The sequence below is a fragment of the Pseudomonas sp. B21-032 genome (assembly GCF_024748965.1).
In the GTDB taxonomy this organism is placed as follows: Bacteria; Pseudomonadota; Gammaproteobacteria; order Pseudomonadales; family Pseudomonadaceae; genus Aquipseudomonas.
In genome coordinates this window covers 5,843,554-5,899,413 of sequence record NZ_CP087180.1, presented here as the reverse complement: position 1 = coordinate 5,899,413, position 55,860 = coordinate 5,843,554, and the positions used below count along the sequence as shown (strand labels likewise).

52 protein-coding genes (2 of these 52 cut by a window edge) are annotated in these 55,860 nt (G+C 61.4%); 29 read left to right on the top strand and 23 right to left on the bottom strand.

Features of this window, described 5'->3' with window-relative positions; all coding sequences use genetic code 11:
* Positions 1-654 carry the 3' portion of a DeoR/GlpR family DNA-binding transcription regulator gene (locus LOY54_RS27350; protein WP_045199419.1) on the top strand. It extends 126 nt beyond the left edge of the window, so 654 of the gene's 780 nt are visible here — the last part of the coding sequence; the start codon falls outside the window, past its left edge; it ends in the stop codon at positions 652-654.
* Positions 654-2,489, top strand: a complete 1,836-nt coding sequence (glmS, locus tag LOY54_RS27345) for a glutamine--fructose-6-phosphate transaminase (isomerizing) (RefSeq protein WP_093377784.1) — start codon at positions 654-656, stop codon at positions 2,487-2,489. Before LOY54_RS27350 ends, glmS begins: the two co-directional genes overlap by 1 nt.
* A 145-nt stretch (positions 2,490-2,634) precedes the next feature.
* Here the strand turns inward: glmS and LOY54_RS27340 are convergent, their stop codons facing one another.
* Positions 2,635-3,438 carry a helix-turn-helix domain-containing protein gene (locus tag LOY54_RS27340; RefSeq protein ID WP_258608688.1) on the bottom strand — a complete coding sequence of 268 codons (804 nt, stop codon included), beginning with the start codon at positions 3,436-3,438 and terminating at the stop codon, positions 2,635-2,637.
* Positions 3,439-3,547: 109 nt separating this feature from the next.
* Between LOY54_RS27340 and LOY54_RS27335 the strand changes: the two genes are divergently transcribed.
* From LOY54_RS27335 to hcnC, 7 genes are all read left to right on the top strand, one after another.
* Positions 3,548-3,736, top strand: coding sequence for a DUF1656 domain-containing protein (locus tag LOY54_RS27335; RefSeq protein WP_195885350.1), 189 nt, complete (start codon positions 3,548-3,550; stop codon positions 3,734-3,736).
* Positions 3,737-3,746: 10 nt separating this feature from the next.
* Positions 3,747-4,658 carry an HlyD family secretion protein gene (locus LOY54_RS27330; RefSeq protein ID WP_258608687.1) on the top strand — a complete coding sequence of 304 codons (912 nt, stop codon included), beginning with the start codon at positions 3,747-3,749 and terminating at the stop codon, positions 4,656-4,658.
* Positions 4,658-6,655, top strand: coding sequence for an FUSC family protein (locus LOY54_RS27325; protein ID WP_258608686.1), 1,998 nt, complete (start codon positions 4,658-4,660; stop codon positions 6,653-6,655). Before LOY54_RS27330 ends, LOY54_RS27325 begins: the two co-directional genes overlap by 1 nt.
* 7 nt (positions 6,656-6,662) lie before the next feature.
* Positions 6,663-6,851 (top strand): hypothetical protein, encoded by a 189-nt coding sequence (locus LOY54_RS27320; protein WP_258608685.1) that lies wholly within the window; start codon positions 6,663-6,665, stop codon positions 6,849-6,851.
* A 299-nt stretch (positions 6,852-7,150) separates the two neighbouring features.
* Positions 7,151-7,465 (top strand): cyanide-forming glycine dehydrogenase subunit HcnA, encoded by a 315-nt coding sequence (gene hcnA / locus LOY54_RS27315; protein ID WP_093377810.1) that lies wholly within the window; start codon positions 7,151-7,153, stop codon positions 7,463-7,465.
* The gene (gene hcnB, locus LOY54_RS27310) at positions 7,462-8,856 is read left to right on the top strand and encodes a cyanide-forming glycine dehydrogenase subunit HcnB (protein WP_213602843.1); all 1,395 of its coding nucleotides are present in this window, start codon (positions 7,462-7,464) and stop codon (positions 8,854-8,856) included. The genes hcnA and hcnB overlap by 4 nt, the downstream gene beginning before the upstream one ends.
* A gap of 3 nt (positions 8,857-8,859) precedes the next feature.
* Positions 8,860-10,116, top strand: coding sequence for a cyanide-forming glycine dehydrogenase subunit HcnC (gene hcnC / locus LOY54_RS27305; RefSeq protein WP_093377819.1), 1,257 nt, complete (start codon positions 8,860-8,862; stop codon positions 10,114-10,116).
* 62 nt (positions 10,117-10,178) lie between these two features.
* Here the strand turns inward: hcnC and lpdA are convergent, their stop codons facing one another.
* A complete protein-coding gene (gene lpdA, locus LOY54_RS27300; RefSeq protein ID WP_258595572.1) occupies positions 10,179-11,579 on the bottom strand; it encodes a dihydrolipoyl dehydrogenase in 1,401 nt (466 codons plus the stop codon).
* A gap of 209 nt (positions 11,580-11,788) precedes the next feature.
* Here lpdA and cfaB point away from each other — a divergent pair, with 209 nt between their 5' ends.
* A complete protein-coding gene (gene cfaB, locus LOY54_RS27295; protein WP_093377830.1) occupies positions 11,789-12,973 on the top strand; it encodes a C17 cyclopropane fatty acid synthase CfaB in 1,185 nt (394 codons plus the stop codon).
* A gap of 6 nt (positions 12,974-12,979) precedes the next feature.
* Here the strand turns inward: cfaB and cls are convergent, their stop codons facing one another.
* Positions 12,980-14,419, bottom strand: coding sequence for a cardiolipin synthase (cls, locus tag LOY54_RS27290; RefSeq protein WP_258608684.1), 1,440 nt, complete (start codon positions 14,417-14,419; stop codon positions 12,980-12,982).
* Positions 14,420-14,546: 127 nt separating this feature from the next.
* Between cls and LOY54_RS27285 the strand changes: the two genes are divergently transcribed.
* On the top strand, positions 14,547-15,074 hold the full coding sequence (locus tag LOY54_RS27285) for a DUF3617 domain-containing protein (protein WP_195885343.1): 528 nt from the start codon (positions 14,547-14,549) through the stop codon (positions 15,072-15,074).
* A gap of 6 nt (positions 15,075-15,080) precedes the next feature.
* Here the strand turns inward: LOY54_RS27285 and folE2 are convergent, their stop codons facing one another.
* The gene (gene folE2 / locus LOY54_RS27280; protein ID WP_258608683.1) at positions 15,081-15,968 is read right to left on the bottom strand and encodes a GTP cyclohydrolase FolE2; all 888 of its coding nucleotides are present in this window, start codon (positions 15,966-15,968) and stop codon (positions 15,081-15,083) included.
* A gap of 23 nt (positions 15,969-15,991) precedes the next feature.
* Positions 15,992-16,378, bottom strand: coding sequence for a glutamine synthetase (locus LOY54_RS27275; protein WP_258608678.1), 387 nt, complete (start codon positions 16,376-16,378; stop codon positions 15,992-15,994).
* Between the two features lie 119 nt (positions 16,379-16,497).
* Between LOY54_RS27275 and zigA the strand changes: the two genes are divergently transcribed.
* Genes zigA through LOY54_RS27260 form a run of 3 tightly spaced genes read left to right on the top strand, consistent with a single transcriptional unit; the run spans position 16,498 to position 19,328 of the window.
* A complete protein-coding gene (gene zigA / locus LOY54_RS27270) occupies positions 16,498-17,706 on the top strand; it encodes a zinc metallochaperone GTPase ZigA (protein ID WP_258608676.1) in 1,209 nt (402 codons plus the stop codon).
* Positions 17,706-18,314, top strand: coding sequence for a DUF1826 domain-containing protein (locus LOY54_RS27265; protein ID WP_258608674.1), 609 nt, complete (start codon positions 17,706-17,708; stop codon positions 18,312-18,314). The genes zigA and LOY54_RS27265 overlap by 1 nt, the downstream gene beginning before the upstream one ends.
* Before the next feature lie 42 nt (positions 18,315-18,356).
* Positions 18,357-19,328, top strand: coding sequence for a GTP-binding protein (locus LOY54_RS27260; protein WP_258608672.1), 972 nt, complete (start codon positions 18,357-18,359; stop codon positions 19,326-19,328).
* Here LOY54_RS27260 and LOY54_RS27255 read toward each other — a convergent pair.
* A complete protein-coding gene (locus tag LOY54_RS27255) occupies positions 19,325-19,717 on the bottom strand; it encodes a DUF3301 domain-containing protein (protein ID WP_045199457.1) in 393 nt (130 codons plus the stop codon). The genes LOY54_RS27260 and LOY54_RS27255 overlap by 4 nt on opposite strands.
* 117 nt (positions 19,718-19,834) lie before the next feature.
* On the opposite strand from LOY54_RS27255, the gene pdxY reads away from it, so the two are divergent.
* The gene (gene pdxY / locus LOY54_RS27250) at positions 19,835-20,707 is read left to right on the top strand and encodes a pyridoxal kinase PdxY (RefSeq protein WP_258608670.1); all 873 of its coding nucleotides are present in this window, start codon (positions 19,835-19,837) and stop codon (positions 20,705-20,707) included.
* A gap of 9 nt (positions 20,708-20,716) precedes the next feature.
* Here the strand turns inward: pdxY and LOY54_RS27245 are convergent, their stop codons facing one another.
* Positions 20,717-21,202: an acyl-CoA thioesterase gene (locus LOY54_RS27245; protein WP_045186257.1), complete on the bottom strand. Its 486-nt coding sequence runs from the start codon at positions 21,200-21,202 to the stop codon at positions 20,717-20,719.
* Positions 21,203-21,527: 325 nt separating this feature from the next.
* Here LOY54_RS27245 and LOY54_RS27240 point away from each other — a divergent pair, with 325 nt between their 5' ends.
* On the top strand, positions 21,528-23,288 hold the full coding sequence (locus LOY54_RS27240; RefSeq protein WP_123566997.1) for a cation:proton antiporter: 1,761 nt from the start codon (positions 21,528-21,530) through the stop codon (positions 23,286-23,288).
* Between the two features lie 134 nt (positions 23,289-23,422).
* Here the strand turns inward: LOY54_RS27240 and LOY54_RS27235 are convergent, their stop codons facing one another.
* From LOY54_RS27235 to uvrD, 3 genes are all read right to left on the bottom strand, one after another.
* The gene (locus LOY54_RS27235) at positions 23,423-23,830 is read right to left on the bottom strand and encodes an SMI1/KNR4 family protein (RefSeq protein WP_010222784.1); all 408 of its coding nucleotides are present in this window, start codon (positions 23,828-23,830) and stop codon (positions 23,423-23,425) included.
* Between the two features lie 111 nt (positions 23,831-23,941).
* Positions 23,942-24,790: a Tim44 domain-containing protein gene (locus LOY54_RS27230; protein WP_258608667.1), complete on the bottom strand. Its 849-nt coding sequence runs from the start codon at positions 24,788-24,790 to the stop codon at positions 23,942-23,944.
* Positions 24,791-24,985: 195 nt separating this feature from the next.
* Positions 24,986-27,169, bottom strand: coding sequence for a DNA helicase II (gene uvrD, locus LOY54_RS27225; protein WP_045199464.1), 2,184 nt, complete (start codon positions 27,167-27,169; stop codon positions 24,986-24,988).
* 223 nt (positions 27,170-27,392) lie between these two features.
* On the opposite strand from uvrD, the gene LOY54_RS27220 reads away from it, so the two are divergent.
* Positions 27,393-30,263, top strand: coding sequence for an EAL domain-containing protein (locus tag LOY54_RS27220; RefSeq protein ID WP_093377881.1), 2,871 nt, complete (start codon positions 27,393-27,395; stop codon positions 30,261-30,263).
* Here LOY54_RS27220 and zwf read toward each other — a convergent pair.
* Entirely contained in the window at positions 30,260-31,702 is a 1,443-nt protein-coding gene (gene zwf / locus LOY54_RS27215; RefSeq protein WP_045199468.1) for a glucose-6-phosphate dehydrogenase, read from the bottom strand. The genes LOY54_RS27220 and zwf overlap by 4 nt on opposite strands.
* A gap of 104 nt (positions 31,703-31,806) precedes the next feature.
* Here zwf and hexR point away from each other — a divergent pair, with 104 nt between their 5' ends.
* Positions 31,807-32,673: a transcriptional regulator HexR gene (gene hexR, locus LOY54_RS27210; RefSeq protein ID WP_038616018.1), complete on the top strand. Its 867-nt coding sequence runs from the start codon at positions 31,807-31,809 to the stop codon at positions 32,671-32,673.
* A gap of 102 nt (positions 32,674-32,775) precedes the next feature.
* Complete coding sequence (locus LOY54_RS27205; protein ID WP_045199472.1) at positions 32,776-32,994, top strand: PA3496 family putative envelope integrity protein; 219 nt, start codon at positions 32,776-32,778, stop codon at positions 32,992-32,994.
* Here LOY54_RS27205 and LOY54_RS27200 read toward each other — a convergent pair.
* Complete coding sequence (locus LOY54_RS27200; RefSeq protein ID WP_162195917.1) at positions 32,936-33,883, bottom strand: LysR family transcriptional regulator; 948 nt, start codon at positions 33,881-33,883, stop codon at positions 32,936-32,938. The two genes, LOY54_RS27205 and LOY54_RS27200, sit on opposite strands and share 59 nt — an antisense overlap.
* A gap of 203 nt (positions 33,884-34,086) precedes the next feature.
* Here LOY54_RS27200 and LOY54_RS27195 point away from each other — a divergent pair, with 203 nt between their 5' ends.
* Complete coding sequence (locus LOY54_RS27195; protein ID WP_045199475.1) at positions 34,087-35,502, top strand: acetyl-CoA carboxylase biotin carboxylase subunit; 1,416 nt, start codon at positions 34,087-34,089, stop codon at positions 35,500-35,502.
* A gap of 101 nt (positions 35,503-35,603) precedes the next feature.
* Positions 35,604-37,412: a sodium-extruding oxaloacetate decarboxylase subunit alpha gene (oadA, locus tag LOY54_RS27190; protein WP_045199477.1), complete on the top strand. Its 1,809-nt coding sequence runs from the start codon at positions 35,604-35,606 to the stop codon at positions 37,410-37,412.
* 67 nt (positions 37,413-37,479) lie between these two features.
* On the opposite strand, the gene LOY54_RS27185 is transcribed toward oadA, so the two are convergent.
* Genes LOY54_RS27185 through LOY54_RS27175 form a run of 3 tightly spaced genes read right to left on the bottom strand, consistent with a single transcriptional unit; the run spans position 37,480 to position 39,251 of the window.
* On the bottom strand, positions 37,480-38,145 hold the full coding sequence (locus LOY54_RS27185) for a GNAT family N-acetyltransferase (protein ID WP_258608665.1): 666 nt from the start codon (positions 38,143-38,145) through the stop codon (positions 37,480-37,482).
* A 17-nt stretch (positions 38,146-38,162) separates the two neighbouring features.
* Positions 38,163-38,609: a GNAT family N-acetyltransferase gene (locus LOY54_RS27180; protein WP_258608663.1), complete on the bottom strand. Its 447-nt coding sequence runs from the start codon at positions 38,607-38,609 to the stop codon at positions 38,163-38,165.
* A 12-nt stretch (positions 38,610-38,621) separates the two neighbouring features.
* Positions 38,622-39,251 carry an FMN-binding negative transcriptional regulator gene (locus LOY54_RS27175; protein ID WP_258608661.1) on the bottom strand — a complete coding sequence of 210 codons (630 nt, stop codon included), beginning with the start codon at positions 39,249-39,251 and terminating at the stop codon, positions 38,622-38,624.
* Positions 39,252-39,341: 90 nt separating this feature from the next.
* On the opposite strand from LOY54_RS27175, the gene LOY54_RS27170 reads away from it, so the two are divergent.
* The gene (locus LOY54_RS27170) at positions 39,342-40,871 is read left to right on the top strand and encodes a PLP-dependent aminotransferase family protein (protein ID WP_258608659.1); all 1,530 of its coding nucleotides are present in this window, start codon (positions 39,342-39,344) and stop codon (positions 40,869-40,871) included.
* A 3-nt stretch (positions 40,872-40,874) separates the two neighbouring features.
* On the opposite strand, the gene LOY54_RS27165 is transcribed toward LOY54_RS27170, so the two are convergent.
* The 6 genes from LOY54_RS27165 to aspA form a co-directional block, all read right to left on the bottom strand.
* The gene (locus LOY54_RS27165; RefSeq protein WP_258608657.1) at positions 40,875-41,975 is read right to left on the bottom strand and encodes a polyamine ABC transporter substrate-binding protein; all 1,101 of its coding nucleotides are present in this window, start codon (positions 41,973-41,975) and stop codon (positions 40,875-40,877) included.
* Positions 41,972-43,018 carry a histone deacetylase family protein gene (locus LOY54_RS27160; protein WP_195885332.1) on the bottom strand — a complete coding sequence of 349 codons (1,047 nt, stop codon included), beginning with the start codon at positions 43,016-43,018 and terminating at the stop codon, positions 41,972-41,974. Before LOY54_RS27160 ends, LOY54_RS27165 begins: the two co-directional genes overlap by 4 nt.
* Positions 43,019-43,159: 141 nt before the next feature.
* The gene (locus LOY54_RS27155) at positions 43,160-44,152 is read right to left on the bottom strand and encodes an AraC family transcriptional regulator (RefSeq protein WP_258608655.1); all 993 of its coding nucleotides are present in this window, start codon (positions 44,150-44,152) and stop codon (positions 43,160-43,162) included.
* A 60-nt stretch (positions 44,153-44,212) separates the two neighbouring features.
* Complete coding sequence (locus LOY54_RS27150; RefSeq protein WP_258608653.1) at positions 44,213-45,205, bottom strand: asparaginase; 993 nt, start codon at positions 45,203-45,205, stop codon at positions 44,213-44,215.
* A gap of 63 nt (positions 45,206-45,268) precedes the next feature.
* A complete protein-coding gene (locus tag LOY54_RS27145) occupies positions 45,269-46,678 on the bottom strand; it encodes an alanine/glycine:cation symporter family protein (RefSeq protein WP_408980544.1) in 1,410 nt (469 codons plus the stop codon).
* A 221-nt stretch (positions 46,679-46,899) separates the two neighbouring features.
* Positions 46,900-48,324 carry an aspartate ammonia-lyase gene (gene aspA / locus LOY54_RS27140; RefSeq protein ID WP_045199650.1) on the bottom strand — a complete coding sequence of 475 codons (1,425 nt, stop codon included), beginning with the start codon at positions 48,322-48,324 and terminating at the stop codon, positions 46,900-46,902.
* A gap of 177 nt (positions 48,325-48,501) precedes the next feature.
* Between aspA and LOY54_RS27135 the strand changes: the two genes are divergently transcribed.
* The 5 genes from LOY54_RS27135 to LOY54_RS27115 all read left to right on the top strand — a co-directional run bounded on the left by LOY54_RS27135 (position 48,502) and on the right by LOY54_RS27115 (position 52,123).
* Positions 48,502-49,410, top strand: a complete 909-nt coding sequence (locus tag LOY54_RS27135) for a LysR substrate-binding domain-containing protein (RefSeq protein ID WP_045199499.1) — start codon at positions 48,502-48,504, stop codon at positions 49,408-49,410.
* A 202-nt stretch (positions 49,411-49,612) separates the two neighbouring features.
* Complete coding sequence (gene purE, locus LOY54_RS27130) at positions 49,613-50,104, top strand: 5-(carboxyamino)imidazole ribonucleotide mutase (protein ID WP_038615995.1); 492 nt, start codon at positions 49,613-49,615, stop codon at positions 50,102-50,104.
* A 10-nt stretch (positions 50,105-50,114) separates the two neighbouring features.
* Positions 50,115-51,197 carry a 5-(carboxyamino)imidazole ribonucleotide synthase gene (locus LOY54_RS27125; protein WP_093377936.1) on the top strand — a complete coding sequence of 361 codons (1,083 nt, stop codon included), beginning with the start codon at positions 50,115-50,117 and terminating at the stop codon, positions 51,195-51,197.
* 93 nt (positions 51,198-51,290) lie between these two features.
* On the top strand, positions 51,291-51,539 hold the full coding sequence (locus LOY54_RS27120) for a GlsB/YeaQ/YmgE family stress response membrane protein (RefSeq protein ID WP_045199503.1): 249 nt from the start codon (positions 51,291-51,293) through the stop codon (positions 51,537-51,539).
* A 50-nt stretch (positions 51,540-51,589) separates the two neighbouring features.
* Positions 51,590-52,123 carry a DUF3299 domain-containing protein gene (locus tag LOY54_RS27115; RefSeq protein WP_045199652.1) on the top strand — a complete coding sequence of 178 codons (534 nt, stop codon included), beginning with the start codon at positions 51,590-51,592 and terminating at the stop codon, positions 52,121-52,123.
* A 79-nt stretch (positions 52,124-52,202) separates the two neighbouring features.
* Here LOY54_RS27115 and LOY54_RS27110 read toward each other — a convergent pair whose 3' ends face one another.
* Entirely contained in the window at positions 52,203-53,099 is an 897-nt protein-coding gene (locus LOY54_RS27110) for a D-hexose-6-phosphate mutarotase (RefSeq protein ID WP_258608651.1), read from the bottom strand.
* Positions 53,100-53,171: 72 nt separating this feature from the next.
* Positions 53,172-53,573 (bottom strand): acyl-CoA thioesterase, encoded by a 402-nt coding sequence (locus tag LOY54_RS27105; RefSeq protein ID WP_009402429.1) that lies wholly within the window; start codon positions 53,571-53,573, stop codon positions 53,172-53,174.
* Between the two features lie 373 nt (positions 53,574-53,946).
* Between LOY54_RS27105 and LOY54_RS27100 the strand changes: the two genes are divergently transcribed.
* Together LOY54_RS27100 and LOY54_RS27095 are read left to right on the top strand one after the other, a co-directional pair.
* Entirely contained in the window at positions 53,947-55,236 is a 1,290-nt protein-coding gene (locus LOY54_RS27100) for an MFS transporter (RefSeq protein ID WP_045199508.1), read from the top strand.
* A gap of 161 nt (positions 55,237-55,397) precedes the next feature.
* Positions 55,398-55,860, top strand: the beginning of a protein-coding gene (locus LOY54_RS27095; protein WP_045199510.1) for a phosphate ABC transporter substrate-binding protein PstS. The gene runs 536 nt beyond the window's last position; 463 of the gene's 999 nt are visible here — the first part of the coding sequence; the start codon lies at positions 55,398-55,400; the stop codon falls past the right edge of the window.

The window sequence follows — 55,860 nt, the reverse complement described above, 5'->3', positions numbered from 1 at the left end:
CTCGCAGCCCTCGAAGCCAATGGCCTGCTGTTGCGCCGCTACGGTGGGGCAGTGACCTTGCCGCAGGAACTGTTTACCGAACAGGGCCAGCCGGTTTCGCTTTATAAACAAGCGATCGCCAAGGCTGCCGTAGGCCGTATCCGCGAACATGCCCGCATCATCATCGACAGCGGCAGCACCACCGCCGCGATGATCCCGCAGCTGGGTCATCAACCGGGCCTGGTGGTCATGACCAACTCGTTGAATGTGGCCCGCGCCCTTAGCGAGCTGGAGCATGAGCCGGTACTGTTGATGACCGGCGGTACCTGGGACCCGCATTCCGAATCGTTCCAGGGCCAGGTGGCCGAGCAGGTACTACGCTCATACGACTTCGACCAACTGTTCATTGGCGCCGACGGCATTGACCTGGCGCGCGGCACCACCACGTTCAACGAACTGCTGGGCCTGAGCCGGGTGATGGCTGAAGTCGCCCGGGAAGTGATCGTCATGGTCGAGTCCGACAAGGTCGGGCGCAAGATTCCCAACCTTGAGCTGCCCTGGAGCAGCGTCAACACCCTGATTACCGATGAGCGCCTGCCCCATGAGGCACGCGTACAGATTGAAGCCCGCGGCATCAACGTGATTTGCGCCGCTATCACCCAGGAGCATGAATAATGTGTGGAATCGTTGGTGCCGTCGCCGAACGTAACATCACAACCATTCTGATCGAAGGCCTCAAGCGCCTCGAGTACCGCGGCTATGACAGCGCAGGTCTGGCCGTCTTCACCCAGCAGGGTAACCTTGAGCGCCGTCGCCGTATCGGCAAGGTCAGCGAGCTGGAAGCCGCCGTTGCCGCCGAACCGCTGGCTGGCAACCTGGGTATCGCCCACACCCGTTGGGCGACTCACGGCGCGCCAACCGAACACAACGCCCACCCGCATTTCTCTGGTCATGAACTGGCAGTGGTGCACAACGGCATCATCGAGAACCACGAAGAACTGCGTGAACAGCTCAAGGGCCTGGGTTACGTCTTCAGCTCCGAGACCGACACCGAGGTGATCGTTCACTTGCTGGCGCACACCCTCAAAACCTTGCCGGACCTGGCCGATGCCCTCAAGGCTACAGTCAAGCAACTGCATGGCGCCTACGGCCTGGCCGTGATCAGCGCCAAGCAGCCTGACCGTTTGCTGGCCGCTCGCAGCGGTAGCCCGCTGGTAATCGGCCTGGGCCACGGTGAGAACTTCCTGGCTTCCGACCAGTTGGCCCTGCGCCAGGTTACCGACCGCTTCATGTACCTGGAAGAGGGCGACATCGCCGAAATTCGCCGCGACCAGGTCACCATCTGGGACGTCGCCGGCACTGCAGTGCAGCGCGAGACCGTGCAGTACCACGAAGGTGCCGAAGCTGCCGACAAGGGCGCTTACCGTCACTTCATGCTCAAGGAAATCCACGAGCAACCAACCGTGGTGCAACGCACCCTGGAAGGCCGCCTGGGCAAGGACCACGTCATGGTCCAGGCCTTCGGCCCGCAAGCTGCCGAGCTGTTCGCCAAGGTGCGCAATGTACAGATCGTTGCCTGCGGCACCAGCTACCACGCCGGCATGGTTGCCCGTTACTGGCTGGAAAGCCTGGCCGGTATCCCTTGCCAGGTCGAAGTCGCCAGTGAGTTCCGCTATCGCAAGGTTGTGGTGCAGCCGGACACCCTGTTCGTCTCGATCTCGCAGTCGGGTGAAACCGCCGACACCCTGGCCGCCCTGCGCAACGCCAAGGAGCTGGGCTTCCTCGGCAGCCTGGCGATCTGCAACGTCGGCATCAGCTCGCTGGTGCGCGAGTCGGACCTGACCCTGCTGACCCAGGCCGGCCCGGAAATCGGCGTGGCCTCGACCAAGGCCTTCACCACCCAGCTGGTCTCGCTGATGCTGCTGACCCTGTCCCTGGGCCAGGTGCGCGGCACCCTGGCTGCAGGCGTCGAAGCGGAGCTGGTGGAAGAGCTGCGTCGCCTGCCAACTCGCCTGGGCGAAGCCCTGGCCATGGATGCGATCGTCGAGAAGACCGCCGAGCTATTTGCCGACAAGCACCACACTCTGTTCCTGGGCCGCGGCGCGCAATTCCCGGTAGCCATGGAAGGTGCGCTCAAACTCAAAGAGATCTCCTACATCCACGCCGAAGCCTACCCGGCCGGCGAGCTCAAGCATGGCCCGCTGGCGCTGGTCGACAGCGACATGCCAGTAGTCACCGTGGCGCCGAACAACGAGCTGCTGGAAAAGCTCAAGTCCAACCTGCAGGAAGTCCGTGCCCGTGGCGGCGAGCTGATCGTCTTCGCCGACGAACAGGCAGGCATGAGCAATGGCGAAGGCACCCACGTGATCGCCGTGCCGCACATCATCGACGCCCTGGCGCCGATCCTCTACACCATTCCGCTGCAGTTGCTGTCTTACTACGTCGCTGTGCTCAAGGGCACCGACGTCGACCAGCCGCGTAACCTGGCGAAATCGGTAACTGTCGAGTAACCGTTGCTGCGGTGATGTCCGGATGGTTCTAGAGAATTAAAACTGTCGCTGATGAAGGGAGCCGCCGCTGGCTCCCTTCTTCGACGTGCCCTTCCTATCTCCTGCTGCGCTTGCCGCAACCCTGGTTCGACTTCTAGCCTGTGTGCTATGTCAGTTTTCGACTCACGATCGCTTCACGGACGTAGCGAGCTGGTGAGTTTCCAAGCGTTTTGCGAAACATGCTGATGAACGAACTGACAGATTCATAACCCAACGCTTCGGCGGTGCTCTGCACTGATGCGCCCTCGACCAAGTGCTGCAAAGCAACGATTATCTGCCATTGTTTACGCCAATGTCCGAAGCTAAGGCCTGTCTCGTTTTTGATCAGCCGTGCAAGGGTCCGCTCACTCATGGCAACCCTGTCTGCCCATTCGGCCACTGTCACACGACTGGCAGGGGCCTCAGCCAAGGCGCTAGCAATCTGCCGCACTTGCGGGCTCTTGGGTAGCGGTAGATAAAACCGCTCAGCAGGTGCCTGTTCCAGAAGCTCAAGTAGCACCCCAGCAAGCCGCGCAATCTGGCCATCGGCAGGATAATCGTTAGGGCCGCCTGCCAGATACAAAACCAACTCCAGGATGAGTGGGCTCAATGCCAGGGTGCAGCAATGCTCCGGAAGCTGAGCGATGCCTGGCTCTATGAACAGCAAGCAGATCTTGCCGTTGGCCGTTACACGGTTGCTATGAACCGTTCCACTTGGAACCCATACGCCAAAGCCTGGCGGCACCATCCATAAGCCATCTTCGATGGTGCATACGTTTCCCCCTTTCAAGGCCACGATCAGTTGGCCCTTGCGGTGGTAGTGGACAGGTACCTCAGTGTCGTTTTGTTGAGACTCGATCAGCAAGGCCACAGCCGGCTGCGCAAGTGAATCAGGATCATGAAGATCCAGAGGGAAAGCGGTCGTAGCCACCCAGTGCCACCCCTGTCTGAATTTGATTATTTATTGTCTTGATAGTCCATATCGGATTCAAGCTGCATTTTCTACGATGCGCTGACTTGGCCAGCAACAGGTGCGATCCATGCTCAGCGAGTTCTCCTTTGCCAACGTGTACTTCCCGCCACTGTTCATCTACCTGCTGGTAGCAACGGTGTTCTATCTCATTTTGGAAAGGATGGCGCGACGTTGGTTGGACCTGATGTGGCATCCAAACCTGCTCCGATTCTTCCTGTCGGTGTCCTTGCTTTCTCTGCTGGTCATCAAATTCTGAAGAGGCGTCGATGAATCACGTAGTGAGATTGTTCAAGTTCCTGGCCATCCTGGTTGTTGGTGCCTTTTCACTCTATTTCGGCCTGTCACTTTGGAATGCTTATGTACTGGCACCATGGACCCGGGATGGCCGCATTAGTGCTCAGGTTATCCGGATCGCTCCCGAGGTATCGGGCAGCATCGAGCGGGTTTGGGTCGGTGATAACCAGTGGGTGCAGAAGGGCGATCTGATGTACAGCATCGATGCTCGAAGCTATGCCCTGGCAGTCGATCAAAAAGCCGCCGAACTGGCCGAGGTCAAGGAGGTGTTCCAGCAGCGCAACGAAGAGCTACGCCGCAGGAAGCTGCTTGTCGGTGTAGTGCCCAAGGAAGAGATCGATAACGCTGTACGCACCCGTGCAATCGCCAAGGCTCGGCTGAATATTGCACAGGCCCAGTTGGCACAGGCTCAACTGGAACTACAACGCACCAAGATCGTTGCGCCCGTAGATGGCTATGTCACCCAACTGCGTCTGCAACCCGGTGATTATGCCGTTGCAGGTGGCACCAACATGTTCGTTGTCGACAGCAAGAGTTTCTGGGTCACCGGCTATTTCGAGGAGACCAAACTCACAAATATTCCTCTTGGAGCCCATGCCAAGGTCAAGCTCATGGGGTTCTCGCCGCTGCTATCCGGTCATGTGTCGAGCATAGGACGTGGAGTCTCCGATACCAATGAAGTGCGGGCGCAGAACGGTTTACCTCAGGTAAGCCCGACGTTCAGCTGGATTCGACTGGCCCAGAGATTGCCGGTGCGCATTGAAATTGACCACATCCCGGAGGGCGTGGAGCTTGCAGCAGGCATGACCGCAAGTATTGAGGTGGACCAGGCTGGTGCACCAAACCATCGGCGTCTGACTCATTGGCTCCAGGAGTTTCTGTAATGGGCGCCGTAGCTATAGGTAAACGGTTTGGCGCATTGCCCTTGCCCTTTACTTCTTCTACAAGCCTGTATGTCTTGCGCAGTTGCATGGCAGCAGCGCTGGCATTGTGCGTAGGTCTCTACCTGCATCTGGACTCGCCATTCTCCGCGGCCTCTACCGTGCTCCTGCTGGTCAATCCCGTTCAGGGAGCTGTGGTTGGCAAAGGTCTGCATCGTATCGCCGGCACGCTGGTAGGTGCCGTAGCCGCATTCGTTCTGGTGGCGTGTTTCGCCCAGCAAATGATCCTGATGATAGTGGGCGTTGGGATATGGCTTGGGCTATGTGTAGCCGCTATGTCGGTAGTTCGGCATTACTACGCAACTACCGCCGTCGTGGCCGGCTACACCGTTTGCCTGGCGTTAGGGCCAGCCATCACCGAACCTCAGATCAGCTTTGAACACATCGTCTCCCGTGCCACCGCGGTGGTGGTCGGGGCTATTAGTCTGACTCTGGTTACCGTCCTTTTCAGTCGCAAGACAGTCGAGGCTCGCATACGCGACACCGTGGTCAGCTTGTGCGTCAAGGCTGCAGCGTTGATTGCAGAGAAATACGCACAACCTGCAGATGAGCAGGCGCATCGCAAACGCCTTGTCCTCGCGGCAGAGATCAACAAGGTGGACGATCTCCTTGGCCTGGGTCGAGGTGAATCCTGGGTCATCAGTGACAATTTGAAAGCTATCAGGTCTGGCTCGACTTACCTGCAATCTGCACTGCTGGAACATGAGTTGCCTGCCGACTTGTCAGTACTGGAATCAACAAATGCAGTTTCGGCAACGGGCCTTCAGCTTGCTTCGGTAAGCAGGGCATTAAGCGAACACTCTTTGAGCCTGGCAGAGGCCAAGGTCCGGGTTCGAACCATTCGCGACGAGCTAGCAAGCAAAACAGCTTCGGCTGCCCAAGCGAGTCATCCAGAGCAACGTACCCTCCTTGCGTTCAGGCGCTTGGACGAGCAGTTGGAAGAGTTCGCTTTGGCCCTGGAAGGCTTTTCTTCCCTAGAGCAAGAAACTGCTCATGTTCATCGCCCATTTCGCTTTCATCGCCATTACGCCGACGGCCTGCGTAACGGGATCAGAGCCCTTCTGGCAACTTTGCTGGCAGCTGCTGTCTGGTACATCAGTGGTTGGGACCAAGGCCCGACCCTGCTGGCAGTTCTGGGGCCCTACTGCACACTGATCGCTGCAATGCCCACCCCCGAAAAAGGCACCGAAAGCTTTCTACGGGGGACGCTGTATGCGATTCCCGCAGCGCTCGCTTGCAAGTTCCTCATCCTGCCGCAGATCAATGGTCTGCCACTGCTGCTGGTCAGCCTGAGCCTTTTCTGGTCGTTCGGCATTCACGCGACTACCTTGCCTTCACGCGCTTTCCAGGGGGTAGCTTTTCTGATCGCCTTCAACACACTGGTATCTACCACTCTCGTACCCGCCTATGACTTCAATGACTTCGCGAATCAGTCTGTTTCATGGATCATCGCTTTGGGTATCTGTCTGCTTGCGTACCAGCTGCTGCCAAAACGAAATGACAGGAATTTCAATGGGCTAGTTGACGCCCTTCATCGCGAGACCCTGGTATTGCTTCGACAGGGTGCCGCCGGTAGTGATCACTCATGGCAGGTGCGCCAGCAGCACCGGCTCGCCTCGTTGGCTGCGCTGGCCCCAGCAACACTCGATAGCCAGCATCAACACGAGTACCTGGGCAGATTGTCACTGCAACTAGCGCGTGAACTGCGGCGGGTGCATGCCGACCTGAAGCAGCTTGACCCTCAAGACCCGATCGCGCAGCTCATCTGCGCTGGATTGAGCCGCCTCGCTCGCTCCCCACAACGCTACCCCCGGATGATCCTTCAATCACACCGAACCGCAAATTCATTGCGTCGGCTTGGGGCGATGCATTTCGCTGCGATCTTCGATGATTTGGCCTGGTTGTTGGGGCAGTACAGACACGTTCAAAGTAAAAAGTGAGGTCCTCATGAAACTGGTTAGCTCAATCCTGCTTGCTCTCTTGCTCCTCAGCCCGCTTAGCCAAGCATCAGATGGTGCAGAGGCATTGGAGCGATGGCATCAAAAATTCAAAGAGGAGCGCGGTCAGGACAAAGGTCAGACCGAAAAGAAGCCAATTGCGCCAACGACTCCGAACACTCGTAAAAAAACAGACTGACCTGCGCCACTTTCGGTATTCCAGAACGATCACGTGAATACTCTGCTACAGAAGTTAATCGCGGTTCGAACAGAGATAACGAGCTCCTCCCTTGTGCATTCAAATCGGGCCACCGATTTGAATGCACTTTTTTCTAGAATCGCCCGTTGAGAAACTTCGCCCGGATGAGCACGGGCCATCTGCTCTGTTTTGTCGGTTTGTCCGGCAAGCAGACCCATTAGCTGGCCTGGATCAATAGTCCAGGCGTGCGCTTGGCTTAGTGTGCGCAGTCCATGTTTCTTTTTCACGGACGAAAAGCTATGCAGACTCTGGAGCGAAAGCTAGATATCCAGCCCCTGTCGCGGGCGGACATGACCATCGAACTCAACGGCCAGGCGGTGGCGGTCGCTGCCGGTGAAACCGTGCTCAGCGTGCTTAACGCCGTGGGCCTGCGCCAGGTGGCGCTTAACGATCACCAACAATTGACCGGCGCTTTCTGCGGCATGGGCGTGTGCCATTGCTGCCTGGTGTCGATCAACGGCCGGCCCAAGCGCCGCGCCTGCCAAACCGAGGTACAGCCGGGCATGCGGGTCGAAACCGGGACCAACCGTTTTGCCGGGCAGGAGGCACCATGAGCTTGCGTCCAGTTATTGTCGGTGGTGGTTCGGCAGGTATGGCAGCGGCGATCGAGCTGGCCAGGCACGGTGTCTCGAGCCTGTTGTTTGATGAAGCCTCACGCCCGGGTGGCGTGGTGTTTCGCGGACCGCTGCGCAGCGGCGTCGACCTGGGCTACCTGGGTGCCCGCTATAGCAAGGCGCTGAAAAAACTGCACAAGGACTTCGCCGCCTGCGCCGATCGCATCGACCTGCGCCTGAACAGCCGTGTGGTCGGTGGGGATGAGCAGCGCCTGATGGTACTCGATGGCGAAGAAACCCTGCACGAAATCGATTTTTCCCATCTGTTGCTGTCGGCCGGTTGCCACGAGCGCAACGTCCCGTTTGCCGGCTGGACCTTGCCGGGTGTGATGTTGCTCGGCGGGCTTCAGTTGCAGATCAAAAGCGGTGTGGTCAAACCCCTGGGCAGTACCGTGATCGCTGGCACCGGGCCGTTGTTGCCGTTGGTGGCCTGCCAGTTGCACGCGGCCGGGGCGAAGGTTGCCGGCGTCTATGAAGCCTGCCCGTTCAGCAAGATTGCCCGTGAAAGTCTGGCGCTGATGAACAAGCCGCAGCTGTTCCTCGATGGCCTGAGCATGCTTGGCTACATGAAGCTCAACGGCATCCCCATGTACTACGGCTGGGGGATTGTCGAAGCCAAGGGTGAGGGTGAGCTGGCTGAAGTGACCGTGGCGCCCTACGGTGACGATTGGCAGCCGGACCTTTCCCGCGCCCAGCGCGAGCCGGCGCAAACCCTGGCGGTGGGCTACGGCTTTATCCCCCGCACCCAGCTCAGCCAGCAACTGGGCCTGGACCATGGCTTCAACGAAGACGGCTACCTGCGTCCAGAAAGCAACGTCTGGCAGCAAAGCAGCCAGCCGCACATCCACCTGGCCGGTGACATGGGCGGCATCCGTGGTGGTGAGGCGGCAATGCTCACCGGGCGCATCGCGGCTGTTTCGATCCTGCTGCAGCAGGAGGTACTCAACGCAGAAGAGGCGATCGAACTGCGCGAGAAATACCTCGGCCAGCTGGCAGCGATCAAACGCTTTCGCGCCGGGGTAGAGCGCTACACCCACCGCGGCACCAAGCAGATCGAGCTGCCGCAGGCGGACACGGTGATCTGTCGTTGCGAGCATGTCACCCGCAGCGACATCGATCGCGCCCTGGAGCAGGGCGTCGAGGACATGGCCGGGTTGAAGATGCGCACCCGGGTGAGCATGGGCGACTGCCAGGGGCGCATGTGCGTCGGCTATTGCAGCGATCGCCTGCGCGAAGCAACCGGACGTGCCGATGTCGGCTGGCTGCGGCCGCGTTTCCCGATCGACCCGATTCCATTCTCTGCATTCCAGCAACTCGGCACGGAAGCCTGAAGCATGAACAGAACCTATGATGTGGTCATCGCCGGTGGCGGTGTGATCGGTGCGTCCTGCGCCTACCAGCTGTCCAAACGCAAGAACCTGAAGATCGCCCTGATCGATGCCAAGCGCCCGGGCAATGCCACCCGCGCGTCGGCCGGTGGCCTGTGGGCTATTGGTGAGTCCGTGGGCCTGGGCTGCGGAGTAATCTTCTTTCGCATGATGTCGGCCAAGCACAAGCGCGAAGCCCATGGCGCGGCAGTGGCGGTGGATTCGAGCACGCCGCACATCCTGCCGCAGTCGTTCTTCGACTTTGCCTTGCAGTCCAACGCACTTTATCCACAGCTGCACCGCGAGCTGATCGAGCGCCACGGCATGGACTTCAAGTTCGAGCGCACGGGCCTCAAGTACGTGATCTACGACGATGAAGACCGCCTCTACGCCGAGCACATCGTTGCGCAGATCCCGCACCTGGCCGACCAGGTGCGCTGGCTCGACCGCGATGCCCTGCGCCAGGCCGAACCTGCGGTGAGCCATGAGGCCCATGGTGCCCTGGAGTTTCTCTGCGATCACCAGGTCAGCCCGTTCCGCCTGGCTGATTCCTATATGGAGGCGGCGCGCCAGAACGGTGTCGACCTGTTCCACAACACCAACATTACCGGTGTGCTGCATCAGGGTTCGCGGGTCAGCGGCGTGCAAACCGCCGAAGAGGGCACCTTTCACTGTGATACCCTGATCAACGCCGCCGGCGCCTGGGCCGCAGACTTGAGCGAGTGGGCCACGGGCCTGCGGATTCCGGTCAAGCCGGTCAAAGGCCAGATTATCCTCACCGAGCGCATGCCCAAGCTGCTGCAAGGCTGCCTGACCACCAGCGACTGCTACATGGCGCAGAAGGACAACGGTGAGATCCTGATCGGCAGCACCACCGAAGACAAAGGCTTCGACGTCAGCAACACCTTCCCGGAGATCAACGGCCTGGTTCAGGGCGCGGTGCGCTGCGTGCCGGAGCTGGCGCAGATCAACCTCAAGCGCACCTGGGCCGGCTTGCGCCCGGGCTCGCCGGACGAGCTGCCGATCCTGGGGCCGGTCAGCGAAGTCAGTGGCTACGTGAATGCCTGTGGACACTTTCGCACCGGCATCCTTACCTCGGCCATCACTGGCGTGCTGATCGACAAGGTCGTGAACCAGGAAACCCTGCCGCTGGATATCACCCCGTTCCTGGCCTCGCGTTTTGACCTGCTGGCTGTGGAAAACCAACAGGCTGCCCTGGCCTGATTGTGGATAAGCCGGCCTTCAGCCTTGAAGGCCGGCTTCATCCGTTCGACCGGCCTGACTGATCAGACCTGCATCGCCTTGCCGTCGACGTTCATCGCCGCCTGGCGCAGGGCTTCGGAGCGCGTCGGGTGCGGGTGGCAGGTGAGGGCGATGTCTTCAGCCGAGGCGCTGAACTCCATGGCCACGCAATACTCACCGATCATCTCACTGACGCTTGGGCCAACCAGGTGCACGCCCAATACTTCATCGGTACGGGCATCTGCGAGGACCTTGGCGAAGCCTTCGGTCTCGTGGTTGATCTTGGCCCGGCTGTTGGCGCTGAAGGGGAACTTGCCGACCTTGTACTCGCGGCCTTCGGCCTTGAGCTGCTCTTCGGTCTTGCCGACGCTGGCCAGTTCCGGACGGGTGTAAATGACCGCCGGAATCAGGTTGTAGTTGACCTCGTGGGCCTTGCCGGCAATCTGTTCGATGCAGGAGATAGCCTCGTCCTCGGCCTTGTGCGCGAGCATCGCTCCGGAGGTGACATCGCCAATAACCCACACGCCCGGGACGCTGGTGCGGTGGTGCTGGTTGGCGAGCATGCCGCGCTTGTCGGTTTCCAGGCCGACGCTTTCCAGGCCAAGGCCCTGGGTATAGGGGCGCCGGCCGATGGCAACCAGTACGTAGTCGGCCTCGAGGGTTTCGGCGCTGCCGCCTGCGGCAGGCTCCAGGCTCAGGTTCACCCCTTGCGCTGAAGCGCTGGCCTGGGTGACCTTGCTGCCGAGCTTGAACTTCATGCCTTGCTTGGCCAGGGCGCGTTGCAGGGTTTTTGCCGCTTCTTCATCAGTACCGGGGCAGATGCGATCGAGGTACTCGACCACGGTCACCTGGCTGCCCAGCCGGCGCCACACCGAACCCAGCTCCAGGCCGATGACCCCGGCGCCGATTACCACCAGGTGCTTGGGCACTTCACTCAGGGCCAGGGCGCCGGTGGAGTCGATGATGCGCTGGTTGTCGATGGTCACGCCAGGCAGCGGCGTCGGTTCGGAGCCAGTGGCAATGACAATGTCCTTGGCCTCCAGCTCAGTTACCGCGCCCTGGTCGTCGGTCACCTTGACCCGGCCAACACCATCGAGCTTGCCCCAGCCCTTGATCCAGTCGACCTTGTTCTTGCGGAACAGGAACTCGATACCCTTGGTCAGGCCGCTGACGCTCTCATCCTTCTGCTTCATCATCTGCGCAAGGTTGAGGGTCGGTTTGACCTCGATGCCGAGGTTGGCGAACTCGCTGCCAACCGCCGCCTCATACAACTCGGAGGCATGTAGCAGGGCCTTGGACGGCATGCAGCCGACGTTAAGGCAAGTGCCGCCGAGGGTCGAGCGACCTTCCACGCATGCCACGCTCAAGCCCAGTTGACCGGCACGAATAGCCGCGTTGTACCCACCAGGCCCGCCGCCAATGATTACTACATCATAGGTTTTCATTGTTGTACTCCAGGATGAAGAATCGACAATGGCGCCAAGACTAATCTGCAAATCGCTCGATTGTATACAATAAATCGTAGGTTCCAGCCCCCGGCGCAAGGTCTGCAACGGGCTAGATAGGCTCAGACTATGGTCGGCATAAGCTGAAAGTTCCGGCAGATGAACTACCCTTTTGGGCAGACGTCCGATGAAAAAAGGAGGCTCATTTCATGCTTGCGCAACTTCCACCTGTTCTGCAAAGCCTGCGACTGCCACTGCGACTCAAACTTTGGGATGGCAATGCGTTCGATCTGGGGCCCAAGCCGCAGGTGACCATTCTGGTCAAGGACCCGCAGCTGATTACTCAGTTGACCCATCCAAGCCTGGATGAGTTGGGAGCAGCGTTCGTCGAAGGCAAGCTGGAACTGGAGGGCTCCATCAGTGAGGTGATCCGCGTCTGTGACGAACTTAGCGTGGCTTTGCTCAAGGATGAAGAAGACGATCAGCCGGTGCGCACCGAGCATGACAAGGCTACCGATGCGGCAGCAATTTCCTACCACTACGACCTGTCCAACGCCTTCTACCAGCTGTGGCTGGACAGCGACATGGCCTACTCCTGCGCCTATTTCAAATCGCCCACCAACACCCTGGAGCAAGCCCAGCAGAACAAGTTCGAGCACTTGTGCCGCAAGCTGCGCTTGAAGAAGGGCGACTACCTGCTGGATGTCGGTTGTGGTTGGGGCGGGCTGGCGCGCTACGCAGCCAGGGAGTTCGGTGCCAAGGTGTTCGGCATCACTCTGAGCAAAGAGCAGCTCAAGCTCGGCCGTGAGCGGGTCAAGGCCGATGGCCTGGAAGGGCAGGTTGAGCTGCAGATACTCGATTATCGCGACCTGCCCCAGGACGGTCGCTTCGACAAGGTGGTGAGTGTCGGCATGTTTGAACACGTGGGTCATGCCAACCTGGCGCTGTATTGCCAGCGCTTGTTTGGCGCCGTGCGCGAAGGTGGCCTGGTGATGAACCATGGCATCACCGCCAGGCACACCGACGGGCGACCGGTCGGGCGCGGCGCGGGCAGTTTCATCGAGCGCTACGTGTTCCCCCATGGCGAGCTGCCGCACCTGTCGATGATCAGTGCACGCATCAGTGAAGCGGGGCTGGAGATTGTCGACGTCGAAAGCCTGCGCCTGCATTACGCGCGCACCCTCGAGCACTGGAGCAACCGCCTCGAAGCACAGCTGGACAAGGCTGGCGCGCTGGTGCCAGAGAAAGCCCTGCGCATCTGGCGCCTGTACCTGGCTGGTTGCTCCTATGCCTTTGCCAGGGGCTGGATCAATTTGCACCAGATCCTTGCGGTCAAACCCTTTGCCGATGGCAGCCACGATTTGCCGCTGACCCGCGAAGACTTCTACCGTTAAAGCACCTTACAGAATCGGCGAAATCAGCCGCGCGATACGCATCCCCAGCTGCTGCAGGCGATGTGTATCGCGGCTGTCTTCGGCGGTGATTTCCCGGGATTGGTCGAAGTCATGGCTGAGCATCGCTTCGACCTGATCGGCAAATGCGCGGTCTACGGTCAGCAACATGATCTCGAAGTTGAGGCGAAATGATCGGTTGTCGAGGTTGGCGCTGCCGATGGAGCTGATCTCGTTGTCGATCAGCACCACCTTCTGATGCAGGAATCCAGGTTCGAAACGAAACATCCGCACCCCGGCGCGCACCGCCTCAAAGGCGAACAGGCTGGAGGCGGCGTAGACGATACGGTGGTCTGCACGCGAAGGAATCAGGATGCGCACATCTACCCCGCGCAACACTGCAAGGCGCAGGGCTGCGAACACCGCTTCGTCAGGGATGAAGTAGGGGCTGGTGATCCACAGGCGTTCGCGCGCCGAGTGGATGGCTTCGACGAAGAATAGCGAGCAAGTTTCTTGCGGATCGGCCGGCCCGCTGGCCAATACCTGGCAGAGCACGCCATCTTCCGGGTAGGTGTCCGGCAGGATCAAGGGCGGCAGTTGGCGCGACGCCCAGAACCAGTCCTCGGCGAACGATTCCTGCAGGCAGGCCAGCACTGGTCCGCTGACCTGGACGTGAGTATCACGCCAAGGGGAGAGCTTGGGATTGCCACCCAGGTACTCATCGCCAACGTTGTGGCCACCCAGAAAACCCTGCAGGCCATCGACCACGACGATTTTGCGGTGGTTGCGAAAGTTGACCTGGAAGCGGTTGAACCAGCCGCGGCGAGTGGCGAAAGCGCGGATATTGACGCCGCCTGCACGCAGTTTATGGCTGTAGGCAGAGGGTAGGGCATGGCTGCCGACGCTGTCGTAGAGCACGTAGACCTTGACGCCTTCGGTGGCCTTTTTCAGCAGCAGGGCCTGTAGCTGCCGCCCCAGTTCATCGTCGTGAATAATGAAAAACTGCACCAGCACCGTGTCGCGTGCGCCGGCAATGGCGTGAAAGATGGCGTCGAAAGTAGCCTTGCCGTCGATCAGCAAACGCACCTGATTGTTGGCCAGGCACGGCATGCGTCCCAGCTTGGGCATCGCCCGCAGCGCGGCATAGGATTCTGAATTGCGGGCTGCCAAGGCCTCTTCGACCCAGGGTCGCCAGTTGAGATCGGCCATGGCCACATGCATTTCACGGTTGGCCTGGCGCCGGGCCTGGATGTAGGCGTCGAAGGTACGGCTGCCAAACACCAGGTAGGGAATAAGGGTGAAGTAGGGAATGAACAGCAGCGATAAGGCCCAGGCAATTGCCCCCTGGGCGGTGCGTACGGTGAACACCGCGTGCAAGGCGGCGATTGCCCCGAGCAAGTGAATCACGCCAATGAGGTAACCGAAGAAGTACGGGCTGTGGTAATCCATACGCATCCTGCTGTCCGAAGGCTCTACCCCTAACAGAGCATGTTCATGGCAGCACTTGCAACCGAAAGCACAAATTGACGTCTAAGCTGTGTTCCAGCTTGGGGCTGGAGTTTCGAGGAGTCACTACATGAAAAATCGTCTGCCGCTGCTGGCACTGATGTTCGGTCTGGCAAGCCCGTTGGTGCATGCGCAGATGTTGCAACCTGGCCTTTGGGAGCTGACCACCAGCAACATGCAGGTTGATGGCAAGCCGCTTCCAGACATGGGCTTCATGCTCGGTCAATTGAAGAACCTGCCGCCGGAGCAACGGGCGATGATCGAAGGTGGCCTGGCCAAGCAAGGGATCAGCGTCGCCGGTCAAGGTGTGCGCTCTTGCCTGACGCCGGAGCAGGTAAAAACCAATGACATCCCGCTGCAGGATCCCAAGTCTGGCTGTACCCAGAAGATCACCGAGCGCACCGGCAATGTCTGGAAGTTCACCTTCAGTTGCCCGAAAGCCCAAGGTAATGGGGAAGCCACGTTCGTCAGCGATCGTGAGTTCACGACCCAGGTCAACGGTACCTTCAATGCATCCGGTGTGCAGCAGCAGGGCAGCATGAACACCCGGGCAGTGTGGCTCGGTAATGACTGCGGTACGGTTAAACCGCGTAGCTGAAGTGCCTCACCATCGCCATTGGCTGTGAGCGACTGCGTCGTGGGCATGCAAGCTTTCGGCATGTTCCACGCGCAGGTTGAAGCCGCTGAGCCACGGCAGGGTTTTCAACCCCACATTCAAGCGCCGGGCGGCATCTTCACAGAACATCAAATTCTGCCCGTTGGCCAAGGCAAAGGCTTGTTCATCTGCGCGCTTTACCGCAGTTTGAACAGCGGTGCCCAAGGCGCTCTCGGCCTGGTTGATCAGCGCTTCTATCGGCAGCTCGCTAACCCCTGAGCGCAGACGAACCTGCAGCTTTGCCACACTGCGTTGGCTGTGGGGCGTGGCCACAATACCCTCGGCACTACCCAGCCAACTCAAGATCGCTTCATGGCTCAAGCTGCGATTGCCAAAATCGCTGATGAATTGCTGTTGAATCAGCTGCCGAGCCAAGGCGGCTGAGCAGGGGCAGGTGGAGGAATACGCCACATCGACAAATAGTTCCACGTGGAACACTCCGTCTTTAATCTGCGCATCCAGAGTAACCGGATAGGCTTTCCAACCTGCCAAGGGGCTGATTAGCGCAGGGCGTTTGAGCATCAGTTCGAATCGCAGGGTCAGGAACGCACTGGCGGAAAGGCCTATGTGGCTGTCGAGAAAACCCTGCAGAACTTCATTGATCAGCGCCGGACTCAAGGGTTGATATTCCAGGGCTTCCAGCGCCAGGTACAAGCGTGACATGTGAATGCCCCGGGAGGCGCCATCATCAAGGCTGACGCCCGCGTCGGCTGTTGCTGGCAATATCTGCCCATCGATCTGCAGCGGCAGGGCAATGCCACACATGCCGACCCAATCCAATGGTAACTGGGAAGTGGTGGCTTGGGCAGCGATGTCAGGAAGGGTGAAAGCGCTCATCAGGGGTTCACTTTTCAAGAAGGCTATTGGCAGCCGCTCAGACGATTGCAGCGCAGATTGAAACGCTGCCCGCTGGAACTGGAGACCTTGTTCAAGGTGGTCCAGCCCACACGCTGGCTGTATCCGACCCAGGTTTCGCCATTGCTCGCCACGCCTGTGAAGAAAGTCAGCTGGCCATAGCGGCTATTGGTTTGTGCCCACAGCCTGCGGCCCTCCATTTCGAAGCCGCGCAGGTAGGTGGTGCTGCCCTGGGTTTGCACGCTGTAGTAATTGCCCTGGGCATCGCTGCAGGCAAGCAAGGTTGCACTGCGGGTACAAAGTGCCAGGCCGTTGCTGAGGGGCGCGCCGTTGGCAACGGCGGATTCGCACAGCAGCAAAGCAGCGAGGGCAAAAAGGCAACGTGATTTCATCTTCCAGGTCGGCCTTTGGTCATGTTCTGAGCGAAGTGGGTTGGCGAGATTGTATTGTTATAATATAACATTGCGCAATGCATCGTTCGAATGCACTCGCCCCGATGAGGATAGCCCCCATGCCCAACCGTCTTCCCGTCACTGTGCTTTCCGGCTTTCTGGGTGCCGGCAAAAGTACTCTGCTCAATCACGTGCTGAAAAACCGCGACAACCTGCGGGTCGCGGTGATCGTCAACGACATGAGCGAAATCAACATCGATGCCAGCGAGGTGCAGCGCAACGTCAGTCTCAACCGCGCCGAAGAAAAGCTGGTGGAGATGAGCAACGGCTGCATCTGCTGCACCTTGCGCGAAGACCTGCTCGAAGAGGTCGCACGCCTGGCCCGCGAGGGGCGTTTTGATTATCTGTTGATCGAGTCCACCGGCATCTCCGAGCCGTTGCCGGTCGCCGAAACCTTTACCTTTCGTGACGAGCAAGGCCGCAGCCTGGCCGATCAGGCGCGCCTGGACACCATGGTCACGGTGGTCGATGGCTTGAACTTCCTGCGTGATTATCAGGCGGCCGAGAGCCTGGCCAGCCGCGGCGAAACCCTTGGTGACGAAGACGAGCGCTCGATCAGTGACCTCTTGATTGAGCAGGTGGAGTTCGCTGACGTGATTCTGTTGAGCAAGATCGATCTGATCAGCAGCGTCGAGCGCGAAGAGCTCAGCGCGATCTTGCGCAGCCTTAACGCCCAGGCGCAGATCGTGCCGATGGTCATGGGTCAGGTAGCGCTGCAGCAGATCCTCAACACCGGTCTGTTCGACTTCGACCGCGCCGCCCAGGCGCCTGGCTGGCTGCAGGAACTGCGCGGCGAACACGTGCCGGAAACCGAGGAATACGGAATTGCCGCGACCACCTGGCAAGCGCGCCGGCCGCTGCATCCACAGCGCTTTTACGATTTTATCCACAGGCCCTGGGACAACGGCCGGTTGCTGCGCTCCAAGGGCTTCTTCTGGCTCGCCAGCAAGCACCAGGATGCCGGCAGTTGGTCGCAGGCCGGCGGCATGATGCGCCACGGTTTTGCCGGGCGCTGGTGGCGCTTCGTACCCCGTGAGCAGTGGCCGCAGGATGAGCAGAGCAGCGCGCAGATCTTCAAGAACTGGACTGCAGAGTGTGGTGATTGCCGCCAGGAGCTGGTATTCATCGGTCAGAATATCGACTTCGCCCGGCTCGATGCCGAGCTCTCGAGCTGCCTGCTCGACGATGCAGAAATGGCCGCAGGCGTGAACAGTTGGCGGCAACTGCCCGACCCGTTCGGCCCGTGGTTTGACGAGGACGCGGCGTGATGCGCCAGGCCTTCGGCGAAACGCCTCAAGTGCTCACCGAGGCGTTGCAGGATGGCGTCAATCTCGCGGTATGGCAGCGCCGCTTGCCGGTGCAGATCGAAGACTTTGCCCGCTTGCTGCTGTCGCTGAACCAGCCACTGGGTGAAAGCCGGGTCATCGAGCTGGATGAGCAACAACAGTTGCCGGACCTCAGTGGCTTGCTGGGCGGGTATGCCGACCTGGAAGGCCATGTGGCGTTTGTTACCGACGTTGCCTGGCTGGTGGCTGCCTACGCCTGCTTGCTCGACGCCCGACGAGTCGGCTTGCGCCTGCAGGCGCTGGGCAACGCCATGTGCCCGCGGTTTCATGTCGATCACGTCCCTCTGCGTTTGCTGAGCACCTACGCCGGGCCGGGTAGTGAATGGCTGGAAGAAGGCGCAATCGACCGTACGCAACTGGCTCGGGAGCAACCGCATGCCGAGGCAATCCGCCAATTGGCCGAGGGTGAGGTGGCCTTGCTCAAGGGCGAGAAATGGCTTGGTAATCAGGGAGGCGGGCTGGTCCATCGTTCGCCGGCCTTGGCCAATGGTGAGCGGCGTTTGATCCTCAGCCTTGACTGGATGGCCTGATATAACGGCATAGTGACGAAAATTTCAGGCACTCTCCGTCCCATGCTGCAGAACATTCCTACCCACGTGATTGCCGGCCCGCTCGGCGCCGGCAAGACCAGCCTGATTCACCAGTTGTTGGCGCAGCGGCCCGCCGATGAGCGCTGGGCGGTGCTGATCAACGAGTTCGGCCAGATCGGCCTGGACGCAGCGCTGCTGGCAACCGATGACGATGGGATTGCCCTGGGAGAGGTGGCCGGCGGTTGCTTGTGCTGCGTCAACGGCATGCCATTCCAGGTCGGCCTGGGTCGCCTGTTGCGCAAGGCCAGGCCGCATAGGCTGTTTATCGAACCATCCGGGTTGGGCCATCCGTTGCAGTTGCTGGAGCAACTGCGCTTACCGCCCTGGCAGGGGGTGCTGGCGGTACAACCGGCGGTACTGGTGCTCGATGCCGAGCAGCTGGCTGCGGGTGTTGCCTTGCCGCAAGCTCAGCACTCGACCCTGGCCAGCGCCGGGCTGCTGGTGCTGAACAAATCCGCTGGTCTGGACGAACAACAGCGCTTGTGGATAACTTCCCGGCTGGCGGATGCTCGCCTGTACTGGACCGATTTCGGCCATCTGCCGTTGTCCGAAGTGCCGATGGCAAGTGCTCCGCCAAGCCATTCCCTGGCTGTGGATAAACTGGCATCAGCCAGTGTTTCCGCAGTCATAGGCAGCCTGTGGACAAATCCGCAGGAGCCAATTTGCAGCATCCAGGAGGCGGCGGAGGGCTGGAGCATTGGTTGGCGCTGGCACCCGGCTCAGGTGTTTGATCGTGCCCGCATCGAGCAATTTCTGCGGGAGTTGGACTGGCGCCGGGCCAAGGCAGTTATCCACAGCCTGGACGGCTGGCAAGCGCTCAATGCCCTGGCTGGACAGCCGTCCTTGCTGTGGAGCCGCAGCGAATGGCGGCGTGACTCGCGGCTGGAGCTGATTTTCGCCGAGCCGCAAGCTCCTGAAGCGCTAAAACAGGCCATGCTGGCCTGCCGCGTCTAGTTACGCCAGCGGTTGTGGTCCTGACGCCACTGGTTCATCTCGACCACGTTATCGTGGTGTGGCGGCGTCTTGATCTCGAACGGGTAGGGCGCCAGTTCGATCTGCATGGTATGGGCGCCGAACTGGGTGACGGTACCGGGGTGGCGCTGTTCGCCGGTCACGGTGAATTCGAAGTTGTACACCCGGGCCAGGCGTTTGCGGCCGTTGGCATCGCGAACAAAGCCGATGCGCTTGAGCGCGACATTGCCATCGAGCAGCTCCAGGTCGAGCTTGGCGCAGTGCTGCTTGACCCGCTCCAGAGCCTTTTCACGCAAGCCGTGGTTATGCCACAACCAAGCGCCTGCCGTGGCCAGCAGCATCAGCACGAAGAGATTTCCCAGGGTCAACATTTACATATGCTCCAACGAGGTATGCCCAGCTTAACTGCCTCCCCGGTCTGTCGTACAGGTGGCATTTAGCGCCATACTGCGCGCCTTGTTTTCATCCTACGCTTTCGGAAGACCTGCATGAAACGTACACCGCATCTGCTCGCCATCCAGTCCCACGTGGTTTTCGGCCATGCCGGCAACAGCGCCGCAGTGTTTCCCATGCAGCGGGTCGGGGTGAAGGTCTGGCCGCTCAATACCGTGCAGTTCTCCAACCATACTCAGTATGGCCAGTGGACCGGAGAAGTGCTTGCTCCAGCGCAAATACCTGCACTGGTAGAAGGGATTGCGACGATCGGTGAGCTGGGCAACTGCGATGCGGTGTTGTCCGGCTACCTGGGCAGTGCCGAGCAGGGGCGGGCGATCCTCAGCGGCGTGGCCCGGATCAAGGCGGCCAACCCGCGCGCCTTGTACCTCTGCGACCCGGTGATGGGCCATCCCGAGAAGGGCTGTATCGTTCCGGCCGAGGTCAGCGAGTTTCTGCTCGAAGAAGCGCTGGCCCGTGCTGATGTGCTGTGCCCGAACCAGCTGGAACTGGACAGCTTCTGCGGGCGCCGTGCCGAGTCGTTGCAAGACTGTGTCTACATGGCCCGCAGCCTGCTGGAGCGCGGCCCGAAAGCGGTGCTGGTCAAGCACCTGGCGTACCCGGGGCGTGGCGCGGAAGATTTCGAGATGCTGCTGGTGACCGGCGAAGGGAGCTGGCACATCCGCCGCCCGCTGCTGGCATTCGCCCGCCAGCCGGTAGGCGTTGGTGACCTGACATCAGGCTTGTTCCTGGCGCGCTTGCTGCTCGGCGATGACTGGGTAGCGGCGTTTGAATTCACCGCCGCCGCGGTGCACGAAGTGCTGCTGGAAACCCAGGCCTGTGCCAGCTACGAGCTGGAACTGGTGCGGGCGCAAGATCGCATCGTGCACCCGCGGCTGCGCTTTGCGGCGCAGCCTCTGGCCTTTTAACGGGCGGTCTTAAAGGGCGTCGCCCTTGAGCTCCTGGTAACGCTTCTCCAGCTCCTGACGGATCAGCCGGCGCTGTTTACCCTGGAGGAAACGGCGCTTCTCTTCGCTGCTTTCAGGCTGGCGCGGCGGCACCGCAACCGGCTTGCGGTCGTCGTCGACGGCGACCATGGTGAAGAAGCAGCTGTTGCTGTGGCGCACCGAACGCTCGCGAATATTCTCAGTGACCACCTTGATGCCGACTTCCATCGAGGTGTTGCCGGTGTAGTTGACCGAAGCGAGGAAGGTCACCAGCTCGCCGACATGCACCGGCTCGCGAAAGACCACCTGGTCGACCGACAGGGTCACCACATAACGACCGGCGTAGCGGCTGGCGCAGGCATAGGCCACTTCGTCGAGGTATTTGAGCAGCGTGCCGCCGTGGACGTTGCCAGAAAAGTTGGCCATGTCCGGGGTCATCAGGACGGTCATCGACAGCTGGGCGTTTCCAGGTTCCATAGTGTGCTCACGGTAAGGTTGCGCTGAGGCGGGGTGGCGATTGCTGTTCACGCTTCTTTCCCCCAATACGATTCCCATCTAAGTAGACGGGACGCTGACAGCGGCCTTGCCGTCACGCTATTTGTGCCATTTGCGGCGATGCTTTGGTCGATCTGTTTCTTCATATTGCACCGGCTTTTCGCGACAAGCGGCGGTGTTAACCTGAAGAAGCCCATGCAAGGTGGGCATTCCTACATTTAAAACGCTATGTACCCGCAACTCAATCAGACAATTCATCGGGTGAGTTGCGGCTTGTCTCTGGATACCAGGTAAGGAGTCCCACGCCGTGCATGCCATCAGCTTTATCCAGGATTTGGCAGTGATCATGCTGGTTGCCGGGGTGGTCACTATCCTCTTCCACCGTTTCAAACAGCCGGTAGTGCTTGGCTACATTGTTGCCGGCTTCATCATCGGCCCGCACACCCCGCCGTTCGGCCTGATTCACGACGAAGAGACGATCAAGACCCTGGCCGAGCTCGGCGTGATCTTCCTGATGTTCTGCCTGGGCCTGGAGTTCAGCCTGCGCAAGTTGTTCAAGGTCGGGGCCACGGCGTTCATCGCCGCGTTCCTGGAAATCGTGCTGATGATCTGGATCGGATTCGAGATCGGCCGCTGGTTCGGCTGGAACACCATGGATTCACTGTTCCTCGGCGCCATCCTGGCGATTTCCTCGACCACCATCATCGTCAAGGCGCTCAACGACCTGAAGATGAAGAACGAGCGTTTTGCCCAACTGATCTTCGGCGTGCTGATCGTCGAAGACATCCTTGGCATCGGCATCATCGCCTTGCTCTCGGGTATTGCCGTGAGTGGCACGGTGAGCTCGGGTGAGGTGTTTTCCACGGTCGGCAAGTTGTCGCTGTTCATGATCGTTGCCTTGGTCATCGGCATTTTGCTGGTGCCGCGCCTGCTGGCTTACGTGGCCCGCTTCGAAAGCAACGAGATGCTGCTGATTACCGTTTTGGGCCTGTGTTTCGGCTTCTGCCTGCTGGTGGTCAAGCTTGAATACAGCATGGTCCTGGGCGCCTTTCTGATTGGCGCGATCATGGCCGAGTCGCGCCAATTGCTGAAGATCGAGCGCCTGATCGAACCGGTGCGCGACCTGTTCAGCGCCATCTTCTTTGTCGCCATCGGCTTGATGATCGATCCGTCGATCCTGGTCGAGTATGCCTGGCCGATCGTGGTCATCACCATTGCCGTGGTGCTGGGCAAGATGCTGTCCTGCGGCATGGGCGCCTTTATCGCCGGCAACGACGGACGTACCTCACTGCGGGTCGGGATGGGGCTTTCACAAATTGGCGAGTTCTCGTTCATCATCGCCGCACTGGGCATGACCCTGCAGGTCACCAGCGACTTCCTTTACCCGGTGGCGGTAGCCGTTTCGGCCATCACCACGCTGCTTACCCCGTATCTGATTCGCGCCGCCGACCCGCTGTCGCTGAAGCTCGCCAAGGTCGTGCCGGGGCGCTTGTCGCGGGTGCTGTCGCTGTACGGCGAATGGCTGCGCAGCATCCAGCCCCATGGCCAAGGGGCATTGTTGGCGTCGATGATCCGACGGATTCTGCTGCAGGTGGGGGTGAACCTGGCGCTGGTGGTGGCGATCTTCTTCAGCGGTGGTTATTTTGCCGCGCGCATCGGTGACTACCTGAGCGAATGGGTCAGTGATGTCGGCCAGCAGAAGGCCTTGATCTGGGGCGCGGCGCTGATGCTGTCACTGCCGTTCCTGATCGCTGCGTACCGCAAGCTCAAGGCGCTGTCGATGCTGCTGGCGGAGATGGGGGTCAAGCCGGAGATGGCCGGGCGCCACACCCAGCGGGTTCGACGGGTGATTGCCGAGGTCATTCCGTTGCTGTCGCTGTTGGTGATCTTTTTACTGCTGTCGGCGCTGTCGGCCAGCATTCTGCCCACCAGCGAGCTGCTGTTGCTGATCGTGGTAGTCGCGGCAGTGGTGGTTGCGGTGCTGTGGCGCTGGTTCATCCGTGTGCATACACGCATGCAGATCGCCTTGCTGGAGACCCTGGAAAACAACCAGGAAAACCACCACTAAGAGGCGCTTCCTGCGCGGGGCGGTTCGAATGTCCGAGGGGATGGAGCGGTAGCGAAGCGCCACGCGCGGGAAGGCGTGGCGATTCTACGAGCATTAATAGCCAAGAGCCATTATTTTATGCGGGTATTTCTCATTCAGCTTTCCAGCCAGACATCCCGCGCCCAGTGCCAGACCGATTCCCAGCTGTCCTCGGTAACGATCTCTTCTTCGCCGGACCACAGCACCACGGTGCCGTCCTCTTCGACGCAGTAGTAATCGTCGCCGTCCTGGCAGATCGGGATCAGGTCGCGCGGCACGCCGGCATCCCAGGCATTGGCTGCCACGTCCGGCAAGTAGGTATGCGACTGCGGGTCGGTGACGGTGACCGGCTCCAGGCTGCCGTAGACCACGTCGCTGACCGTCAGCAGGAATTCCTTGAAGACGAACGGAATGTTGATGAACAACTCTTCTTCGATTTCGACCAGTTGGTCTTCGTCCGGCAACTCCAGCGGCACCGGTACCGGTTCATTGGCTTCTCGGAGCTGTTCGATGACTTCTTCCACGGTTCTATCCTCTAACCTTTACGACACGCTGCGCGTTATACCCTAGTAGCCTGCTGCGCTAAAAGCAAAACCCCGGGACAAGCCCGGGGTTTTTTGTGCAATGCCTCAAGATCAGCCGTTCTGACGGATCCCGGCAACCAGCCAAGGCTGGTTCTCGCCCGGCGCGCGTTCCATGTTCCAGCTTTCGCTGAACGGTTCGCCCTGGTCGAAGCGCGAAGTCTTCGATACACCGCTGAAGGTCAGGGTGGCGATGGTCTTGTCGGCGCGGTCGTCGACGCCTTCAAGCTGCACATTTAGGTCGTCGATGTAAGTGGACTGGAAGGCATCACCCAGGTCAGCACGCTCCTGCTTGAGGAACTGCAGCATCTGCGGGGTGACGAACTCGGCGATCTTGTCCATTTCGTTGGCGTCCCAGTGCTGCTGCAGCGACTGGAAGTGGTTGCGGGCAGCCGCCAGGAAGCTCTGCTCGTTGAACCAGGCCGGGGCGTTGATTACCGGACGGGCGGCGGCAGATGCAGCCGAACCACCGAAGATCGACGGCTGCGCAGGCTGGTGCGCTTCACGCTGGAAAGGCGCGTGGCCGGCGGCGGCCATTTGTGGCTGCTGCTTGCGGCGACGGGCGGCGATGAAGCGGAACGCCAGGAAGGCAATCAGCGCCATGATCAGGATGTCGAAGATCTGCATGCCCTGGAAGCCGTCGCCCATGAACATGGAGGCCAGCAGGCCACCGGCGGCGAGGCCGGCCAGCGGGCCGAGCCAGCGCGAAGCACCGCTGGCGGCGGCAGGTGCGCGACCTGGCGCGGTTGGCGAGGCAGCCGGGGTAGCTGGGGCTGCCTGGCGGGTCTGGTGGGTCGGCGCGGCGCCCGAGCTCTTGCCGCCGCCGAAGCGTTTGGCGTTGGCGTCGAGACTCATCGTCAGGCCGATGCACAGCGCCAAAGCGATGCTAAGAAAACGTTGCATAGAAGGGTATTCCCGTTTTGTGGATTGCACGCGCGTCATGGTGCACAGGTTGTAGGACACATGACCAGCGCCATAATGTTTCCAGCTTTTGCCTGAATGATCTGAATACGCTGTAGGAGCGGGCTTGCCCCGCGATTGCGGCGTGCAAGTCACATTGCATCGCGGGGCAAGCCCGCTCCTACAGGATTTTCTGCTTTACAGCGCTTCGAGCTTGGCGTAGCCGAGCATCAGCCACTTGCTGCCTTCGGCAAAGTTGACCTGGACCCGGGCCTGGGCGCCGGAGCCTTCGAAGTTGAGGATCACACCTTCGCCAAATACCGCATGCTGCACCCGCTGGCCAAGGTTGAAGGCGGTCTGCGGGATGTTGGCGTTGGCGAACAGGCTGCTCGAGTTCTGCTGCTGACCGGAGCCGAACGGGCGGCTGACGCTGTTGGACAAGCGCACTTCCTGCACCAGGCCGGCCGGAATTTCGCGTACGAAGCGCGAGACCTTATTGTAGGTCTCGCTGCCGTACAGCCTGCGGGTTTCGGCGTAGGTCATCACCAGCTGCTGCATGGCGCGGGTGATGCCGACATAGGCCAGGCGGCGTTCTTCTTCAAGACGGCCGGGCTCTTCCAGGCTCATCTTGTGTGGGAACAGGCCTTCTTCCATGCCGACCAGGAAGACGTGAGGGAATTCCAGGCCCTTGGCACTGTGCAGGGTCATCAGCTGGATGCTGTCTTCGTGCTCGTCGGCCTGGGCGTCGCCGGCTTCCAGCGAGGCATGGCCGAGGAAGGCCGCCAGTGGCGACAATTCGGCGTCTTCTTCGCTGTTTTCGAAGTTGCGCGCGGCGCTGACCAGTTCCTCAAGGTTTTCTACCCGGGCCTGGCCTTTTTCGCCTTTCTCTTCCTGGTGATAGACGATCAGCCCGGACTGCTCGATAACCGTCTGGGTCATCAGGTGCAGGGGCATCTCCAGGACTTTGGCGGCAAGGTTCTCGATCATTTCCATGAACGCGCCCAAGGCACTGGCGGCACGGCCTTTGAGCGCCTTGTTGGCGATCAGCAGGCTCATCGACTCCCACATCGAAACCTGGGCGTGGCGCGCGTGCTCGCGAATCGCTTCGACGGTTTTCTCGCCGATACCGCGCGGCGGCACGTTGATCACCCGCTCAAGGGCGGCATCGTTGCCGCGGCCTTCGAGCAGGCGCAGGTAGGCCATGGCGTTCTTGATCTCGGCGCGTTCGAAGAAGCGCTGGCCGCCATAGATGCGATAAGGAATGCGTTCGCGCAGCAGTGCTTCTTCAAGCACCCGCGACTGGGCGTTGGAGCGATAGAGGATGGCGATGTCGCTGCGTGCCAGGCCGGTCTTGAGTGCGCTTTCGATGCTCTCGACCACGTAGCGGGCTTCGTCGTGTTCGTTGAAGGCAGCGTACAGGCTCAGCGGTTCGCCATCGCCGCCATCGGTCCACAGCTCTTTGCCCAGGCGCCCGCTGTTGTTGGCGATCAGGGCGTTAGCCGCCTTGAGGATGCCGGCGGTGGAACGGTAGTTCTGCTCCAGGCGGATCAGCTCGGCGTCAGGGAAGTCGGCGGTGTACTGGTGGATGTTCTCGATCTTGGCTCCGCGCCAGCCGTAAATCGACTGGTCGTCATCGCCGACCACCATCAGGCTGTCGCCGCCCTTGGCCAGCAGCCGCAGCCAGGCGTACTGCACGGCGTTGGTATCCTGGAATTCGTCGACCAGCACATGGCGGAAGCGCCGCTGGTAGTGCTCGAGCAGGCCTGGGTGGTCGCGCCACAGGTCCAGGGCGCGCAGCAGCAGCTCGGAGAAGTCGATGACGCCGGCGCGCTGGCAGGCTGCCTCGTAGGCTTCATAAATGCTGCGCATGGTGCCCAGGAACAGGTCGCCGCTGGCTTGGATATGTTGCGGGCGCAGGCCTTCGTCTTTCTGGCCGTTGATGAACCACTGTGCCTGGCGCGCCGGCCAGCGCTGTTCATCCAGGCCCAGCTCGCGGATTACGCGTTTGACCAGACGCTGCTGGTCGTCGCTGTCGAGGATCTGGAAGTTCTGGTTCAGCCCGGCCTCTTGCCAGTGCGCGCGCAACAGGCGGTGCGCCAGGCCGTGGAAGGTGCCGACCCACATGCCGGCCGGGTTGATGCCCATCAGCTGTTCGATACGCTGGCGCATCTCGGCAGCGGCCTTGTTGGTGAAGGTCACCGACAGGATCGAGTGCGGCGAGGCCTGCACCACCTGGATCAACCAGGCGATGCGGTGCACCAGCACACGGGTCTTGCCGGAGCCGGCACCGGCCAGGACCAACTGACGACCGACCGGCGCAGCTACAGCCTGGCGTTGGGCGTCGTTGAGAGAGTTCAACAGGAGAGAGAGATCATCGCGCATCCGGCCATTTTAGGGGCGCAGGCGACCCTTGGGCAAATATACAGTAGAAAAACTTGGCGCTGACGACCGGCCGGTCACCGGCTGCAGCCCAAGGCCTGCGTGCTTGAGCACCTGCCGTCGGGAAATGCGATGAAATAATTATGATCCAGAGCAGTTTGGCCCAGGGGCTTGCTTGTGTATGCTCGGTGCACGTTTAAGGCTAACCATTACAAGAACACCGCCTATGACACTCGGTTCCGACTCCCTGAGCGCCCCAGCCCAAGCGCGCCGGAGTATTCGCAAACACTTCGCACCGCAACTGGCTGTCGAGCGCACCCGCCTGCTGTATCAAGGCTCGTTGCTGCCGACCCTGTTCATGCTGCTCAACGGCCTTGTCTGTGCCTGGCTGCTATGGAACCCGGCGCGTTACCTGCTGGTCAGCGTCTGGGTGGTCTGGCTGATGGCGCTGGTGGCGTTGCGGGTGATCCAGGTGGCCGCTTTCGATGCTGCCATGCCCGACCGGCAAGCCCAGCCGACCTGGTGGCGGATGTTTTTGCTCGGTTCGGCCTTCAGCGGCCTGACCCTGGCCAGCGCGGCGATTGCCCTGGTGCCGGTGGACAACTTCGTCCAGCAGGCCTGGGTGTTTGGTCTGCTGGGGGCGGCGACGCTTTCGGCCAGCGTTGCTTATGCCGTCAGCCTGCCAGCGTTTCTCAGTTTTACCTTGCCCTGCCTGCTGCCGCCGATTGCTTTCCTGTTCTGGAGTGGCGACGAACAGCAGCGCGGCTGGGGCTGGCTTGGGCTGATTCTGTTGATTGCGCTGTCGGTGGTGGCCTGGCAGGTCAACCGGCTGATCGAACGCGGATTGCTGCGACGCTTTCAGAATCAGGAGCTGATCGAACACCTGCAAGCGGCGCAAAGCCGCAGCGAGAGCCTCAACCAGGCATTGGCCGAGGAGGTCGAACAGCGCCGGTTGATCGAGGAACAGCTGCGTGAGGCGCAGGTTGGGCTGGAGTCGCGGGTGGCCCAGCGCAGCCAGGAACTCGATGTCGCCAACCAGGCCCTGAGCAAAAGCGAGCAGCGCCTGGCCCTGGCGCTAGAGGCCAGCGAGCTGGGGCTTTGGGACTGGAACCTGGACACCGACGAGATCCACCACACGCAATTGCGCGAGCTGTTTGGCCTGGAGCCTGAACAAGTCCAGGAAATGCTCGCGCACCTCAAGCCACGTTTGCATCCTGATGACGTGCCGCTGCTCAAGCGTACCCTGGTCGAACACCTCAAGGGCCGCAGCGAGGACTACCGCATCGACTACCGGGTGCGTCACCGCCAGGGCCATTGGTGCTGGATTGAGGACCGTGGCCGGGCGGTGGAACGTGATGCCAGCGGGCGGGTGCTGCGCATGCTCGGCACCCGCCGGGAAATCAGCGCGCAAAAAGCCCAGGAGGAACAGCAGCGTCTGGCCGCCACGGTGTTTGAAGCCGCCAGTGAAGGCATTGTGATTCTTGACCCTGACTATGTACTGCTGGCCGTCAATCAGGCCTTCTGCCGGGTTACCGGCTACAGCCGCGAAGAACTATTGCAAGGGCGGTTGCTGGAGCTGGCGTGCAGCCTTGATGCTCGTCGACATTCACAGGCTATCGAACTGGCCCTGGAGCAACAGGGCAGCTGGCAAGGCGAACTGGTCGAGGCGCGCAAGAACGGTGAGCTTTATCCTCAGTGGCTGCAGCTTAACGGCGTACGTGATGCCCGCGGCAACCTGACCAGCATCGTCGGCTTCTTTACCGACCTGTCGGCGCGCCGTGAGTCTGAAGAGCGCCTGCGCTACCTGGCCCACTATGATGAACTGACGGGCCTGGCCAACCGCGCCTTGTTCCGCCTGCGCCTGCACGAGGCCGGCGAGCGCCTGCGCCAGAGCGGTCGCGGCCTGGCCCTGCTGCACATCGACCTGGACCGCTTCAAGCTGCTCAACGACAGCCTTGGCCATGAAGTTGCCGACCATTTGCTCAAGCAGATGGCCCAGCGCATCAGCAATGCCATGCCCGAGGCCGACACCGTGGCGCGGCTTTCCGGCGACGAGTTTGCCGTGCTGTTCGATGCCTACAGCAACCTGTCGAGCTTGGTGCGAGTGGCTAGCCGCCTGCTCGACAAGCTACGCGTGCCCCTGCGGGTCGATGGTCACGAGCTGGTGATCAGCGCTTCGGTGGGCATTAGCCTGCTGGCCGACACCTCGCGGGATGTCACGGTGCTGGTCAGCCAGGCCAATACCGCCATGCAGCACGCCAAGCACCTGGGTGGCGACAACTTCCAGTTCTACACCGAGAGCCTGCAGGCCAGCACCCTGCAGCGCCTGCAGCTGGAAAACCATCTGCGCAAGGCCATCGAAGAGCGGCAACTGCAGGTCTACTACCAACCCAAGCTGTGCCTGGCCACCGGCCGCCTGCATGCGGCCGAGGCGCTGGTGCGCTGGCAGCATCCGCAGTGGGGCATGGTGCCGCCATCGGATTTCATCGGCCTGGCCGAAGAAACCGGGCTGATTGCACCGATGGGCGAATTCGTCCTGCGCCAGGCCTGCTGGCAGGCTTGCGAGTGGCAGCGCATGGGCCTTGCGCCGATTCGCGTGTCGGTGAACCTGTCGGTGTATCAGTTGCGCCAGGGCAAGCTGGTCAGCCTGGTGCGCCAGGTTTTGGAAGAAAGCGGCCTGGCCCCGCACTTGCTGGAACTGGAACTGACCGAGAGCCAGTTGCTCGACAGCGTCGAGCACATCATCGCCACCTTCCGCCAATTGCATGAGCTGGGGGTGAAGCTTGCGATCGACGACTTTGGCACCGGCTATTCATCGCTCAGCTACCTCAAGCGTTTCCCGGTGGACTACGTGAAGATCGATCAGGCCTTTATCCGGGGCCTGCGCGAGGGCAGCGAGGACGCGGCGATCACCCGGGCAATCATCGCCATGGCCCAGAGCCTGGACCTGCAGGTGGTTGCCGAGGGCGTCGAGACCGCTGAACAGCTGGACTTCCTGCGCAAGCAAGGCTGCAACGAAGTGCAGGGCTACCTGATCAGCCGGCCGGTGCCGGCGCAGGAACTGGCCGGTTTACTGGCCAGCCGCTACAGCTTTTAAAGGTGCCAGGCGCGGCCCTGGTGGGCCAGCAGGCTGTGGGCCTGGTCCGGGCCGTTACTACCGGCGTGGTAGGGGCGCGGGGCCTGGAAGTGTTCCTGCCAGCCGTTAAGGATCGGGTCGATCCAGGCCCAGGCCGCCTCGACCTCGTCACGGCGCATGAACAGCGTCGAGTCGCCTTCGAGCACATCCAGCAATAGCCGCTCATAGGCGTCCCAGCGACGGGTCTGGCCGAATACCTGGGCCAGGTTGAGGTTCAGTTCCACCGGCTCCAGGCGCATGCCCTTGCCGGGGGTCTTGGTCATCATTTGCAGGCTGATGCGCTCGTCGGGTTGTAGCTGGATCAGCAGCTGGTTGGCCTGATCGCCGTCGAACAGGCGGTGGGGCACCGGCTTGAACTGGATGACGATCTGCGACGAGCGCTTGGCCAGGCGTTTGCCAGTGCGCAAGTAGAAGGGCACGCCGGCCCAGCGCCAGTTGTTGATGTGGGCTTCTACGGCGACAAAGGTCTCGGTATCGCTGTCGTTGTCGACATCTTTTTCGAAGTAGTAAGCCGGTACTTCCTGGCCGCCGATCTTGCCGGCGCTATACTGGCCGCGCACGGTCTTGTCCTGCACGTCCTGGCCGGTGATCGGTTGCAGGGCCTTGAGGATCTTCACCTTTTCGTCACGAACCGCTTCAGCCTCGAATTGTGCCGGCGGCTCCATGGCCACCAGGCACAGCAGCTGCAGCAGGTGGTTCTGCAGCATGTCGCGGGTGGCGCCGGCGCGGTCGTAGTAGGCGCCACGGTTTTCGACGCCGAGGGTTTCACAGACGCTGATCTGCACATGATCGACCTGGTTGTTGCGCCACACCGGCTCGAGCAAGGCATTGGCAAAGCGCAGGGCCATGAGGTTCTGCACCGTTTCCTTGCCCAGGTAGTGATCGATACGAAACACCTGCGACTCGGCGAACACCGCGCCGAAGGCCTCGTTGATCGCCGTGGCTGACTCCAGCGAGTGGCCGATGGGTTTTTCCAGGACGATGCGCGCATCGTGATCGGCAAGCCCGGCGATTTTCAGGTGGTTGGCAATCGGCACGAACAGGTTCGGTGCGGTGGCCAGGTAGTAGATCCGGGTCAGGCCGCCGGCTTCACCGAGAAAGCGCGCCAGGCGGACGAAATCGGCGCTTTGCGAGGCGTCCATGGGGAAGTAGTCCAGGCGCGCCGAGAACCGCGCCCAGACATCCTCGTCGAAGTCGGCACGGGCAATCTGTGCCCGGCAACGGCGTTCGGCGAGTTTGAGGAATTGATTACGTGGCAGATTGCTGCGGGCCAGGGCGATGATGCGTACGGCGGGGTGCAGGCGAGCCTCGCGATACAGGTGGTAGAGCGCCGGAAGCAGTTTATGCAGGGCCAGGTCACCGGTGCCGCCGAACACCATGATGTCGCAAGGGATAGTCAATACCACCACTCTCCTAGTTCGTTTAGCTGGGCGGGTCGCCGGTCATGTAGTATAACTACAAGAAAGCTACAACCCGGTCAGTCGATCATAACCGAGTCCTGCCCTTGAATCTGTTGCAACACATCGCCCAGTCGCGCCATCTGCTACGCAAATCGGAACTCAAGGTTGCCGATCACGTGCTGCTTGATCCAGCGGCCGTCATGCATAGCTCCATGGCCGACCTTGCCCACAGCGTCGGCATCAGCGAGCCGACCATCGTGCGTTTTTGCCGTGCGATCGGTTGTTCCGGTTTCCAGGACCTCAAGCTCAAGCTGGCCCAGAGCCTGGCGGCGGGCGCGAGTTTCGGCCAGTTCGCCATTCATGAAGACGACTCGGTTGCCGACTACAGCCTGAAGATCTTCGACACCACCCTGCATACCCTGATGGAAGTGCGCGAGCACCTCGATCCACAGGCTTTGCAGCGTGCGGTATCCGCCATGGCCCAGGCCCAGCGTGTCGAGTTCTACGGTTTTGGTGCCTCCGGCGCGGTAGCGGCCGATGCCCAGCACAAGTTCTTCCGCCTGCTGCTGACGGCGGCGGCGTATTCCGACCCGCACATGCAGGCGATGTCTGCGGTCACCCTCAAGCCGGGCGATGTGGCCATCTGCATTTCCCAGTCGGGGCGCTCCAAAGACCTGCTGATCACCGCCAACCTGGTGCGTGAAAGCGGCGCCACGCTGATCACCCTGTGCCCGAGCCAGACGCCGTTGGCGGAGCTGTCGACCGTCAACCTGGCCATCGATGTGCACGAAGACACCGAAATCTACACCCCGCTGACCTCGCGCATTGCCCACCTGGTGGTGATCGACGTGCTGGCCATGGGCGTGGCCATGGCCCGCGGGCCGAGCCTGGTCAACCACCTCAAGAGCGTCAAGCGCAGCTTGCGCAGCCTGCGCCTGTCGCCCAAGTCGATCAAGGCGATGGACGACTGAGACCTGTAGGCGCGGGTTCATTGATTTGTCATTGGCCCGCCGCCAAACCGTAATGCCACGACGTCAGGCTGAAGCTCCCGCACTCGATAAGGGAGATATGCAATGGCTCGTGAATTCGATGGCTCGTACCAACCCAACGCCAAATCCCGCAAACAGCAGGAAAAAGACCAGCGCCGCATGGAGTTTCGCCGCGCGATCGAAAGCTACTCCGAGCAGCGCCGTCTGCTGCAGGACATCACCGACTACCCCGACTTGCAGGCCGTCAGCGTGTGGCAGGTATCGGCGGCAGAATCCCCGAGAAACGCTCAACAAGCCCGCTGATCTGTGCACGTTCGCTGCGAATGAACGCTAGAAAGGCCAGGGCCACCGGCGATTGCCGCTTGGCCTTGGACTGCACCACACACCAGCTGCGGTACAGCGGCAGCTCTTCGACCGGCAGCTCGCGCAGCACGCCGGTGGCCAGTTCCAGGTTCAATGCATGGCGGGTCAGCAGGGCGATGCCCAGGCCGGCAATCACGCACTCGCGCTGGGCATCGGCCGAGGCCACTTCCAGCGTCTGAGTGAAGTGCACGCGCTTTTCCTTGAAGTACTCTTCGCAAGCCTTGCGTGTGCCCGAGCCCTGTTCGCGTACCAATAGCGTGTGCGGCTCAAGGTCTTGCAAACGCAGGCTGTCGAGCTTGCACAGCGGATGATCGGGCGGCGCCACGGCAACGATCGGATTGTTGAGGAACGGCAGGAACTCCAGGCCCATGTCCTGGGGCACCATGGACATAATGATCAGGTCATCACGGTTGTCCGAGAGGCGACGTATGGCCTGGGCGCGGTTGACCACCGTGAGGGTAAGATTGACCTCGGGGTGCAAACGCTTGAAGGCCGCGAACAGATGCGGGACGAAGTACTTGGCGCTGGATTCGACCGCCAGCTTCAATTGCCCCTGCAGCGAGCCCTGCATGTCGGAGAGCTGCATGTCGAGGCTCTCCAGGCGCCCGAAGATATCGCGGCTGGCGCGTTGCAGCGCTTCAGCGGCTTCGGTCAGGTAGAGCTTCTTGCCGACATACTCGAACAGCGGCTGGCCGACCAGTTCTTCCAATTGGCGGATCTGTAGACTAACGGCGGGTTGCGTCAGGTTCATCTCCTCGGCCGCCCGGCTGTAGGAACGCAAATCACAGACCTCATTGAAGATCTGAAGTTGACGCAATGTCATACGCATCAATGACTTACGCATTTCTCTCAAGCCCCGGCAAAAACTTGTAACAGCACTATAAGCTTTTGCTTATGCACACCCTAATAAATATTGATTTTTGTTTATCCAGAGACAGCGCTAGGGTAAAGATGCGACTGGCCAGCGACGATTGGTCACGCGCCGACCGGCGTTGCCGGCTCGTTTGTTCTAGCGGCCTTGGGAATACTCCAGTGATAAAAAAGATCCTGATCGCCAACCGCGGTGAAATTGCTGTTCGAATCGTGCGTGCCTGCGCCGAGATGGGCATCCGTTCCGTGGCGATCTACTCCGACGCCGACCGCCATGCCTTGCACGTCAAACGTGCCGACGAGGCCCACAGCATTGGTGCCGAGCCCCTCGCCGGCTACCTGAACCCGCGCAAGCTGGTGAACCTGGCCGTGGAAACCGGTTGTGATGCGCTGCATCCCGGTTATGGTTTTCTGTCTGAGAACGCTGAACTTGCGGACATCTGCGCCGAACGCGGTATCAAATTCATAGGCCCGGCGGCTGAAGTCATTCGCCGCATGGGTGACAAGACCGAAGCCCGCCGCAGCATGATCAAGGCCGGTGTGCCGGTGACCCCGGGCACTGAAGGCAACGTCGCCGATATCCACGAAGCGCTGCTCGAAGGCGACCGCATCGGTTACCCGGTGATGCTCAAGGCCACTTCCGGTGGTGGCGGCCGCGGTATTCGCCGCTGCAACAGCCGTGAAGAGCTGGAGCAAGCCTTCCCGCGGGTAATCTCCGAAGCGACCAAGGCCTTCGGTTCTGCGGAAGTGTTCCTGGAAAAATGCATCGTCAACCCGAAACACATCGAGGCGCAAATCCTCGGTGACAGCTTCGGTAACGTCGTCCACCTGTTCGAGCGCGACTGCTCAATCCAGCGCCGCAACCAGAAGCTCATTGAAATTGCCCCAAGCCCGCAACTGACCCCTGAACAGCGTGCCTATATTGGCGACCTGTCGGTGCGCGCAGCCAAGGCGGTGGGTTACGAGAACGCCGGTACCGTGGAGTTCCTGCTCGCCGATGGCGAAGTGTACTTCATGGAGATGAACACCCGGGTGCAGGTGGAACACACCATCACCGAAGAAATCACCGGTATCGACATTGTTCGCGAGCAGATCCGTATTGCCTCCGGCCTGCCGCTGTCGGTCAAGCAGGAAGACATCCAGCACCGCGGCTTTGCCCTGCAGTTCCGCATCAACGCTGAAGATCCGAAGAACAACTTCCTGCCCAGCTTTGGCAAGATCACCCGTTACTACGCCCCCGGTGGCCCCGGTGTGCGCACCGACACGGCGATCTATACCGGCTACACCATTCCACCGTTCTACGACTCGATGTGCCTGAAACTGGTGGTCTGGGCGCTGACCTGGGAAGAAGCCATGGACCGCGGCCTGCGGGCCCTGGACGACATGCGTGTGCAGGGGGTGAAGACCACGGCTGCCTATTACCAGGAAATCCTGCGCAATCCGGAATTTCGCAGCGGTCAGTTCAATACCAGCTTCGTTGAAAGCCATCCGGAACTGACCAACTACTCGATCAAGCGCAAACCCGAAGAGCTGGCCCTGGCCATCGCCGCCGCCATCGCCGCACATGCGGGCTTATGAATAAGCCAGCTGCAAGTTGTTAGCTGCAAGCGACAAGTCAGAGCCGATCGGCTTTTTCTTGCGGCTTGTAGCTTGAAGCTTGCCGCTATGAGGAGATAAGAATGTCCAAGAAGATCTTTGTCACTGACACAATCCTGCGCGACGCCCACCAGTCCCTGCTGGCCACCCGCATGCGTACCGAAGACATGCTGCCGATCTGCGACAAGCTCGACAAGGTCGGCTACTGGTCGCTGGAAGTCTGGGGCGGGGCGACTTTCGACGCCTGCGTGCGCTTCCTCAAGGAAGACCCGTGGGAGCGCCTGCGCAAACTGCGCGCGGCACTGCCCAACACCCGCCTGCAGATGCTCCTGCGCGGGCAGAACCTGCTGGGCTACCGCCACTACAGCGATGACGTGGTCAAAGCCTTCGTCGCCAAGGCGGCGGTCAACGGCATTGACGTGTTCCGCATCTTCGACGCCATGAACGATGTGCGTAACCTGCGCGTGGCCATCGAAGCGGTCAAGGCCGCTGGCAAGCACGCCCAGGGCACTATTGCCTACACCACCAGCCCGGTGCACACCATCGACGCCTTCGTCGCCCAGGCCAAGCAGATGGAAGCCATGGGTTGCGACTCGGTTGCAATCAAGGACATGGCCGGCCTGCTGACTCCCTTCGCCACCGGCGAGCTGGTCAAGGCGCTGAAGGCCGAGCAGTCGCTGCCGGTGTTCGTTCACTCCCACGACACCGCCGGCCTGGCTGCCATGTGCCAGCTCAAGGCGATCGAGAACGGCGCCGACCATATCGACACCGCCATCTCCAGCTTCGCCTGGGGCACTAGCCACCCGGGCACCGAGTCGATGGTCGCGGCTCTCAAGGGCAGCGAGTTCGACACCGGCCTGAGCCTGGAATTGCTGCAGGAAATCGGCCTGTACTTCTATGCCGTGCGCAAGAAGTACCACCAGTTCGAAAGCGAATTCACCGCCGTCGACACCCGTGTGCAGGTCAACCAGGTACCGGGCGGGATGATTTCCAACCTGGCCAACCAGCTCAAGGAGCAGGGCGCGCTCAACCGCATGAACGAAGTGCTGGCGGAAATCCCGCGGGTGCGCGAAGACCTCGGCTTCCCGCCGCTGGTGACCCCGACCTCGCAGATCGTCGGTACCCAGGCGTTCTTCAACGTGCTTGCCGGCGAGCGCTACAAGACCATTACCAACGAGGTGAAGCTGTACCTGCAAGGCGGTTACGGCAAGGCTCCGGGTGTGGTCGACGAAAATCTGCGGCGCCAGGCCATCGGTAGCGAAGAAGTCATCGACGTGCGCCCGGCCGATTTGCTCAAGCCGGAAATGGCCAAGCTGCGCAACGACATCGGCGCCCTGGCCAAGTCGGAAGAAGACGTACTGACCTACGCCATGTTCCCGGACATCGGGCGCAAGTTCCTCGAAGAGCGTGAGGCCGGCACCCTGACCCCTGAAGTGCTGCTGCCGATTCCGGAAGCCGGCGCCGTGGCCTCGGCCGGCGGCGAAGGCGTGCCGACCGAATTCGTCATCGACGTGCACGGCGAGACCTACCGGGTGGATATCACCGGTGTCGGCGTCAAGGCCGAAGGCAAGCGTCACTTCTACCTGTCCATCGACGGCATGCCGGAAGAAGTGGTGTTCGAGCCGCTCAACGAATTTGTCGGCGGTGGCAGCAGCAAACGCAAGCAGGCCAGCGCCCCTGGCCATGTCAGTACCACCATGCCGGGCAACATCGTCGATGTGCTGGTCAAGGAAGGCGATACGGTCAAGGCCGGCCAGCCGGTGCTGATCACCGAGGCGATGAAGATGGAGACCGAGGTGCAGGCGGCCATCGCCGGCAAGGTCACCGCCATTCACGTGGCCAAGGGCGACCGGGTCAACCCGGGCGAGATCCTGATCGAGATCGAGGGCTGATTTTCAGGCCCTCATCTACAAGCGGTTAACCTCTGGGGGGCGTATGCCTCCCTTTTTTTGCCTGCTCCTACCGGCACGCCTCCAAGGTCTGTACCTGTCCCTCGGGCCGCTGGTTATCTGCCGCCAACCAACGTTCGAACCCCGCCGCAATCTCCGGCCATTCATCATCGGTAATCGAGAACCAGGCGGTGTCGCGGTTTCGGTCCTTGATCACCATGTGCTTGCGAAACACCCCCTCGAAGGTGAAGCCAAAGCGCAGCGCGGCGCGCTTGGAGCGGGCGTTGTCGTTGTTGCATTTCCATTCCAGGCGGCGGTTGCCCAGCTCGAACGCCAGTTTGCCAAGCAGGTACACCGCTTCGGTGCCTTTAGGTGTGCGCTGCATGGCAGCACCAAAGGCGATATGGCCAATCTCGATGCGGCCCTGTTCGGGCACGATCGACATCAGGCTGAGGATGCCCTGGGTCTGGCCGCTGGCCAGGTCAATGACACTGTAGAACAGCGGATCGCTGCTGGCGGCATTGGTGTCGAGCCAGTGATCGAAGTCTTCGCGCTCGGTGAACGGACCGTAGGCCAGGTAGTCCCACAGTGTGCGGTCGGCCCGGGAGCCCTGGAACACTTCCCAGAGGTCTTCGGTGTCGCGCTTGGGGTCGAGTTTTTCCAGGCGCACGAAGCGCCCGGCCAGTGTTGCAGGTTGCGGGCGCTTGGCCGGATGCCAGTGCAATGGGCTGCTCATGGGGTGGCTCCTCTGGCTTACAGCGGTTTGCGAAACTGGATGAAGCCGGGCCGCTCGGCGACCTGCTCGTACAGGCTGATGGCCGTGGCGTTGGTTTCGTGGGTCAACCAGTGCACCTTGGCGCAACCTGCCGCCTTTGCCGTAGCGTAGACGTATTCGATCAGCTGGCGGCCGATACCCAGGCCGCGTTGCTCACTTTGCACGTAGAGGTCCTGCAGGTAGCAGGAGTTCTCGATGCTCCAGTTGGAGCGGTGATAGATCCAGTGGACCATGCCCAGTGCCTTGCCGTCGACCCAGGCCAGGGCGGCGTTGGTCGGCTCGGCCGGGTCGAGCATGCGCGCCCAGGCCACGGCGCTGACCTCGTCATCGATACGGGTTTCGTAGAATTGCTGATAGGCCTGCCACAGCGGTAGCCAGGCGCTGTGATCGTTGGCGGTGACAGGGCGGATGGTGACGTTAGGCATAGGTGTGTTCCTTCAAGGTTGGCCCATCAGGGCGGCCAATTGGTTGTCCAGGGGGTCGTTGCTGTTGGCCAGGCCGGTGCGCACGCCTTCGATGTCGATGGCCGAACGGTTCTGGCTGAGTTTGCGTGTGCCTTGCAGGCGCTCGATGGGCAGGGCGAAGCCGACGATTGCCTTGAGCATGCCGGCCATGTAGTCGGCAGGCGCTTCGTCCACCGACCAGGGTTTGGCCTGGCGTTGTTCGTGGTGATCACTCAAGCGGCGGACGATCTCCAGCAGACGCTCGGCGTCATGGAATACCTCGGCCTTGCCCCAGGCGTGTACGGCCGTGTAGTTCCAGGTCGGAACCGTGCGCGGGTCATCGACCTTGCTGGGGTAGTAGCCAGCGCTGACATACGCATCCGGGCCGGCAAACACCAGCAGCGCCTCGGCGCCGTTGGCCAGATCCTGCCATTGCTTGTTGGCGCGGGCGAAGTGGCCGTACAGGGTGCCGTTGCTGCCCTGTTTGCGATCCAGCAGCAGCGGCAGGTGACTGGCCTGCAAGCCCTGTTCACCGTGGGTGACCAATACGGCCAGGCGCGTTTGCTCGATCTGCTGGTGCAGGCGGTCGAGGTCGGTTTCCTTGTAGCTCGAAGGTGTGAACATGTGGATTGTCCTTGGCGAATGGCTCAATCCTAGGCAGGCTATTGGACTAAGGTAAGAGCCATTTCCAGCTAATTTTATAGGTCCATTGTCATGAGCGAGCGCCCCTTCACCTTGCCGTTCGACCCGACTGGCATCGTCCTTGATCGCCGCCAGGGGCTCAGCCGCCAGCTTTACCAGGCGCTTCGCATGCGCGTGCTGGACGGTCGCCTGAGCAGTGGCACGCGCTTGCCGGCCAGCCGTGATATGGCTGCGGCGCTGTCGGTGTCGCGCAACAGCGTGGTGCGTGCCTACGACCAGTTGTACGCCGAAGGCTATATCGAAAGCCGGGTCGGCGATGGCACCTATGTCAGCCAGCTGCCAAAACTATCCACAAAAGTATCCACAGGGTTATCCCTGGGTTTTTCCACAGGGTTATCCACAAAAACAGCAAATAGCACTGTGGATTCATCCAGCAAACTTATCCACAATGGTCCTTGCAACCGCCTGGAAAGCCACCATTTACCGCCACCGAAAAGTGGTCCGCCACGGGCTTTTCGCGTCGGTTTGCCGGCGTTCGATTTGTTCCCTTTCGACGTCTGGGCCAAGCTTCAGGCGGGTTTCTGGCGCAACCCCAATCCGGCCGCGCTGGGGTATGGCGATCCTGCCGGCGAACCGCAGCTTCGTGAGCTGATCGCGACCTATTTGCGCCGATCTCGCGGACTTTCCTGCACGGCTGAACAAATTGTGATCACCAGTGGCGCACAGCAGGCCATCAGCCTTTGTGCACAGCTGTTGTTGGAGCCTGGCGAAGTGGTGGCTGTGGAAAACCCCGGTTACCGCGCTGCTGGAAACGCCTTCGCCTTGACCGGGGCAACGGTGCAAGGCGTGGCAGTCGACGATGAGGGCCTGGACTGCACTGCGCTCAATGCCGTGGAACATTGCCGCCTCAGCTATGTGACGCCGTCGCACCAGTATCCGACCGGTGTCACCATGAGCCTGGCCCGTCGTCTGCAGTTGCTGGCCTGGGCCGAGCGCAAGGACGGCTGGATCATCGAAGATGACTACGACGGTGAGTACCGCTACAGCGGCGACCCGCTAGCACCTCTGGCGGCGCTGGATCGCAGTGGGCGGGTGTTATATGTCGGCACCTTCGGCAAGATAGCCTTTCCGGCGCTGCGCCTGGGTTACCTGGTGCTGCCCAGGCAGTTGGTGCAGGTGTTTTCCCGCTGCCGGGCGCTGGCCGTGCGCCACTCTGAAATAGGCACTCAGGCAGTGATGGCCCAGTTCATGGCCCAGGGGCATTTTCAACGGCATATCCGGCGCATGCGCCGGGCTGCCTTGAGCCGGCGTAATGCGTTGAAAGCGGGCTGGCCAATGGACGTTAGCGGCGTCGGCTCGATGCCAGAGGTTGCGGCTGGATTGCATGTGAAAGTCGAGGTCGACAGTTATGCCCGTGAGCAGGATTTGATCGCCCGAGCCGAAGCGGTGGGTGTTGAACTCAATGCCCTCAGCGATTTCTGGCTGCCTGACTCGACCGTCCCTGTGGATAAACGTGCCGGCCTGGTACTGGGTTTCGCCGCTGTCGACGAAGCCGCTACTGCCGACGCGCTGACCCGCTTGCGGCGGGCCTGGCGTCGGTGATGGTCAGGTCCCGGACTTTATCTTGCTCCAGGCGCGGGTGCGTGCGCGCTCGGCATCCCGCGGCAGCGGTTGCAGGGTATAAAGCTTGGCCATGGCTTCTTCGGTGGGGTACAGGTTGGGGTTATTGCGGATGGCCGGGGCAACCCGTTCGGTGGCGTCCTTGTTCGGGTTGGGGTAACCGACAAAGTCGCTGATCGGCGCGATCACCTTTGGCTGCAGCAGGTAGTTGATGAAGGTGTAGGCATCTTCCGGGTTGGCCGCGCCTTTGGGGATTGCCAGCATGTCGAACCAGATTGGCGCACCTTCCTTGGGCAGACGCATGTCGACGACCACGCCGTTCTTCGCCTCGCTGGCGCGGTTGGCGGCCTGGGAGAAGCTGCCGGAGTAGCCGACCGCTACGCAGATGTCGCCATTGGCAATATCCGCCATGTATTTGGAGGAATGGAAGTAGGTGACGTGCGGGCGGATTTTCAACAGTAGCTCTTCGGCCTTTTTGTAATCCGCAGGTTTCGTGCTGTTCGGTGGCAGGCCGAGGTACTGCAGGGCCAGTGGCAGGATTTCAGAGGGTGAATCAAGCAAGGCCACGCCGCACTGCTTGAGCTTGGCGATGTTCTCTTCCTTGAAGATCAGGTCCCAGCTGTCGACCGGGGCGTTGTCGCCCAGCGCCGCCTTGACCTTGGCCGGGTTGAAGCCGATCAGCACGGTGCCGTACATGTAGGGCACGGCGAACTGGTTGCCGGGGTCGTTGGCCTCGATCAGCTTCATCAGTTTCGGGTCCAGGTGCTGCCAGTTCGGCAACTTGCTGCGGTCCAGCGGCTGGAACACCCCGGCTTCGATCTGCTTGGCCAGGAACACGTTGGACGGCACCACCACGTCGTAGCCGGAGTTGCCGGTCAACAGCTTGGCTTCCAGGGCTTCGTTGGTGTCGAAGATGTCGTAGATGAGTTTGACCTGGCTGTCTTTCTGGAAGTCCACCAGGGTTTGCGGGGTGATGTAGTCGAACCAGTTGTAGACCCGCAGGGTGCGTTGTTCGGCAGCTTGCAGGCTACCGGCGAGCAGGGTGCTGCAGAGCAGCGGGGCGAGCAGGCGCTGGAGTCGGGTCATGCTTGAGCTTCCTGTTGGGCGCGTTCGAAACCTTCGAGTACGTTCACCGCGTTGATGCCGATTTCCTCGACCGCATAACCGCCTTCCATGACGAACAGCGTCGGCTTGCCGAGGCGGGCAATGCGTTCGCCCATCTGCAGGTAGTCGGGGCTGTCGAGCTTGAACTGGGAAATCGGATCGTCCTTGAAGGTATCCACGCCCAGGGAAATTACCAGCACGTCCGGGCCGTAGGCGGCGATGCGCTCACAGGCCTCGTCCAGGGCCTTGCTCCAGGTCGGCCAGTCACTGCCGGCTGGCAGCGGGTAGTTGACGTTGTAGCCCAGACCCTCGCCTTCGCCGCGCTCGTCGGCATAGCCGAGAAAGAACGGGAATTCGGCCTGCGGATCACCATGGATCGAGGCGAAGAACACATCGCTGCGCTGGTAGAAGATTTCCTGGGTGCCGTTGCCGTGGTGGTAGTCGACATCGAGGATAGCCACCTTGCGCCGGCCCTGGTCGAGGAACGCCTGGGCGGCGATGGCGGCGTTGTTCAGGTAGCAATAACCCCCCATGACGTCGCTGGCGGCGTGGTGCCCGGGTGGCCGGCAGAGGGCGAAGGCGCTGTGGGCGCCGGTCTGGATTGCCGCCTGGGCGGTAAGGGCCACTTGTGCGGCGCTGTAGGCCGCTTGCCAGGTACCCGCGGTGATGGGTGCGCCGGCGTCGAAGCTGTAGTAGCCAAGCTCGCCATGCAGGCCGCTGGGTTTGACGCTGCGCAGGGTGCGCGCCGGCCAGGTGAAGGGCAGCAGGTCGCCTTCGTGACCCAGTTGGGTCCAGCGCTGCCAGGCGCCTTCGAAGAAATTCAGGTAATCGGCGCTGTGCACCCGCAGCAAGGGCGCGCGGCCAAAATCGGCAGGGCCCTTGATGGCCCCCAGTTCACGGGTCTTTACCCGATCCAGGACATGGTCGGCGCGCGAGGGCATTTCGAAGCAGGGCATCAGTTGCCCGTCGATCAGCTCGCAGCGGCCGTGGTGCAGGCGGTGGTCATCGGAATAGATCGTCAGCATGTTGTTGTTCTCCGGGTCACTGGCGTCGCTCCATTGTTGGTGGCACGGGCCTGCTGCAGAACGACGGAAACGGCCAAAAGGGGATCGATATGGCCAACCTGACTGTCCGGATTTCGCCCCCCGGCGGTGCAAGCGCGATGTTCAGGCGCGGAAGTGACTCGGCGCCACCCCGCTCCAGCGCATGAAGGCGTGGCGAAAGCTTGCGGTCTCGCTGAAGCCGAGTAGTTCGGCGATGCGGTAGATGGGCAACTGATCTTCGGCCAACAGTTGCTTGGCGCGCTCGAAACGCAGTTCATCGAGCAGCTGTTGATAACTGCTGCCCAGCTCCTGCAGGTGCCGGCGCAAGGTGCGCGACGAGCAGTTCATTTGCCGCGCCAGGCCCTCGAGGCCGGGCGCCGCATCGAGTTGTTCGAGCAGCAGCTGGCGGATCCGCCCGAGCCAGGCCTGGCGGCCGGTGAACTCCAGGTTAAGCCGCCGGCAGCGCTCGCTCATGGCCTGGTGAGTGATCTGGTCGGCCAGCGGCAGGGGCTGCTCCAGCCATGTGCGGGCGAAGGCGAAGGCATTGTCGGTGGCCTCGAATCGCAATGGGCAGGCAAAGCTGTCGCCGTACAGTGCATGGTAATCCGGCATTGGGTGGGCGAAGCGTGCAGCCGTCAGCGGCAATGGCTGGCCAAGCAGGTCGTCGCAGATGACTTTCAGCGAGGTCAGACAGAACTCTGCGTTGAATGCAGCCAATTGTGGGTCTTCGCGATAATCGCTGGCGCTGAACCAGACCCGCTCGCCATCCTCGACCAGACGCAGCTGAAAAAGTGTTCCCAGTAGCGCCGGGTACTGCATCGCCAGGCGCAAAGCGTCACCTAAGGTGGCACTGGAGAGCAGGGCGTAACCGAGCATGCCGTAGCAGGAAACATGCATGCGCCGGCCCAGCTCCAGGCCTACTTCGCGGCGTCGGGCCACCGCATTGGCACACACCAGCATCTCTTGGCGGGTGGTGATGCGCGAGTCGGCGCGGCCCAGGTCTGCCGGGCTGATGCCGCTGCCGGCCAACAGCGCTTCAGCGCCGGGACCCTGGCCTTGAAAGGCTTGCAGAACCAGCGACACAGCGTTGAGGGTGGTGAGGTGTGAATGGAGCATGCTCGGCTTCTTTCGACAGGTTGGCCGAGCAAATCGAGCAATTTGTATGCCTTGAGCCGCTTACAGCAATTCCCCGCAAAGGTCCTGCTCCACCAGGTGCCTTACCTCGCCAACCGGCAAGCCGCTGCCCAGCAGCAACTGCAACTTGCCAAACAACGCTTCGCGGGTCATGCCGCCACCCGACAGCACGCCGGCCTGACGCAAGCGGCTGCCGGCCTCATAGACATCCAGTTCGACCCCGCCTTCATGGCACTGGGTGATGGCGACCACGACCACACCGCTTGCCTGAGCCTCGGCCAGGGCGGCGAGAAAGTCGGGGTTGTCGGAAGGGCCGGTGCCACTGCCAAAGCATTCCAGGATCAAGCCCTGGGCACCGCTGGCGAGCGCGGCCTGCACCATTGGCGCGCCGATCCCCGGCACCAGAGGCAGCACGGCGACATTGGCGACTTGCTTGGGCTGGCGATAATCGAGCGCTGCAGGCCCGGGCATCGTTGCGCCAGCGCCGGCAAAGCGCTTGAGGGTAACGAACGGATGCCGGCCAAAGCTGCGGACCTTGGCGGTACGGTGCGGGGCTAGCAACTCTCCGTGAAAATACAGCTGCACACCCGGCGCGACGCCGGTGGCCAGGGCCTGCAATGCGCCGGTGAGGTTCTCCCAGGCATCGCTGTCGGCGACCCCGGCCGGCAGCATCGAGCCGGTGAACAGCACTGGGGCCTGCAAGCCCAGCAGCTGGAAGCTCATGGCGGCGGCGCTGTAGGCCAGGGTATCGGTGCCGTGCAGCACCAGCACGGCATCGCAACCTTGGCTGTCGACGGCGTCGATGATCGCCGCACGCAGGCGCTGCCAGTACTGCGGGGTCATGTTGGCGCTGTCGATCAGCGGCAGCAGTTCACGGAACTGCCAGGTGGGAATGCCGGCCTGGCCGGCCAGTTGCGCGCGCATCCGCTGTTCGAAGCCGGACGCCGGAGCCAGGCCGTTGGCGCTGGCTTGCATGCCGATGGTGCCGCCGGTGTACAGCACCATGATGTTGCGGGCCGGTTGCGCAATTGCCATTCGCCTGTCTCCGTGGTCGGCTTGGGTTAAGCCGACCACAGTACGCGAACACCGGGCTGGCTGTCAGCGCTTGGTGTCTTCGACCTTGGCAGGCCAGGCGTTGGTATCCAGGTCGAGGTCGGCGAACTTGGCCGAATCGAACACCGGCGTTTTTATCCCGGCTGCGCGCTGGTCGTCGTAATCGCGCAGTACGCGCATGGCCACCTTGAACAGCAGGGCCAGGGCGATCAGGTTGACGAAGGCCAGGCAGGTCATGGTGATGTCGGCGAACGCGAACACCGTGCCCAGGTTCTGCACCGCGCCCCAGAAGATCAGCAGCAACACCAGGGCGCGGTAGCCGATCAGGGCTTTGCGGTTGTCACCGACCAGAAAGCGCAGGTTGCTCTCGCCCAGGTAGTAGTTGTAGAGGATCGAGGTGAACACAAACAGCGCCAGGGCGACGCTGATGAAGATCCGCCCCCAGTCACCGACCACCGCCGCCAGCGAGTTCTGGGTCAGGGCAATGCCGTCGCCTTCGAAGCCCGGGGTGTAGAAGCCCGACAGCAGGATCAGCAAGGCGGTGCAGGTGCAGATAATGAAGGTGTCGAGGAACACCGAGAACGCCTGGACCACGCCCTGGGCAATCGGGTGGTCGACTTCGGCCACGGCGGCGACGTTGGGTGCGCTGCCAAGGCCGGCTTCGTTGGCGAACACGCCACGTTTGACGCCCATGATGATGGCGCTGCCAACCAGGCCACCGAAGGCCTGATCGACGCCGAAGGCGCTCTTGACGATGGTCATCAGCATGTCCGGCACCTGGTCGAACTGCAGCACGATCACGTACAGGGTCACGGCAATGTAGGCCAGGGTCTTGACCGGTACCAGCAAGTCGGCAACGGCGGCGATGCGCTTGATGCCGCCGATGAACACCAGGCCCAGCAGCACCGCCAGGGCGATGCCGGTGTAGGTGGTGTCGAACTGGAAGGCGTTGTTCAGCGAGTGGGTCACGGCGTGGGCTTGCAGGCCGTTGAAGGCGAAGCCGAAGGTCACCAGCAGCAGGAAGGCCATGACCATGCCCAGCCAGCGTTTGCCCAGGCCGTGCTCGATGTAATACGACGGGCCGCCGCGGTACTGGCCTTCGCTGTCGCAACGCTTGTACAGCTGGCCGAGGGTGCATTCGATGAAGCTGCTGGACATGCCGACCAGCGCGGTCACCCACATCCAGAACACCGCACCGGGGCCGCCAAGGGTCACGGCGATACCGACCCCGGCAATGTTACCGGCACCGACCCGGCCGGCCAGGCTGAGCATCAGCGCCTGGAACGAGCTCAGTTGCTCGCTGCTGCTGCGCAGGCTGTCGCGAAACACCGCGAACATGTGGGTGAAGTACCGCAACTGAACGAAACGCGAGCGGATCGTGAAGTAACTGCCCAGACCGACAATGAGCACGATCAGTACCTTGCCCGAGAGGAAGTCGTTGATGACTTCAAGCATGGAGTGTTCCTCGCTTTTGATGACTTTGCTGCGTGTAGCGCCAGGGGGCTGGCACGCAAGAGGGCGGGCACTATACCGATGCGAGCGCCGCGCGTCTGCCTTGGCGTGGCGGATATGCCATCTGAAAGGGCATAAAAAAAGGGCCCGGGGAATGATCCCTGGGCCCTCAAAAGGTGAGAGGTGTCTAGTCCCTCGACCTGGTGAGCGTGTTACAGCATCGGTTACGCCTTGAGCGGCACCAGACGCGGAGCAATCATGTTTTCCGGACGCAGGATGTCGTTGAGCATCTCTTCGTCCAGCAGGCCTTCCTCGCGGACCAGTTCCAGAACGCCACGGCCGCTTTCCAGGGCGATGGCAGCGATACGGGTGGCGTTTTCGTAGCCGATGTACGGGTTCAGGGCGGTGACCAGGCCGATCGAGTGCTCGACCAGTTCACGGCAGCGCTGTTCGTTGGCGGTGATGCCGACGATGCAGTGCTCGCGCAGCATGTCCATGGCGCGTTGCAGCAGGCGGATCGAGTCGAAGATCTTGTAGGCGATCAGCGGCTCCATGACGTTCAGCTGCAGCTGGCCACCTTCGGCGGCGACGGTCAGGGCCAGGTCGTTACCCATGATGGCGAAGGCCACCTGGTTGACCGCTTCCGGGATTACCGGGTTGACCTTGCCTGGCATGATCGAGCTGCCTGGCTGACGCGCTGGCAGGTTGATTTCGTTGATGCCGGTACGTGGGCCGCTGGACAGCAGGCGCAGGTCGTTGCAGATCTTCGACAGCTTGACTGCGGTACGCTTGAGCATGCCCGAGAACAGGACGAAGGCGCCCATGTCCGAGGTGGCTTCGATCAGGTCGGCAGCCGGGACCAGCGGCTGGCCGCTGATAGTGGCCAGGCGCTGAACGGCCAGGAGCTGGTAGCCAGGGTCGGCGTTGATGCCGGTACCGATGGCGGTACCACCCAGGTTGATTTCAGTCAGCAGCTCTGGCGCCAGCGAACGCAGACGGTTGAGGTCTTCGGTCATGGTGGTGGCGAAGGCGCGGAATTCCTGGCCCAGGGTCATCGGCACGGCGTCCTGCAGCTGGGTACGGCCCATCTTCAGTACGTGGTCGAATTCCTGGCCTTTGGCAGCGAAGGCCTGGATCAGGCTGTCGAGGCTGGCCAGCAGGGCGTCGTGACCCAGCAGCAGACCCAGGCGGATCGCAGTCGGGTAGGCGTCGTTGGTCGACTGCGCCATGTTCACGTCGTTGTTCGGGTGCAGGTACTTGTACTCGCCCTTCTGGTGGCCCATGGCCTCCAGCGCGATGTTGGCGATGACTTCGTTGGCGTTCATGTTGGTAGAAGTACCAGCACCGCCTTGAATCATGTCGACCACGAACTGCTCGTGGTAGTCGCCGCGGATCAGACGGGCGCAAGCCTCGCTGATGGCAGCGTGCTTGGCATCGCTCAGGTGACCCAGCTCGCGGTTGGCGTCAGCAGCAGCCTGTTTGACCATGGCCAGGGCCACAACCAGTTTAGGGTAGTGCGACAGCGGAACGCCGGAGAGGTGGAAGTTGTTGGCAGCACGCAGAGTCTGGATACCGTAGTAGGCATCGGCAGGAACTTCGAGGGTGCCAAGCAGATCTTTTTCGACACGGAACGATGCAGCAGCGGACATGATGGATATCATCTCGATTTTGACCCGGCACATGCCGGAATGGCGCCAATCCTAGGCCCGCGCCGATTTTGCGGCCAATGCTGTTGCACGCTAACCTATGCACAAACGGCATACGGGTTGATGTGACGCCAACTGCCGATCGAGCGTGTTCAATTTTGGTGCATGCCTGGAGAGCCCATGAACCTTGAGAGCAAATGGCTGGAAGATTTCAGTGCCCTGGCCGCCACCCGCAGCTTTTCCCAGGCCGCCGAGCGCCGCTTTGTCACCCAGCCGGCCTTCAGCCGACGCATTCGCAGCCTGGAAGCGGCATTGGGGCTGACCCTGGTCAACCGCTCGCGCACGCCGATCGAGCTGACGGCGGCGGGGCAATTGTTTTTGGTGACGGCGCGTACGGTGGTCGATCAGCTGGGCGAGGTGCTGCGCCATCTCCATCACCTGGAAGGCGGGCAGGGCGAGGTGATCCAGGTGTCGGCGGCACACTCGCTGGCGCTGGGGTTCTTTCCGCGCTGGATCGCGCAGTTGCGCAACGACGGCCTGAACATCGCCACGCGTTTGGTCGCGACCAACGTCGGCGACGCTGTGCATGCCCTGCGCGAAGGCGGTTGTGATCTGATGCTGGCGTTCTACGACCCCGATGCCGCCTTGCAGATGGATGCGGAGATCTTCCCCTCGTTGCACCTGGGCCACACTGAAATGCTGCCCGTGTGCGCCGCCGATGCCGACGGCAAGCCGCTGTTCGACCTGGAAGGCGAGGGCAGTGTGCCATTGCTGGCTTACAGCGCCGGGGCGTTCCTTGGGCGTTCGGTCAATCTACTGCTGCGCCAGCGCAACCTGCGCTTTACCACTGTCTATGAAACGGCGATGGCCGACAGCCTCAAGAGCATGGCCCTCGAAGGCCTGGGCATCGCCTGGGTGCCGAGGCTGTCGGCGCGGGCCGAACTTGAACGCGGTGAGCTGGTGATTTGCGGCGGTAGCCAGTGGCACGTACCGCTGGAAATCCGCCTGTATCGCTGCGCCCTGGTGCGCAAGGCCAACGTGCGCCTGCTGTGGCGCAAGCTGGAGGGTGGGCCGGCGACGCCGGCTTGACCCGAAAGTCAGCCAAAGCCCCGAAAAATAAGGCCGACAGTTGGTCGTCGGAGTGCATTAAGCGCAACGCTTTGCGATATACTGCGCGGCCTTCGGTCGGTTTCACCCGGCCCTAATTCGTATAACAAGCCACGCCGGTTGTCCCCGCGTGGCTTGTTGTTTTTTGACGCGCCTGCGGGCGCCCAAGAGAAGAGGCTCGACGATGAGTGCACTGGTTGGCGTGATCATGGGCTCCAAGTCCGATTGGTCCACCCTTAGCCACACCGCCGATATGCTGGAAAAACTCGGCATTCCCTACGAGGTCAAGGTGGTCTCTGCCCACCGTACCCCGGACCTGCTGTTCCAGTATGCCGAAGAGGCCGAAGGCCGTGGCATCGAGGTGATCATCGCCGGCGCCGGTGGCGCTGCCCACCTGCCAGGCATGTGCGCGGCCAAGACCCACCTGCCGGTGCTGGGCGTACCGGTGCAGTCGTCGATGCTCTCGGGTGTCGATTCGCTGCTGTCGATCGTGCAGATGCCGGCCGGCATTCCGGTTGCCACCCTGGCGATCGGCAAGGCTGGCGCGATCAACGCCGCGCTGCTTTCAGCGAGCATCCTCGGCGCCAAGCACCCGCAGTTCCACACTGTGCTCAAACAGTTCCGCGCTGAGCAGACAGACAACGTTCTGGACAATCCAGATCCGCGCCAGGCTTGAGGTCAAAAGCATGAAAATCGGTGTAATCGGTGGCGGCCAGCTGGGCCGCATGTTGGCCCTGGCAGGTACTCCGCTGGGCATGAACTTCGCTTTCCTCGACCCGGCTCCGGACGCCTGCGCGGCGCCCCTGGGCGAGCACCTGCGCGCCGATTACGGTGACCAGGACCACCTGCGGCAGTTGGCCGACGAAGTTGACCTGGTGACCTTCGAGTTCGAAAGCGTCCCGGCAGAAACCGTGGCCTTCCTTTCGCAGTTCGTGCCGGTCTACCCGAGCGCCGAGTCGCTGCGAATCGCCCGCGATCGCTGGTTCGAAAAGAGCATGTTCAAGGACCTGGGCATTCCTACCCCGGCCTTCGCCGATATCCAGTCGCAAGCCGACCTGGAGGCCGCCGTTGCCAGCATCGGCTTGCCTGCCGTGCTCAAGACCCGCACCTTGGGTTATGACGGCAAAGGTCAGAAAGTGCTGCGAACTGCCGCAGATGTTGTGGGCACTTTCGCCGAACTGGGCAGCGTGCCGTGCCTGCTCGAAGGCTTTGTGCCGTTCACCGGCGAAGTGTCGCTGATCGCCGTGCGTGCACGCGATGGCGAAACCCGCTTCTACCCGCTGGTGCACAACACCCACGAGAACGGCATCCTGCGTTTGTCGGTGGCCAGCGAAGACCACCTGCTGCAGGGCCTGGCCGAAGACTACGCCGGTCGCGTGCTCAAGCAGCTCGACTACGTCGGTGTGCTGGCCTTTGAGTTCTTCGAAGTCGATGGCGGCCTTAAAGCCAACGAGATCGCCCCACGGGTGCACAATTCCGGGCACTGGACCATCGAAGGCGCCGAGTGCAGCCAGTTCGAGAACCACCTGCGCGCCGTTGCCGGCCTGCCGCTGGGTTCGACCGCCAAGGTCGGCGAAAGCGCCATGCTCAACTTCATCGGCGAAGTGCCGGCAGTCGACCAGGTGATCGCCATCGACGAATGCCACCTGCACCACTACGGCAAGGCCTTCAAGGTCGGTCGCAAGGTTGGCCACGCCACCCTGCGCTGCGACGACCTGACGACCCTGGAGCAAAAAATCCAGCAAGTCGAAGCCCTGATCAAGGGCTGAAGGGAACCTTCCCGCCCCGCTGTCCCTCTGATGGCAGGATGCCAAAGCGCTGACTAGGCTTTGGCATGCGCCATTCAACTCAGAGGGATTGCCATGGGTATCATCGGAACCATCTTCATCGGCCTGATCGTCGGTCTGCTGGCACGCTTTCTAAAGCCTGGCGACGACAGCATGGGCTGGATCATGACCATTCTGCTGGGCATTGCCGGTTCGCTCGCCGCGACCTACGGCGGCCAGGCGCTGGGCATCTATCAGGCTGGAGAGGGTGCAGGTTTCCTCGGCGCGCTGGTGGGCGCGATTATCCTGTTGGTGATCTACGGGCTGGTCGTCAAAAAGAGCTGACGGCAGGCTAGAATGCTCGGCACCGAATTCCTTCGTTGCCGAGCTTTTTCATGCGCCGTGTATTACTGCTTTCCCTGTTGCTGCTGAGCGGCCTGGCCCGGGCTGAGTTGCCGGAAACCGACTGGCTGGAGCTGATGCCCAAGTCGGACCAGAAAGCCCTCGAGCAGATGCCCGAAATCGACCACAACTCCCCGGAAGCCATGGGCACCTTCAGCGAAAAGGGTGGCCTCAAGCAGAGCAAGGGCTTGCCGGCGGTGATGTATTCGACCAAGACCGTGGCCGCCATGAATGGCAAGCACATCCGCCTGGGCGGGTATCCGGTGCCGCTGGAAACCGACGCCAAGGGCAACAGCACGTTGTTCTTCCTGGTGCCTTACCCGGGCGCCTGCATCCACGTGCCGCCGCCACCACCGAACCAGCTGGTGCTGGTGCGCTATCCCAAGGGCTTGAAGCTCGACGATATCTACACGCCGCTGTGGGTCAACGGTACGTTGAAGGTGGAGACGGTCAGCAATGACCTGGCGGATGCGGCCTATGCAATGGATGCAGCCAAGGTGCGGGTGGTGGAAGACGCCGATCTTTGAATGATCGCGGGGCAAGTCGAGGCGTCGCACCGCCGCTCCACCGGATACTGTGGGAGCGGGCTTGCCCCGCGATAGTGATCTAGAGCTGTTCGCTATCGATTTTCAGACTCAGCGAATGGGTTGCCCCAGGCGCCAGTGTCACTACATCGTCCCACACGTTCGCGGTCTCGATGCAGAGCATGCGCTGCCAGCCATCGTCGGCCATGTCCGGCAACTCAGCGGCACGCTCGGTCCAGGGGTTCCAGATCACTGCCGTACTCGAACCCTGGGCCGTTATCACCACGCGACGGTTCCAGGCCGGGTCGACGATGCTCAGTTGCTCGGGCGCCTGCAGATAAATGCGGTCGGTTTCACCGGCAAAGCCCAGCGCGCCTTGCTGTTGGCGCTGCTCCCAATCGGCCAGGGTTTCGATGTAAGCCAGACTATCAACACCTTCTACTTTCACCTCGCGCACATCGCTGACCGCGAAGTAACTGTGCAGCGCCTGGCTGATGGTGACCGGGACATTGTCGAGGTTGTAGCTGGAGAGGGTGATGCTCAGTTGTTCGGCCATGACGATGGTGAGCGTCAGTTCCACATTGTGTGGCCAGCCGGGGAGATTGCCCTGGGTGTCGGGCAGGGTGAATTCAATCCGGACACTGTCGCCGCTGCTGTCGATGCCCAGTAACTGCCAGTCGCGACCACGCACCAGGCCGTGGGCCGGTGCTTCTTCAGCGCCATACATGGCTTGTACCGCAGAGGGATTACGCTTGAGGTTGCCAAACCAGGGCCAGCACACCGGAACCCCGGCGCGCACGGATTTGCCCTGTTTGAAAATGGCCTGTTCGCTGAGCCACAACAAAGGCGGCTCGCCGAGGCGCTGATAACTCAGCACCTGCGCGCCCTGCTGGGCGACCAGCAATTCAGCCGTGTCGCTGGTGATGCGCCAGCAATTGAGCTCGCCGTGCTTTTCGGATTCGACCTTGGGTGTGGACATGCGCTTTATCTCGTAGGTTTGCCGTACGGCCTTGGACCGCTTGCATACCTTCGAGTTTACCGCGCAGCGGTCTCAGCGACGAGGAGGAACCGAGCGGGTGCGCCCGCTGCCGTCGATGGCGACGAACACGAATACCGCTTCGGTCACCTTGCGCCACTCGCTGGACAGCGGGTCGTCGCTCCACACCTCGACCATCATCTGGATCGAGCTGCGGCCGATTTCCAGGGTCTGGGTATAGAAGGACAATTGCGCGCCGACTGCCACCGGCACCAGGAATGCCATGCGATCGATGGCCACGGTAGCTACCCGGCCACCGGCAACGCGACTGGCCATGGCGGTACCGGCCAGGTCCATCTGGGCGACCAGCCAGCCGCCGAAGATATCGCCGAAACCGTTGGTTTCACGGGGCAATGCGGTGATCTGCAAGGCCAGGTCGCCTTGCGGGATAGGATCTTCTTGTTCGAGTTCAATCATGCCGGGGGTGCCTCTGACCCATGACGCTTCGTTGGTTGGCGCTATGACAGACGCCTCGAAAAACGATTCAGCACAACTATTCTACGCTGCTTTCGCTTTGCCAGGCGGCGAAGGGAAACTCTGCGAAACCGACTAAGCATACCTAGCGGCGTTTTCGCACAACATCCTTCAGAAGGCGCAACCCTTTCCTACAAGCGGCCAGTATATAGAGCCGAAAGCGCAGCGACGACCATGCAGTCATGAATACTTGTATTGAATTTGTACTGCTATGTGCTTTTTCTGCCAATTTGCTATCTTTCCAGGCTGCCCAGGCCCAAACCCGCGTGCCAGGCGGCCTGCACCCCCAATAAGAAATGCCAAACAAGAGAGACCTATGACCTCCGTGCCCGGCAGTATCGCGCAGCCTTCGAGGCCGCTGACCCGCAGTGACTACAAAACCTTGTCGCTTTCCGCCCTGGGCGGTGCGCTGGAGTTCTACGATTTCATCATCTTCGTGTTCTTCGCCACGGTGGTCGGCAAGCTGTTCTTTCCCGCCGAAATGCCTGAATGGCTGCGTTTGATGCAAACGTTTGGCATCTTTGCCGCCGGCTACCTGGCGCGGCCGCTGGGCGGCATCGTCATGGCCCACTTCGGCGACCTGCTGGGGCGCAAGAAGATGTTCACTCTGAGCATTTTCATGATGGCGGTGCCGACCCTGATCATGGGCTTGCTGCCGACCTATGCGCAGATCGGCCTGTGGGCTCCGATCCTGTTGCTGGTGATGCGGGTGATCCAGGGCGCGGCGATTGGCGGTGAAGTGCCGGGCGCCTGGGTGTTCGTCTCCGAGCACGTGCCGGCGCGCAACACCGGGTACGCTTGCGGCACGCTGACGGCGGGGCTGACTGCCGGGATTCTGCTCGGTTCGCTGGTGGCGACGCTGATCAACACGGTTTACAGCCAGCAGGAAGTGGCCGATTACGCCTGGCGTATTCCGTTTCTGCTCGGCGGCGTGTTTGGCTTGTTCGCGGTCTATCTGCGCCGCTGGCTGCACGAAACCCCGGTGTTTGCCGAGATGCAGGCGCGCAAGGCGCTGGCCGAAGAAGTGCCGCTGCGCGCAGTATTGCGCGACCACCGTGGCGCCATCGTGCTGTCGATGCTGCTGACCTGGCTGCTGTCGGCCGGCATTGTCGTGGTGATCCTGATGACCCCGGCGCTGCTGCAGAGCCTTTATCAGGTCAGTCCGACCGATTCGCTGAAGGCCAACAGCCTGGCCATCGTCCTGCTCAGCCTCGGTTGCATCGGCACCGGCGCGCTGGCCGACCGTTTTGGCGCCGGGCGGGTGTTCATTGTTGGCAGCCTGGCGCTGCTGGTGACCTCCTGGACCTTTTATCACACGCTGCCTACCCACCCCGAGTGGCTGTTCCCGTTGTATGCCTTGACCGGCTTGTGTGTCGGCATCGTCGGCGCCGTGCCGTATGTCATGGTTAAAGCCTTCCCGCCGGTAGTTCGGTTCAGTGGCCTGTCGTTTTCCTACAACCTGGCCTACGCGATCTTCGGCGGTCTGACGCCGATGGCTGTCACCGCGATGCTCAAGTTCAGCCCGATGGCGCCGGCCTATTACGTTGCTGGTATCTGCACCATTGGTCTGCTGGTGGGTATTTATCTGACCGCGAAAAAGCGCTAAAACCGCTCTAAATCAAACCTCGCAACATTTTGAAAAGGCCATCACCGCTCGCCGGTGATGGCCTTTCATCTAATTGTCACATTCGATTCATAGAGTAGTCATACGGCCTGCAGATACTTGGGCCCGATCCATCTCACCCCAATTCCTGCTAGGAGCAAGGCATGAAACTGAAGCGTTTGATGGCGGCCCTGACTTTCGTCGCCGCTGGCGTTGCCACCGCCAATGCGGTTGCCGCTGTTGACCCTGCTATTCCGACCTACACCAAGACCACCGGTGTGTCGGGCAACCTCTCCAGCGTCGGTTCCGATACCCTGGCCAACCTCATGACCCTGTGGGCCGAGGCCTACAAAAAGGAATATCCGAACGTCAACATCCAGATTCAGGCTGCCGGCTCCTCCACCGCGCCACCCGCGCTGACTGAAGGCACCGCCAACCTCGGCCCGATGAGCCGCAAGATGAAGGACGTCGAGCTGCAGGCCTTCGAACAGAAGTACGGCTACAAGCCAACCGCCATCCCGGTTGCCGTCGACGCCCTGGCCGTATTCGTACACAAGGACAACCCGATCAAAGGCCTGACCATGGCCCAGGTCGATGCAATCTTCTCTTCGACCCGCCTGTGCGGCG

Excerpts from the sequence above, each read along its gene's own strand:
- hcnA (WP_093377810.1), top strand. The coding sequence starts at position 7,151 with ATGCAGACTCTGGAGCGAAAGCTAGATATCCAGCCCCTGTCGCGGGCG.
- lpdA (WP_258595572.1), bottom strand. The coding sequence starts at position 11,579 with ATGAAAACCTATGATGTAGTAATCATTGGCGGCGGGCCTGGTGGGTAC.
- LOY54_RS27330 (WP_258608687.1), top strand. The coding sequence starts at position 3,747 with ATGAATCACGTAGTGAGATTGTTCAAGTTCCTGGCCATCCTGGTTGTT.
- LOY54_RS27115 (WP_045199652.1), top strand. The coding sequence starts at position 51,590 with ATGCGCCGTGTATTACTGCTTTCCCTGTTGCTGCTGAGCGGCCTGGCC.
- LOY54_RS27275 (WP_258608678.1), bottom strand. The coding sequence starts at position 16,378 with ATGAAATCACGTTGCCTTTTTGCCCTCGCTGCTTTGCTGCTGTGCGAA.
- aspA (WP_045199650.1), bottom strand. The coding sequence starts at position 48,324 with ATGTCCGCTGCTGCATCGTTCCGTGTCGAAAAAGATCTGCTTGGCACC.
- glmS (WP_093377784.1), top strand. The coding sequence starts at position 654 with ATGTGTGGAATCGTTGGTGCCGTCGCCGAACGTAACATCACAACCATT.
- LOY54_RS27105 (WP_009402429.1), bottom strand. The coding sequence starts at position 53,573 with ATGATTGAACTCGAACAAGAAGATCCTATCCCGCAAGGCGACCTGGCC.
- folE2 (WP_258608683.1), bottom strand. The coding sequence starts at position 15,968 with ATGAGCGCTTTCACCCTTCCTGACATCGCTGCCCAAGCCACCACTTCC.
- LOY54_RS27335 (WP_195885350.1), top strand. The coding sequence starts at position 3,548 with ATGCTCAGCGAGTTCTCCTTTGCCAACGTGTACTTCCCGCCACTGTTC.
- LOY54_RS27165 (WP_258608657.1), bottom strand. The coding sequence starts at position 41,975 with ATGACCCGACTCCAGCGCCTGCTCGCCCCGCTGCTCTGCAGCACCCTG.
- LOY54_RS27155 (WP_258608655.1), bottom strand. The coding sequence starts at position 44,152 with ATGCTCCATTCACACCTCACCACCCTCAACGCTGTGTCGCTGGTTCTG.
- hcnB (WP_213602843.1), top strand. The coding sequence starts at position 7,462 with ATGAGCTTGCGTCCAGTTATTGTCGGTGGTGGTTCGGCAGGTATGGCA.
- LOY54_RS27200 (WP_162195917.1), bottom strand. The coding sequence starts at position 33,883 with ATGCGTATGACATTGCGTCAACTTCAGATCTTCAATGAGGTCTGTGAT.
- LOY54_RS27150 (WP_258608653.1), bottom strand. The coding sequence starts at position 45,205 with ATGGCAATTGCGCAACCGGCCCGCAACATCATGGTGCTGTACACCGGC.
- hcnC (WP_093377819.1), top strand. The coding sequence starts at position 8,860 with ATGAACAGAACCTATGATGTGGTCATCGCCGGTGGCGGTGTGATCGGT.
- LOY54_RS27135 (WP_045199499.1), top strand. The coding sequence starts at position 48,502 with ATGAACCTTGAGAGCAAATGGCTGGAAGATTTCAGTGCCCTGGCCGCC.
- cls (WP_258608684.1), bottom strand. The coding sequence starts at position 14,419 with ATGGATTACCACAGCCCGTACTTCTTCGGTTACCTCATTGGCGTGATT.
- LOY54_RS27120 (WP_045199503.1), top strand. The coding sequence starts at position 51,291 with ATGGGTATCATCGGAACCATCTTCATCGGCCTGATCGTCGGTCTGCTG.
- LOY54_RS27185 (WP_258608665.1), bottom strand. The coding sequence starts at position 38,145 with ATGAGCAGCCCATTGCACTGGCATCCGGCCAAGCGCCCGCAACCTGCA.
- cfaB (WP_093377830.1), top strand. The coding sequence starts at position 11,789 with ATGCTTGCGCAACTTCCACCTGTTCTGCAAAGCCTGCGACTGCCACTG.
- LOY54_RS27170 (WP_258608659.1), top strand. The coding sequence starts at position 39,342 with ATGAGCGAGCGCCCCTTCACCTTGCCGTTCGACCCGACTGGCATCGTC.
- LOY54_RS27160 (WP_195885332.1), bottom strand. The coding sequence starts at position 43,018 with ATGCTGACGATCTATTCCGATGACCACCGCCTGCACCACGGCCGCTGC.
- LOY54_RS27125 (WP_093377936.1), top strand. The coding sequence starts at position 50,115 with ATGAAAATCGGTGTAATCGGTGGCGGCCAGCTGGGCCGCATGTTGGCC.
- LOY54_RS27260 (WP_258608672.1), top strand. The coding sequence starts at position 18,357 with ATGCTGCAGAACATTCCTACCCACGTGATTGCCGGCCCGCTCGGCGCC.
- pdxY (WP_258608670.1), top strand. The coding sequence starts at position 19,835 with ATGAAACGTACACCGCATCTGCTCGCCATCCAGTCCCACGTGGTTTTC.
- LOY54_RS27145 (WP_408980544.1), bottom strand. The coding sequence starts at position 46,678 with ATGCTTGAAGTCATCAACGACTTCCTCTCGGGCAAGGTACTGATCGTG.
- zigA (WP_258608676.1), top strand. The coding sequence starts at position 16,498 with ATGCCCAACCGTCTTCCCGTCACTGTGCTTTCCGGCTTTCTGGGTGCC.
- oadA (WP_045199477.1), top strand. The coding sequence starts at position 35,604 with ATGTCCAAGAAGATCTTTGTCACTGACACAATCCTGCGCGACGCCCAC.
- LOY54_RS27180 (WP_258608663.1), bottom strand. The coding sequence starts at position 38,609 with ATGCCTAACGTCACCATCCGCCCTGTCACCGCCAACGATCACAGCGCC.
- LOY54_RS27175 (WP_258608661.1), bottom strand. The coding sequence starts at position 39,251 with ATGTTCACACCTTCGAGCTACAAGGAAACCGACCTCGACCGCCTGCAC.
- LOY54_RS27320 (WP_258608685.1), top strand. The coding sequence starts at position 6,663 with ATGAAACTGGTTAGCTCAATCCTGCTTGCTCTCTTGCTCCTCAGCCCG.
- LOY54_RS27285 (WP_195885343.1), top strand. The coding sequence starts at position 14,547 with ATGAAAAATCGTCTGCCGCTGCTGGCACTGATGTTCGGTCTGGCAAGC.
- LOY54_RS27110 (WP_258608651.1), bottom strand. The coding sequence starts at position 53,099 with ATGTCCACACCCAAGGTCGAATCCGAAAAGCACGGCGAGCTCAATTGC.
- LOY54_RS27255 (WP_045199457.1), bottom strand. The coding sequence starts at position 19,717 with ATGTTGACCCTGGGAAATCTCTTCGTGCTGATGCTGCTGGCCACGGCA.
- LOY54_RS27325 (WP_258608686.1), top strand. The coding sequence starts at position 4,658 with ATGGGCGCCGTAGCTATAGGTAAACGGTTTGGCGCATTGCCCTTGCCC.
- LOY54_RS27220 (WP_093377881.1), top strand. The coding sequence starts at position 27,393 with ATGACACTCGGTTCCGACTCCCTGAGCGCCCCAGCCCAAGCGCGCCGG.
- LOY54_RS27205 (WP_045199472.1), top strand. The coding sequence starts at position 32,776 with ATGGCTCGTGAATTCGATGGCTCGTACCAACCCAACGCCAAATCCCGC.
- LOY54_RS27100 (WP_045199508.1), top strand. The coding sequence starts at position 53,947 with ATGACCTCCGTGCCCGGCAGTATCGCGCAGCCTTCGAGGCCGCTGACC.
- uvrD (WP_045199464.1), bottom strand. The coding sequence starts at position 27,169 with ATGCGCGATGATCTCTCTCTCCTGTTGAACTCTCTCAACGACGCCCAA.
- LOY54_RS27230 (WP_258608667.1), bottom strand. The coding sequence starts at position 24,790 with ATGCAACGTTTTCTTAGCATCGCTTTGGCGCTGTGCATCGGCCTGACG.
- LOY54_RS27265 (WP_258608674.1), top strand. The coding sequence starts at position 17,706 with ATGCGCCAGGCCTTCGGCGAAACGCCTCAAGTGCTCACCGAGGCGTTG.
- LOY54_RS27245 (WP_045186257.1), bottom strand. The coding sequence starts at position 21,202 with ATGGAACCTGGAAACGCCCAGCTGTCGATGACCGTCCTGATGACCCCG.
- purE (WP_038615995.1), top strand. The coding sequence starts at position 49,613 with ATGAGTGCACTGGTTGGCGTGATCATGGGCTCCAAGTCCGATTGGTCC.